General features: G+C 62.8%; 59 protein-coding genes and 1 riboswitch. Of the genes, 25 read left to right on the top strand and 34 right to left on the bottom strand.

The genetic code is table 11. The features are described from left to right. Window positions 1–78: 78 nt before the first annotated feature. Complete coding sequence (locus tag ACFVSJ_RS18115) at window positions 79–885, top strand: hypothetical protein (protein ID WP_387438337.1); 807 nt, start codon at window positions 79–81, stop codon at window positions 883–885. Window positions 886–912: 27 nt separating this feature from the next. On the opposite strand, the gene ACFVSJ_RS18110 is transcribed toward ACFVSJ_RS18115, so the two are convergent. After that, complete coding sequence (locus ACFVSJ_RS18110; RefSeq protein WP_387438336.1) at window positions 913–1545, bottom strand: dihydrofolate reductase family protein; 633 nt, start codon at window positions 1543–1545, stop codon at window positions 913–915. Window positions 1546–1706: 161 nt separating this feature from the next. Between ACFVSJ_RS18110 and ACFVSJ_RS18105 the strand changes: the two genes are divergently transcribed. Next, the gene (locus tag ACFVSJ_RS18105; protein ID WP_387438335.1) at window positions 1707–2108 is read left to right on the top strand and encodes a RidA family protein; all 402 of its coding nucleotides are present in this window, start codon (window positions 1707–1709) and stop codon (window positions 2106–2108) included. Between the two features lie 75 nt (window positions 2109–2183). Further along, window positions 2184–3428 (top strand): non-homologous end-joining DNA ligase, encoded by a 1245-nt coding sequence (gene ligD, locus ACFVSJ_RS18100; RefSeq protein WP_387438334.1) that lies wholly within the window; start codon window positions 2184–2186, stop codon window positions 3426–3428. Between the two features lie 18 nt (window positions 3429–3446). Here the strand turns inward: ligD and ACFVSJ_RS18095 are convergent, their stop codons facing one another. Continuing rightward, window positions 3447–5195: a pyruvate dehydrogenase gene (locus ACFVSJ_RS18095; RefSeq protein WP_387438333.1), complete on the bottom strand. Its 1749-nt coding sequence runs from the start codon at window positions 5193–5195 to the stop codon at window positions 3447–3449. Window positions 5196–5436: 241 nt separating this feature from the next. On the opposite strand from ACFVSJ_RS18095, the gene ACFVSJ_RS18090 reads away from it, so the two are divergent. Continuing rightward, window positions 5437–6249, top strand: a complete 813-nt coding sequence (locus tag ACFVSJ_RS18090; protein ID WP_387438332.1) for an MBL fold metallo-hydrolase — start codon at window positions 5437–5439, stop codon at window positions 6247–6249. Window positions 6250–6257: 8 nt separating this feature from the next. Here ACFVSJ_RS18090 and ACFVSJ_RS18085 read toward each other — a convergent pair whose 3' ends face one another. Beyond that, window positions 6258–6539, bottom strand: coding sequence for a hypothetical protein (locus tag ACFVSJ_RS18085; RefSeq protein ID WP_387438331.1), 282 nt, complete (start codon window positions 6537–6539; stop codon window positions 6258–6260). Between the two features lie 147 nt (window positions 6540–6686). Between ACFVSJ_RS18085 and ACFVSJ_RS18080 the strand changes: the two genes are divergently transcribed. Further along, the gene (locus ACFVSJ_RS18080; protein ID WP_387438330.1) at window positions 6687–7820 is read left to right on the top strand and encodes a tyramine oxidase subunit B; all 1134 of its coding nucleotides are present in this window, start codon (window positions 6687–6689) and stop codon (window positions 7818–7820) included. A gap of 92 nt (window positions 7821–7912) precedes the next feature. Beyond that, the gene (locus ACFVSJ_RS18075) at window positions 7913–9202 is read left to right on the top strand and encodes an ammonium transporter (RefSeq protein ID WP_387438329.1); all 1290 of its coding nucleotides are present in this window, start codon (window positions 7913–7915) and stop codon (window positions 9200–9202) included. Between the two features lie 62 nt (window positions 9203–9264). Here ACFVSJ_RS18075 and ACFVSJ_RS18070 read toward each other — a convergent pair whose 3' ends face one another. From ACFVSJ_RS18070 to ACFVSJ_RS18040, 7 genes are all read right to left on the bottom strand, one after another. Continuing rightward, window positions 9265–9888 carry a helix-turn-helix domain-containing protein gene (locus ACFVSJ_RS18070; protein ID WP_387438328.1) on the bottom strand — a complete coding sequence of 208 codons (624 nt, stop codon included), beginning with the start codon at window positions 9886–9888 and terminating at the stop codon, window positions 9265–9267. A 25-nt stretch (window positions 9889–9913) separates the two neighbouring features. Continuing rightward, on the bottom strand, window positions 9914–10084 hold the full coding sequence (locus ACFVSJ_RS18065) for a hypothetical protein (RefSeq protein ID WP_387438327.1): 171 nt from the start codon (window positions 10082–10084) through the stop codon (window positions 9914–9916). 229 nt (window positions 10085–10313) lie between these two features. Next, window positions 10314–11801: an APC family permease gene (locus tag ACFVSJ_RS18060; RefSeq protein ID WP_387438326.1), complete on the bottom strand. Its 1488-nt coding sequence runs from the start codon at window positions 11799–11801 to the stop codon at window positions 10314–10316. 468 nt (window positions 11802–12269) lie between these two features. After that, window positions 12270–13454 (bottom strand): low temperature requirement protein A, encoded by a 1185-nt coding sequence (locus ACFVSJ_RS18055; RefSeq protein ID WP_387438325.1) that lies wholly within the window; start codon window positions 13452–13454, stop codon window positions 12270–12272. Between the two features lie 58 nt (window positions 13455–13512). After that, window positions 13513–14355: a pyruvate, water dikinase regulatory protein gene (locus ACFVSJ_RS18050; protein WP_387438324.1), complete on the bottom strand. Its 843-nt coding sequence runs from the start codon at window positions 14353–14355 to the stop codon at window positions 13513–13515. Further along, window positions 14356–16758 carry a phosphoenolpyruvate synthase gene (ppsA, locus tag ACFVSJ_RS18045; RefSeq protein ID WP_387438323.1) on the bottom strand — a complete coding sequence of 801 codons (2403 nt, stop codon included), beginning with the start codon at window positions 16756–16758 and terminating at the stop codon, window positions 14356–14358. Between the two features lie 259 nt (window positions 16759–17017). Then, the gene (locus ACFVSJ_RS18040) at window positions 17018–17713 is read right to left on the bottom strand and encodes a TetR/AcrR family transcriptional regulator C-terminal domain-containing protein (RefSeq protein ID WP_387438322.1); all 696 of its coding nucleotides are present in this window, start codon (window positions 17711–17713) and stop codon (window positions 17018–17020) included. 296 nt (window positions 17714–18009) lie between these two features. Between ACFVSJ_RS18040 and ACFVSJ_RS18035 the strand changes: the two genes are divergently transcribed. Further along, the gene (locus ACFVSJ_RS18035; protein ID WP_387438321.1) at window positions 18010–18261 is read left to right on the top strand and encodes a hypothetical protein; all 252 of its coding nucleotides are present in this window, start codon (window positions 18010–18012) and stop codon (window positions 18259–18261) included. A 42-nt stretch (window positions 18262–18303) separates the two neighbouring features. Then, complete coding sequence (locus ACFVSJ_RS18030) at window positions 18304–18453, top strand: hypothetical protein (protein WP_387438320.1); 150 nt, start codon at window positions 18304–18306, stop codon at window positions 18451–18453. A gap of 116 nt (window positions 18454–18569) precedes the next feature. On the opposite strand, the gene ACFVSJ_RS18025 is transcribed toward ACFVSJ_RS18030, so the two are convergent. After that, a complete protein-coding gene (locus tag ACFVSJ_RS18025; protein WP_387438319.1) occupies window positions 18570–18929 on the bottom strand; it encodes a hypothetical protein in 360 nt (119 codons plus the stop codon). Between the two features lie 182 nt (window positions 18930–19111). On the opposite strand from ACFVSJ_RS18025, the gene ACFVSJ_RS18020 reads away from it, so the two are divergent. The 9 genes from ACFVSJ_RS18020 to ACFVSJ_RS17980 all read left to right on the top strand — a co-directional run bounded on the left by ACFVSJ_RS18020 (window position 19112) and on the right by ACFVSJ_RS17980 (window position 25885). After that, window positions 19112–19861, top strand: coding sequence for a dienelactone hydrolase family protein (locus tag ACFVSJ_RS18020; RefSeq protein ID WP_387438318.1), 750 nt, complete (start codon window positions 19112–19114; stop codon window positions 19859–19861). Beyond that, on the top strand, window positions 19858–20517 hold the full coding sequence (locus tag ACFVSJ_RS18015) for a nucleoside/nucleotide kinase family protein (protein WP_387438317.1): 660 nt from the start codon (window positions 19858–19860) through the stop codon (window positions 20515–20517). The genes ACFVSJ_RS18020 and ACFVSJ_RS18015 overlap by 4 nt, the downstream gene beginning before the upstream one ends. Before the next feature lie 56 nt (window positions 20518–20573). Further along, on the top strand, window positions 20574–20879 hold the full coding sequence (locus ACFVSJ_RS18010) for an MBL fold metallo-hydrolase (RefSeq protein ID WP_387438316.1): 306 nt from the start codon (window positions 20574–20576) through the stop codon (window positions 20877–20879). Window positions 20880–20883: 4 nt separating this feature from the next. Continuing rightward, entirely contained in the window at window positions 20884–21336 is a 453-nt protein-coding gene (locus ACFVSJ_RS18005) for a YybH family protein (protein ID WP_387438315.1), read from the top strand. A 55-nt stretch (window positions 21337–21391) separates the two neighbouring features. Continuing rightward, on the top strand, window positions 21392–22084 hold the full coding sequence (locus tag ACFVSJ_RS18000; RefSeq protein ID WP_387438314.1) for a histidine phosphatase family protein: 693 nt from the start codon (window positions 21392–21394) through the stop codon (window positions 22082–22084). A 25-nt stretch (window positions 22085–22109) separates the two neighbouring features. Continuing rightward, window positions 22110–22664 (top strand): DUF3090 domain-containing protein, encoded by a 555-nt coding sequence (locus tag ACFVSJ_RS17995; RefSeq protein WP_387438313.1) that lies wholly within the window; start codon window positions 22110–22112, stop codon window positions 22662–22664. Next, the gene (locus ACFVSJ_RS17990; RefSeq protein WP_387438312.1) at window positions 22664–23431 is read left to right on the top strand and encodes an SCO1664 family protein; all 768 of its coding nucleotides are present in this window, start codon (window positions 22664–22666) and stop codon (window positions 23429–23431) included. Before ACFVSJ_RS17995 ends, ACFVSJ_RS17990 begins: the two co-directional genes overlap by 1 nt. 298 nt (window positions 23432–23729) lie before the next feature. Further along, on the top strand, window positions 23730–25127 hold the full coding sequence (locus ACFVSJ_RS17985) for an MFS transporter (RefSeq protein WP_387438311.1): 1398 nt from the start codon (window positions 23730–23732) through the stop codon (window positions 25125–25127). An 8-nt stretch (window positions 25128–25135) separates the two neighbouring features. Next, a complete protein-coding gene (locus tag ACFVSJ_RS17980) occupies window positions 25136–25885 on the top strand; it encodes an SDR family oxidoreductase (protein WP_387438310.1) in 750 nt (249 codons plus the stop codon). Between the two features lie 104 nt (window positions 25886–25989). On the opposite strand, the gene menE is transcribed toward ACFVSJ_RS17980, so the two are convergent. The 6 genes from menE to ACFVSJ_RS17950 form a co-directional block, all read right to left on the bottom strand. Beyond that, window positions 25990–27540, bottom strand: a complete 1551-nt coding sequence (gene menE / locus ACFVSJ_RS17975; RefSeq protein ID WP_387438309.1) for an o-succinylbenzoate--CoA ligase — start codon at window positions 27538–27540, stop codon at window positions 25990–25992. Window positions 27541–27550: 10 nt separating this feature from the next. Continuing rightward, window positions 27551–28876 carry an MFS transporter gene (locus ACFVSJ_RS17970; protein WP_387438308.1) on the bottom strand — a complete coding sequence of 442 codons (1326 nt, stop codon included), beginning with the start codon at window positions 28874–28876 and terminating at the stop codon, window positions 27551–27553. A 44-nt stretch (window positions 28877–28920) separates the two neighbouring features. Then, the gene (locus tag ACFVSJ_RS17965; protein ID WP_387438307.1) at window positions 28921–29376 is read right to left on the bottom strand and encodes a MaoC family dehydratase; all 456 of its coding nucleotides are present in this window, start codon (window positions 29374–29376) and stop codon (window positions 28921–28923) included. A 64-nt stretch (window positions 29377–29440) separates the two neighbouring features. Beyond that, the gene (locus tag ACFVSJ_RS17960; RefSeq protein WP_387438306.1) at window positions 29441–30670 is read right to left on the bottom strand and encodes an acyl-CoA dehydrogenase family protein; all 1230 of its coding nucleotides are present in this window, start codon (window positions 30668–30670) and stop codon (window positions 29441–29443) included. A gap of 1 nt (window position 30671) precedes the next feature. Beyond that, a complete protein-coding gene (locus ACFVSJ_RS17955; RefSeq protein ID WP_387438305.1) occupies window positions 30672–31559 on the bottom strand; it encodes an amidohydrolase family protein in 888 nt (295 codons plus the stop codon). 2 nt (window positions 31560–31561) lie between these two features. Next, window positions 31562–32500, bottom strand: a complete 939-nt coding sequence (locus ACFVSJ_RS17950; RefSeq protein ID WP_387438304.1) for an SDR family oxidoreductase — start codon at window positions 32498–32500, stop codon at window positions 31562–31564. Window positions 32501–32639: 139 nt separating this feature from the next. Here ACFVSJ_RS17950 and ACFVSJ_RS17945 point away from each other — a divergent pair, with 139 nt between their 5' ends. Further along, complete coding sequence (locus ACFVSJ_RS17945) at window positions 32640–33098, top strand: MarR family winged helix-turn-helix transcriptional regulator (protein ID WP_387438303.1); 459 nt, start codon at window positions 32640–32642, stop codon at window positions 33096–33098. A gap of 55 nt (window positions 33099–33153) precedes the next feature. On the opposite strand, the gene ACFVSJ_RS17940 is transcribed toward ACFVSJ_RS17945, so the two are convergent. Genes ACFVSJ_RS17940 through ACFVSJ_RS17930 form a run of 3 tightly spaced genes read right to left on the bottom strand, consistent with a single transcriptional unit; the run spans window position 33154 to window position 34821 of the window. Continuing rightward, entirely contained in the window at window positions 33154–33486 is a 333-nt protein-coding gene (locus tag ACFVSJ_RS17940; RefSeq protein WP_387438302.1) for a DUF6510 family protein, read from the bottom strand. Further along, complete coding sequence (locus ACFVSJ_RS17935) at window positions 33483–34280, bottom strand: ferredoxin reductase (RefSeq protein ID WP_387438301.1); 798 nt, start codon at window positions 34278–34280, stop codon at window positions 33483–33485. The genes ACFVSJ_RS17940 and ACFVSJ_RS17935 overlap by 4 nt, the downstream gene beginning before the upstream one ends. Beyond that, window positions 34231–34821, bottom strand: a complete 591-nt coding sequence (locus ACFVSJ_RS17930) for a sulfite oxidase-like oxidoreductase (protein WP_387438300.1) — start codon at window positions 34819–34821, stop codon at window positions 34231–34233. Before ACFVSJ_RS17930 ends, ACFVSJ_RS17935 begins: the two co-directional genes overlap by 50 nt. 249 nt (window positions 34822–35070) lie before the next feature. On the opposite strand from ACFVSJ_RS17930, the gene ACFVSJ_RS17925 reads away from it, so the two are divergent. After that, a complete protein-coding gene (locus ACFVSJ_RS17925; RefSeq protein ID WP_387438299.1) occupies window positions 35071–35529 on the top strand; it encodes an SRPBCC family protein in 459 nt (152 codons plus the stop codon). A gap of 17 nt (window positions 35530–35546) precedes the next feature. Here ACFVSJ_RS17925 and ACFVSJ_RS17920 read toward each other — a convergent pair whose 3' ends face one another. Continuing rightward, the gene (locus tag ACFVSJ_RS17920; protein WP_387438298.1) at window positions 35547–35897 is read right to left on the bottom strand and encodes a hypothetical protein; all 351 of its coding nucleotides are present in this window, start codon (window positions 35895–35897) and stop codon (window positions 35547–35549) included. 293 nt (window positions 35898–36190) lie between these two features. On the opposite strand from ACFVSJ_RS17920, the gene ACFVSJ_RS17915 reads away from it, so the two are divergent. Next, window positions 36191–36880, top strand: coding sequence for a GAF and ANTAR domain-containing protein (locus ACFVSJ_RS17915; protein ID WP_387438297.1), 690 nt, complete (start codon window positions 36191–36193; stop codon window positions 36878–36880). Between the two features lie 52 nt (window positions 36881–36932). On the opposite strand, the gene ACFVSJ_RS17910 is transcribed toward ACFVSJ_RS17915, so the two are convergent. Together ACFVSJ_RS17910 and ACFVSJ_RS17905 are read right to left on the bottom strand one after the other, a co-directional pair. Further along, window positions 36933–37232, bottom strand: a complete 300-nt coding sequence (locus ACFVSJ_RS17910; RefSeq protein ID WP_387438296.1) for a hypothetical protein — start codon at window positions 37230–37232, stop codon at window positions 36933–36935. A gap of 13 nt (window positions 37233–37245) precedes the next feature. Beyond that, window positions 37246–37956 (bottom strand): GAF and ANTAR domain-containing protein, encoded by a 711-nt coding sequence (locus tag ACFVSJ_RS17905; RefSeq protein ID WP_387438295.1) that lies wholly within the window; start codon window positions 37954–37956, stop codon window positions 37246–37248. A gap of 350 nt (window positions 37957–38306) precedes the next feature. Further along, window positions 38307–38417, top strand: a riboswitch (SAM riboswitch). A 39-nt stretch (window positions 38418–38456) separates the two neighbouring features. On the opposite strand from ACFVSJ_RS17905, the gene ACFVSJ_RS17900 reads away from it, so the two are divergent. The 4 genes from ACFVSJ_RS17900 to ACFVSJ_RS17885 are packed head-to-tail and all read left to right on the top strand — an operon-like array spanning window position 38457 to window position 43116. Continuing rightward, entirely contained in the window at window positions 38457–39563 is a 1107-nt protein-coding gene (locus ACFVSJ_RS17900; protein ID WP_387438294.1) for an NADH:flavin oxidoreductase/NADH oxidase, read from the top strand. A gap of 9 nt (window positions 39564–39572) precedes the next feature. Beyond that, the gene (locus ACFVSJ_RS17895) at window positions 39573–40664 is read left to right on the top strand and encodes an LLM class flavin-dependent oxidoreductase (RefSeq protein WP_387438293.1); all 1092 of its coding nucleotides are present in this window, start codon (window positions 39573–39575) and stop codon (window positions 40662–40664) included. Then, a complete protein-coding gene (locus ACFVSJ_RS17890; protein ID WP_387438292.1) occupies window positions 40661–42058 on the top strand; it encodes an NtaA/DmoA family FMN-dependent monooxygenase in 1398 nt (465 codons plus the stop codon). The genes ACFVSJ_RS17895 and ACFVSJ_RS17890 overlap by 4 nt, the downstream gene beginning before the upstream one ends. Beyond that, a complete protein-coding gene (locus tag ACFVSJ_RS17885) occupies window positions 42055–43116 on the top strand; it encodes an LLM class flavin-dependent oxidoreductase (protein WP_387438291.1) in 1062 nt (353 codons plus the stop codon). The genes ACFVSJ_RS17890 and ACFVSJ_RS17885 overlap by 4 nt, the downstream gene beginning before the upstream one ends. Window positions 43117–43123: 7 nt before the next feature. Here the strand turns inward: ACFVSJ_RS17885 and ACFVSJ_RS17880 are convergent, their stop codons facing one another. After that, entirely contained in the window at window positions 43124–44137 is a 1014-nt protein-coding gene (locus ACFVSJ_RS17880) for an Lrp/AsnC ligand binding domain-containing protein (RefSeq protein ID WP_387438290.1), read from the bottom strand. A 17-nt stretch (window positions 44138–44154) separates the two neighbouring features. On the opposite strand from ACFVSJ_RS17880, the gene ACFVSJ_RS17875 reads away from it, so the two are divergent. After that, window positions 44155–44988 carry an RNA polymerase sigma factor gene (locus ACFVSJ_RS17875; protein WP_387438289.1) on the top strand — a complete coding sequence of 278 codons (834 nt, stop codon included), beginning with the start codon at window positions 44155–44157 and terminating at the stop codon, window positions 44986–44988. Here ACFVSJ_RS17875 and ACFVSJ_RS17870 read toward each other — a convergent pair. The 10 genes from ACFVSJ_RS17870 to ACFVSJ_RS17825 all read right to left on the bottom strand — a co-directional run bounded on the left by ACFVSJ_RS17870 (window position 44882) and on the right by ACFVSJ_RS17825 (window position 54303). After that, the gene (locus ACFVSJ_RS17870) at window positions 44882–45295 is read right to left on the bottom strand and encodes a hypothetical protein (RefSeq protein ID WP_387438456.1); all 414 of its coding nucleotides are present in this window, start codon (window positions 45293–45295) and stop codon (window positions 44882–44884) included. The genes ACFVSJ_RS17875 and ACFVSJ_RS17870 overlap by 107 nt on opposite strands. A 267-nt stretch (window positions 45296–45562) precedes the next feature. Continuing rightward, complete coding sequence (locus ACFVSJ_RS17865) at window positions 45563–46012, bottom strand: hypothetical protein (RefSeq protein WP_387438288.1); 450 nt, start codon at window positions 46010–46012, stop codon at window positions 45563–45565. Between the two features lie 50 nt (window positions 46013–46062). After that, entirely contained in the window at window positions 46063–46479 is a 417-nt protein-coding gene (locus tag ACFVSJ_RS17860; protein ID WP_387438287.1) for a DUF6188 family protein, read from the bottom strand. Window positions 46480–47086: 607 nt separating this feature from the next. After that, window positions 47087–48241 carry a bifunctional 2-methylcitrate synthase/citrate synthase gene (locus tag ACFVSJ_RS17855; protein ID WP_387438286.1) on the bottom strand — a complete coding sequence of 385 codons (1155 nt, stop codon included), beginning with the start codon at window positions 48239–48241 and terminating at the stop codon, window positions 47087–47089. Beyond that, a complete protein-coding gene (gene prpB, locus ACFVSJ_RS17850) occupies window positions 48241–49161 on the bottom strand; it encodes a methylisocitrate lyase (RefSeq protein ID WP_387438285.1) in 921 nt (306 codons plus the stop codon). Before prpB ends, ACFVSJ_RS17855 begins: the two co-directional genes overlap by 1 nt. Beyond that, window positions 49162–50682, bottom strand: a complete 1521-nt coding sequence (locus ACFVSJ_RS17845; protein ID WP_387438284.1) for an MmgE/PrpD family protein — start codon at window positions 50680–50682, stop codon at window positions 49162–49164. A gap of 88 nt (window positions 50683–50770) precedes the next feature. Continuing rightward, window positions 50771–51787: an acryloyl-CoA reductase gene (locus ACFVSJ_RS17840; RefSeq protein ID WP_387438283.1), complete on the bottom strand. Its 1017-nt coding sequence runs from the start codon at window positions 51785–51787 to the stop codon at window positions 50771–50773. 46 nt (window positions 51788–51833) lie between these two features. Beyond that, window positions 51834–53348, bottom strand: a complete 1515-nt coding sequence (locus ACFVSJ_RS17835; protein WP_387438282.1) for a CoA-acylating methylmalonate-semialdehyde dehydrogenase — start codon at window positions 53346–53348, stop codon at window positions 51834–51836. Between the two features lie 116 nt (window positions 53349–53464). Continuing rightward, complete coding sequence (locus tag ACFVSJ_RS17830) at window positions 53465–53812, bottom strand: cupin domain-containing protein (protein ID WP_387438281.1); 348 nt, start codon at window positions 53810–53812, stop codon at window positions 53465–53467. Continuing rightward, the gene (locus ACFVSJ_RS17825) at window positions 53809–54303 is read right to left on the bottom strand and encodes a DUF779 domain-containing protein (protein WP_387438280.1); all 495 of its coding nucleotides are present in this window, start codon (window positions 54301–54303) and stop codon (window positions 53809–53811) included. Before ACFVSJ_RS17825 ends, ACFVSJ_RS17830 begins: the two co-directional genes overlap by 4 nt. Window positions 54304–54487: the final 184 nt, after the last annotated feature.

The following is a 54487-nucleotide window of genomic DNA, read 5'->3' as shown; positions in this document are numbered from 1 at the left end:
CATCGGCGAAGGAGCCTATCCCCCCACGCTACGCATACCTGTCCTGCACCACAAGGGCAGGAATAGACTGGTGGGACAATGACCGGTAACCCAGCCCGTCTTTTCCTTGGTGCCGCGGTGGCGGCGACCCTTATGGCCGGCTGTTCAGCCGCTCCGGACGTCTACGCTCCCCCGGCCCCGCAGGAAACGTCAATCAATCAGCCAGCCCCGGTCGAATCCCCGCCGGCCCTGGCGGGCGGTTCCGCGCCCGCCGCGACGGCAACCCCGGCCGCGGGGCCCCAGCCGTTTGCGTTCAACCTGTACGAGGACGGCGATTTCGTTCCGCAGTACACCTTCGAGTGGTGTGTGGCAGCGAGCATCCAAATGGCCCACAACCTGGTCCAGCAAGGCGGCGCCGGCACGTGGGCCGGCCAAGCCCAACAAGGGGAACTGTGGGACATGGCAAGGGTGCGTTCGTCCAACGCATTCAATGGAGCCAACCCCATGGGCTGGGCCGCTGTCCTGGGGGAAGTGGGTATGGGTCCCTATCAAGTGGTGAGCATTCCGGGCTTCGAGGACGCGCTGCGAACGGCAGCCCGTGCAATGGCGGATACTGGCCGGCCCGTAGGCCTGGTGATGTGGAGCGGCCGCCACGCATGGGTAATGAGTGGTTTCGATTCAGTCGGCGATCCACGGATACACCAGGACTTCCAGGTAACGGGAATCAGGGTAATGGACCCGTTGTACCCGTACGGCAGCGGCCAATGGGGCCCATCACCGGCGCCAAATACCTTGCTGGCTCCCGAACAGTTGGCCACCCAGTTCGTGGTCCGCGAGCCGCGGCGTTGGAGCAGCGAATTGCCGGCCGGATATATGCTCGTGCTGCCGCGACAGGTGGGGACTTAGTGGTCGACCTACCGCTCAAGCCGACGCTTAGGCTCGGCCGGGCGGCGGCCCATCGATGACGGTGGGGATGTACTCCAGAAGCTGCGACCGCCCATCGAACGTCCTGCTGCTTATCAATTCCAAGGCGACATCCGGATAGCCGTCGTAGATGCGCTCGCTGCCGGTCCGCCCGGTGATGACCGGGAAGACCACCAGACGAAACCGGTCCACGAGTCCGGCAGACAACAAGGACCGGCTCAAGCTGAGGCTGCCCAGGGTGCTCAACGTGCCCGTACGGGTGCGTTTCAGTTCCTGCACCGCTTGCACCGCATCGCCCCGCACCAGTTCCGTGTTGGGCCAGGCAAGCGGTTCCTGGAGGGTGTTCGAGAAGATCACCTTGGGCATTTCGGCCAAGCCGCCCAGGCTGGCGCCCTCGTCTTCCGAGAAATCGGAGGCCTGATCCGCTGCTTGCTGGGAGAGGCTGGACATCACCCGGTACGTATTGGCGCCCATGAGCAGGGTGATGTCCTTCTGGCCTTCTTCCTCCAGCCAAGCCAGATATTCTGGCCCTTCCAATCCCCACCAGCCGGGCCAGCCCTCCCCCGAGGCATAGCCATCCAGCGAAATGATCAGGTCCACCATGAGTTCGGCTGACGTGTTTCCTGTTGGGTTTTCACCCATGGCTGGCTCCTTGCTTGGCTGCGTTCGCTGCGGGGTGGTGGCGGCCATGCTACCGCCGCCATGTTGAGCCGTTCAAGATCCTGCGCGGGTGGGCCGGCTTCGGGCCGTCGCCTCGTTCCCGCATGGACCACATTCCCGGCATTTGGTGGCATCATGGCCGCATGACTTCCGTTCAGCGGCTAAGGCCTGAAGGATTGGTAATCAGCCCCGCGTTCAGCCACGTCGCGGTCGTTCCTCCCGGAGCCACCACGATCTACGTCGGGGGGCAAAACGCCGTCGACGCCGAGGGGAAGCTGGTGGGTGCGGACGACGTCGCCGTTCAATCTGCCCGCTCACTCGCCAACGCGAAGACGGCTCTTGAGGCGGTGGGGGCAACGCTCGCGGACGTGGTGCAGTGGACTGTGCTGTTCGTTGACGGTGCAGACCTGGCTGCGGGCTACGGTGCCATTGCTGCGGAACTCGCATCCGACGAGCCTCCGCTGGTCACGGCTGCGCGGGTGGCCGGCTTGGGCGTTCCGGGCGCCCTCGTCGAGATCAGTGCGGTAGTCGCCGTCGTGCGTTGACACCCAGCTGATAACCGCAGCCGCGGGCCGCCGGGACCTCTGGTCCGGCCATTCGATCATTGCTAGCGTGGCGCCATGAGCCCCTCGAAGACCCCGCCGGAGATTCTCACCATCGATGAGTGGGACGTCAGTATTTCCAGTCCTGACAAGGTGGTGTTTCCTGAACCGGGCATCACGAAACTCGATCTCGTCCGCTATTATCTGGCCGTGGCCGAAGGCGCCTTGCGGGGTGCCGGGGGACGTCCGATGGTGCTCAAGAGATTTCCCAAGGGCATCAACGCTGAACCGTTCTTCCAGAAACGCGTACCGGAGAATCACCCGCCCTTCATCGACACAGCAACCCTGCATTACTCCTCGGGTACGTCGGCCGAAGAAGCGGTGGTCAGGGACGCCGCGGGACTCGCGTGGGTTGTGAATCTGGGATGCCTCGACCTCAACCCGCATCCGGTGCGCGCAGGGGATCTCGACCATCCCGACGAACTCCGGATCGATCTTGACCCCATGCCAGGGGTGGATTGGTCCCAGATCGTTGAGGTGGCCTACGTGGCAAGGGAGGTCCTCGATGACGTGGGCTTGGTGGGCTGGCCCAAAACCAGCGGCTCGCGTGGCCTCCACATCCTGGTAAGGATCAGGCCTGACTGGGACTACCGCCAGGTGCGGCTCGCGGCCGAAACCTTGGCCCGCGAAGTAGAGAACCGCGCGCCCGGGCTCGCCACTGCACGCTGGTGGAAGGAAGAACGCGGCGAAAGCGTATTCGTGGACTTCAACCAAAATGCCAAGGACCGGACGGTCGCCTCGGCCTACTCGGTGAGGCCGCTTCCCGATGCCAGGGTCTCCACTCCCCTGACCTGGGACGAGATGGCGACGGCCCGGCCCGCTCAATTCACGGTGCTGACAGTACCGGCGCGCTTTGCCGAGCGTGGTGATCCCCATGACGGAATCGACGACGCCGTGGGAGCCCTGGACGGACTCTTGGCGTTGGCCGCCGAACTGGGGCCTCCGGAAAAGGCTCCCCGCAGCGGCGACGGGTCCGGACGCCGGCAATCAACCATGCCGCTCATCGAAGTGGCCAGGACCAAAACCAAACCTGAAGCCTTGGAAGCACTTGAGCAGTGGAAGGCCACGCACGCGGACATCGTTCCTGACCTTCATCCCGCCGACGTTCTGGTGGACGGCATGCGGGGCTCGAGTTCCCTCTGGTACCGCGTGCGGGTCAACCTTCAGCACGTTCCGGAGGCAGACCGCCCCGGACAGGAGGAGTTGGTTGCCAATTATGATCCGTGGGCCGGCAGGGAATGGCCTGGCCGGTCTGGATCCTGAATGCGGTGGATTGCCGGTTTAGTGCCTGGGTATGTTGCGCAGGTTGCTTCGAGCCATGCTGACGGCCTCGCCGGCACCCCGGTTCAGCACCACCTTGGACATTGCCGTGGCGAAGCCGATCACCTGCGACCCTGAAATCTTGGGTGGGATGGACAATGCCTGCGGGTCGGTGATCAATTCCACCAGCGCCGGTCCGGGATGGGCGAACGCCGCGCGGTAGGCCTCTTCGATCTCTGCGGGGTCGGTGACGCGGACTGCGTGGAAACCCAGGGCCGAAGCAACAGCAGCGTAATGGGCGTCAGGAACATCCACGCCAAAGTCGGGAAGGCCATCCACCAGCATCTCCAGCTTGACCATTCCAAGCGTCGAATTGTTGAACACCACCACCTTTACCGGAAGCTTGTGGGACGCCACCGTGATGAGTTCGCCGAGCAGCATGGAGAGACCGCCATCGCCGGAGACTGAAACAACCTGCCGCCCGGGATAGGCCAGTTGGGCGCCGATGGCATGCGGAAGCGCGTTGGCCATGGAGCCGTGCAGGAAGGAGCCAATCAACCTTCGTGTACCCAAGGGGTTGATGTACCGGGCAGTCCAAACGTTGCACATCCCGGTATCGGCGGTGAAGATGGCGTCCTCGGCGGCTACTTGGTCCAACAGCGACGCCGCATATTCCGGGTGGATGGGCTGCTTCTTCTCCACTTTGCGTGTGTAGGCGCCCACGGCCTTGTTCATCAGACGATCGTGCTTCTTCAGCATCTGGTCGAGGAAGCGGCGGTTTTCTTTCGCTTTCACCAAGGGCAACAGGGCCTTCAGTGTCGGGAGAACGTCGCCATGGACGGCAATATCGACGTCGGTGCGCCGCCCCAGGCGCTGCGCGGCCCGGTCCACCTGGGCAGTGCGCGTATCCGGCAGGAACTGGTCGTACGGGAAATCGGTTCCGAGGAGGATCAGCAAGTCGGCGTCCTCGATGCCTTCTGCCGCAGCCCCGTAGCCCAAGAGGCCTGTCATGCCGATATCGAACGGGTTGTCATACTGGACAAAGTCCTTGCCCCTGAGCGAGTGCCCTATCGGGGCCTTCGCGAGTTCAGCCAACGCAATCAGCTCCGCGTGGGCACCCTCGACCCCCGCCCCGGCGAATATGGCCACCTTGCCGGCGTCGTTGATGGCGTCCGCCAGGGCCTGAAAGCTTGCCGGATCCGGCACCAGCGTAGCCGGGCGGAAGGTGGCCGGCCGCGGCGTAGGCGCCGTGGCCTCAAGGCCGGCAATGTCGCCCGGGAGCGTCACGACGGCAACTCCCCCCAGCGCCAGCGCGCTCTGTATCGCACTGTGCATGACCCTCGGAGCCTGCTCGGCGGTGCTGACCAACTCCGAGTAGACGGAACATTCGTTGAACAACCTGTCCGGATGGGTTTCCTGGAAAAACCCGCTGCCGATCTGTTTGCTGGGAATGTGCGAAGCAATGGCGAGTACCGGGGCGCCTGTGCGGTTGGCGTCATACAGGCCGTTGATCAGGTGCAGGTTACCGGGACCGCATGAGCCTGCGCACGCGGCGAGCTTGCCGGTGAGCTGTGCTTCTGCGGCCGCGGCGAAAGCCGCCGCTTCCTCGTGCCGGACATGGATCCAATCGATGCCGCCCTTGGCAGCGCCTCCGGTTTGCCGGACGGCGTCCACTATGGGGTTCAGGCTGTCGCCCACGATCCCGTAGATCCGCTGCACGCCTGCAGCCTGGAGTTGTTCGATGAGCTGGGTGGCAAGTTCCTTGGCCATGTGTGCAGACTCCCAAGATTGTGGTGGTGGCTGACACGGCCAAATATAGTCTCCCAAGATCAACGCACCCCCGGGCTGCGTGGAGTGGGCGGTTGCCCCGGCGCGGTGCCTGTTCCCGCCCACATGTGCGTCTGCGAGCGCGGGCAGCCTCTTCCAGGGCGCGCGGGTCTGCCATAGTCTGGGGCAATCCGGCCTGCGGCCCCAGGTCAACGGGCAGAGACTGTGTGAAGGTGGGACAAGGATGTTGATCTGCGGTACCTGTGCCGTTGAACGCGACGAGCCTGCGCCGGAACGGTGCCCTATCTGTGCCGACGAGCGGCAATATGTTCCTGAAGGGGGACAACGCTGGCTCACCCTTGATGGTCTGCGCGAAGCTGGGCAACGGCTGGTCTTCAAGGAGAATGAACCCGGCCTTTGGGGTATCACCGCCGAACCCAAGGTCGGGATCGGCCAGACGTCCCAGTTGGTGGTAACTCCGGTAGGTTCTCTGCTCTGGGATCCGGTTGGCTTTGTGGATGATGCCTCCGTGGCGACGATTCTTGGGCACGGCCCGGTCCTGGCTGTTGCGGCCAGCCATCCTCACATGTTTGGCGTGCAGGTGGAGTGGTCGCGCCGTCTTGGTGGAGCGCCAATCCTTGTCCCGGAGGCTGACCGCCGGTGGCTCGGACGCCACGACCCCAGCATCACCATCTGGTCCGGCAGTACGACCCTTGCCGAGGGACTGACCCTTCATCAGACGGGCGGGCACGTCCCTGGCAGCTCGGTGGTCCATTGGTCCGCAGGAGCCGGGGGCAAGGGTGTCCTGCTTACCGGCGACACGGTGTTTCCGAACCCTGATCGTCGCTCGGTGGCGTTCATGCGCAGTTATCCCAACCACCTCCCGTTGTCGGGAGCAGTGGCGCTACGGGTTGCGGAGCAACTGGGTGAGTTGGAGTTCGACCGAATGTACGGCAACTTCAACAACGCCATCACTTCGGAGGCAAAGGTTGTGCTCAGGGCGTCCGCGCAAAGGCACGCCGCTTGGGTGCGCGGGGATTTTGATGATCTGACCTGAGGGCCCGGTCAGAGGGGCCGTCCTCGCCACGATTCCTCGTCTACCCGTTTGATTTGCCGTGCCGGGAACCATTGGACGTGGTATGCGCGACCGTCATCCACCCATTCGATCAATCCGTACGACCTGGTGTATTTGATGGCGCGACCGTAGATTTCGCCGACCCGGACCAGTGGCTGGTTGCCTTGCTCCAGTTCAATGATCTTGCCGTCGTCCGGCTTGGGATGGTCATTGTCCGCTTCCAGTTGGGCCAGCATGCGGGCGAACGCCTTGGAGTCTTGCTTCGGTCTCATGCAATCAAGATTAGAACATATGTTCGAACGCGGCTCGGTGGGGTTGTAGAAGTTACACACCCGAAACGCGGACTTGACGCTCTTGAAACTCCACATGAGTTTACTGGCAGTTATCAGTGTTTCCCATCAAGAACTTAGGAATATCGCATGTCTACCCACATCAACTTCCGCTACCTCAGCGAGCCCGACATGATCGAAGCCGGCGTCGGCGACCTTGTCCGCTGCACCGATGTCATGGAAGAGGCCCTCGTCCTGCTGCGTCAGGGTGACTACCGGATGGCCGGCGAAAACGGGAACTCCCACGGTGCGATGATCACCTTCCCGGCGGCCCCGGAGTTTGAGGGAATGCCGAAAGACGGACCGGACCGGCGTTTCATGGCCATGCCCGCCTACCTCGGCGGCCGCTTCGGGACGTCGGGTGTGAAGTGGTACGGGTCCAACACCGAAAACCGGGCCAAGGGTCTCCCCCGCTCGATCCACGTGTTCGTCCTGAATGACCGCGACACCGGTGCACCGTTGTCGATCATGAGCGCCAACCTGCTCAGCGCCTACCGGACCGGCGCGGTCCCGGGCGTTGGCGTTAAGCACCTGGCCAAGGCCGATGCGAAGGTCGCCGCCGTCGTCGGACCCGGAGTCATCGCCCGCTCCGTCCTCTCCACCACCCTGGCCCTGCGCCCCTCCATTGACACCCTCTACGTCAAAGGCCGCAGCACCGGCAGCACCCAGGCCTTCGTTGACTGGGCCCAAGCCACCTTCCCCCAGCTGACCAAGGTCGCCGCAGCTGCAACCATCGAAGACGCCATCGCCGAGGCCGACGTCGTCATGGCCACCACCTCAACCGACGCCGCCGGCAGCGACGCATTCCCCTACTTCCCCAAGCACGCCATCAAGCCCGGCGCCCTCCTGCTCCTGCCTGCCGCGGCCCGCTTCGACGACGACTTCCTCCAAGGCGACGCCCGCCTGGTCATCGACGCCGAAGGCCTCTACCGGGCCTGGCTCGAAGAATACGGCCCCACCGCCTACCAGATCCTCGGCATCCCCGGTTCGCACTGGTTCGGGCTCCTGGAAGAAGGAAAGATCCCCGCCTCGAAGATCGAAGAGATCGCCGACATCGCCACCGGCAAACTCCCGGCCCGCCGTGACGACGAGGAAATCATCCTCTACTCCGTCGGAGGCATGCCCATCGAAGACGTAGCCTGGGCCACCGACCTCTACCGCACCGCCGAAGAAAAGAACATCGGCACCGTCCTCAACCTCTGGGACACCCCCGCCCTCGCCTAAGCACAAGAAACCCGCGTGGGGGCAGAGGTCACCTGCCCCCACGCGGACCAATCAACCGCCTTCACCAACTGCACGAATGAAAGGGGTTTCCCATGGACACGGGAAACATCGCCTGGCTGCTGGTCAGCTCGGCCCTGGTTTGCTTGATGATCCCCGCCCTCGCCCTCTTCTACGGAGGCATGGTGGGCTCCCGCCGCATCCTGAACATGATGATGATGTGCTTCGGCGGCGTCAGCCTCGTCGCCGTCCTCTGGGCAGCCTTCGGCTACTCCGCCGTTTTCGGAAACTCCATCGGCGGCCTCGGCCTCATCGGTGACGTCACACAGTTCCCCGGACTGGAACAACTCCTGGCCGAGGATCCCAACGCGTCACTCCCGCCAGCCCTGTTCGCGGCGTTCCAACTCTTCTTCGCCGGGATCACGACAGCCATCATCGCCGGAGCCGCAGCCGGGCGCATGAAGTTCGGCGCCTGGATGCTCTTCGCCGCGCTCTGGGCCACCGTGGTCTACCTGCCCATCGCCCACTGGGTGTTCGCCTTTGATTCGGCAGACGGCAGCGTCACCGGTGGCTGGATTGTAAACAGCCTCAAGGCCATCGACTTCGCCGGCGGCACCGCCGTCCACATCAACGCAGGAGTCGCAGCCCTTGCCCTCTCCCTGGTCCTCGGACGCAGCGCGGGCTGGCCCACAAGCGAACACGTCCGCCCCCACAGCCGGCCCCTCGTCCTCGTCGGCGCCGGACTCCTCTGGGTCGGCTGGTATGGCTTCAACGCCGGATCCGCCCTCGCTGCAGGAAACACCGCCTCGGTCGTCTTCCTCACCACCTCAGTGGCAGGCGCCGCTGCGCTCCTGGGCTGGATCGCCGTCGAACGCCTCCGCCGCGGACGCGCCAGCAGCATCGGCGCCGCCTCCGGACTCGTCGCCGGACTCGTAGCCATCACCCCCGCCTGCGGCGCAGTCAGCCCCCTCGGCGCCATCGCCATCGGAGCCATCGCCGGAGCCGTCTGCTCCCTCGCCGTCGAATGGAAATACCGCCTCGGCTACGACGACTCCCTCGACGTCGTCGGTGTCCACCTCGTCGGCGGCATCATCGGCACCCTCCTCATCGGCATCTTCGCAACCGAAACCGCCCCCAACAAGACCGCAGGACTCCTCTACGGCGGCGGACCCGGACTCCTCGGAACCCAGGCCCTGGCCACCGGCGCGGTACTCCTCTACTCCTTCGTCGCAACCTGGCTCGTGGCGAAACTTGTTCAGGTCACCGTCGGCCTAAGGATCCGCCCCGAAGACGAACTGCGCGGCATCGACCTCACCGCCCACGCCGAAGAAGCATACTTGGTGGATGAAGAGCCGGAGATGCTCGGTTCCCCCTCCCGTTCCTAGAATCCTCACCGCAAGGACGAAGAGCGGCCTGGTAAGTCTTCCAGGCCGCTCTTTGCGCGCTCTTAGTGGGCTGCCACAGCGAGGAACCGGATAGGGAGCTCCAGCAGGCGCAATGGACCGTGGGGGCCCTCGCCTTCGAACACCAGCGAATCCCCAGGGGTCAGTTCGTACTCGTAGGACCCATGCCCATAAACCATCCGCCCCTCGAGCATGTAGATGAATTCGGTGCCGGGGTGCTGGAACTGAGGGAAAACATCGGACGCGCTGGTCAGAGTCACAAGGCTGGGCTCGATCGCGTGTGCACGACGCTTCAGTGATCCGAGGGAACGGTATTCATGGCCGTGGCGTGTACCGCTCCTGACAGTGACGCTTCCTTCGCCGGCGCGGGTCAGCGTGGCTTCACGCTCTGTATCCGCGCCCTGGAACAGCGCCGTCACCGGTACGTCCAGTCCCTGGGCGAGCCGCTGCAGCGTTGTCAGCGAACACGACGTGCTGGCCGACTCGATTTTGGAGATCATTGCCTTGGACAAACCGGTGCGATTGGCCAATTCCGCCGCCGACATCCCGGCCTCGCTCCTGTGCCGCTTAACTTGGACGGCTATTACGCCCTCCAACGCGCCAAGGATGGCTGGGGAATCCGGGCGGTCCACGGTTGCTGCCGCCTCTTCCGTCCGCCCAGATGTCATGCGTCGAGTATAGACGGGCAGGGCATCAACACACCGTGCCGGCCTCAGGCGGCAGGCCGCCACATGATGGCCGAGCGGAGATCCTTTGCCACCTCCGGTTGGGTCCGCCGATGATGTCCACATACCTTGCGACTTTGCCGGCCAGTTCGAGCGCGGCTTCGGTGCTGAGGAGGTCGATGGCTGCCTGGAGTTTCATAGGTGGCTCCTTGAGAGCATAGATCTTGTTGCGGCAAAACTACGCCATGAATTCCATGGACACGAGTGATCAATTAAGAATTACGTGAGAAATAATTCGGCTCGAATTCCCACTGCAGTTAACATGCTGGAAACATCCACGAAATATGTGTCGCGCCACTACCACCACATGGAACAGTGCACGAAACCCCTTCGAGGGAGCCTCGTGCACCGTCCCGTGCCTGGCCTGGTTATGGGGTGGGATCCAGAACCTTCTCCGGCTCGACTGCGTCGATATCCGGCAGTTGCGCCTCGGAGGCCTCGTCGCCGGGGCGGCGTTTCTCGCGCTGGGAGTAGAGCCAGATGGGCAGGTACAGCGCCAGGACCAGGAAGCCTACCCACGTTGATGTCCAGCCGATCTCCAAGCTGTTCAGGTACACCACCCCCACCACGCAGAACGGCACATTGAACAGGCCGAAGACCAAAGCTACGTGCTTCCAGCCCTTCGGTGCCTTGAACGGACGCTCCAGATTGGCGAAGGCCGGGTGCTTCTTGGCCCGGACGTAGGCCAGCAGGCTGATGCCGTTGGCGAGGGTGTAGCCGATGGCAGAGGCTGCGAGGATTGCCGCGGCGTTGCCCATGGAGATCAGCACAAGGTTGAACGCGCCGATGATCAGCATGGCCACGAACGGCGTTCCCTGGCGGTTGGTTTTTCCAATGAATGCGGGCAAGTTGCCCTCGGTGGACATGGAGTGCATGGCACGCGACGAACCCAGGTATGCCGTTTGAATGATCAAGACCATTGCGGCAACCAGCATGATGATCGTGACGATCGAACCGGCTTGTCCAAACACTGCCTGGGCTACCGGAATGAGCGGAGAGACCGCTTCGGCCTGGACGCCCTCAACTCCAAGCACACCAATGACGGCGGTCTGCAGCAGGACATACAGGACCAGGCAGATCAAGCCGCAGGCCAGCAGCGCCTTGGGCACGTCCTTGGCCGGGTTCTTGTATTCGGGGCCATAGATGGCCGCTGTTTCCCAGGCGCAAGCGCTCCACTGTGAGATCGCGAAGATGCCAAAGAGCATCAGGATGTGGTGCAGATCCCAGCCCCAATCGGACGGCCACCAGTTTCCAGTGATGTTGGACATGTCCACGTGTCCCGTGGCGAACGGCGCAACGGCCAGCACTACCAGCGGGATGAGCGAGATTGCGGCGAGGATGTAGCCGAGGATGGCACCGTCCTTAAGGCCAAACCAGTTCACTACATAGAGGCCGCCGAAAATCACGACTCCCGAGATGAGGGCGAGCTGGTATTCACTGAAGGTCTCCCCCAGCACCGGGAACAGCCCGTGAAGGTAACCACCCACAAGGATGGCGAAGATGGCGAGGATAGGGTTCCAGCCGAACCAGTAGCTCCAGGCGGTGAACCCGCCAATGAGCTTTCCCTTGTCGTACTTGCCCTTGAAGTTCTCGGTGCGGAAGACCAACTGCGCAAAACCCGGCAGGCCGGAGGCCTTGGGGAAAGTGGTTGCCATCTCGGCGTAGGCTGCGTTCTGCAGGAAGCCCTGGAATACCGAGATCGCCCAGATGAGGATTGCTGCGGCGGAAACGTACATCGGAAGGTAGCCCAGGGAGGGCAGGATCAACAGGGGCACACCCAAGGCAATGGCCATGCCCTGCTTCCAGTTGATCGACCTCTTCAGATGGTCGACGCCGTCGACACGATTTTCACTCATAACATCTCCTTGAAGTACTGACAGCATGTGGGCCCGCGGAGCATCAATCCCAACCCCTGGGAAGTCGTCAGAAGGGTCAGCGGACACGGCAAAAGAGTCCAGCGGGAAGGGAAATCGCCAGCAGGCAGGAATGCGTGGCGCTGAAGATCACCTCAACCCCGGTGGGGGCGGAAGGAGACCGCCGGCAAACCCGGCACACTCTGCTTCAGCGGATTTGGCGGGTTCAGCTCCGAACCCCATCAGTGTGATGCGGGTCACTTACATTCATTGATGCATCAAAACTACGCCAGCGAAACCAATTGTGCGAGGGCGTTTATGCAGAATTTAGTGAGAAATTACAATGAGTATTTTCTCACGCCAGTTAACATGCTTGAAACATGCATGAAACACGTCGGGCGGAACACAGACGTTACGGAAAGGAACCCTCTGCGCCCAGGCCGAAATGTATATGGGGCAGTCCGCCCGAACTTAACTGCGGGTTCTGATTCTCCGCTGAACCTCGACATAACCAGTGATCAGCATCAAGATGGCCACCGCGAAGAGGAGGCTCAGCGTGGCTGGTACGAAAGCAACCAACAGGGCCAGGACGGCGGCGAACGCCACCGCAGGCGCCGCCCACGGCAGGACCGCGCCCAAGGGCCGGCCATAGCGGAGGGAAACGATGGCGTTGCACCCGTAGAACAGGCCAAGCCCGCCGCCGAGCGCGATTCCAGCTCCGGCAGGCAGGTGCTCCGACGGTTCCAGGACAGCAGTGGCAATGGCGCCCGCAATGGCGGTAACGCCCACCACCAGGAGGAAGGGATAAAACAACGTCGTCTGGAGAATCCCGCCGAAATCGGCCCGCTCCCTCAGCCCTTCCAGGCCCTCGCTCACGGCGCCCGTGCCGTACTGGAAGAAGGCCCAACCCAGGAAAGCCACAATGAGGAAGCCGAGCAGCGCGGCCATACCCGAGTCCGGCTCCCAATGGTCGGAGACTTCCGTGACGATCGTCAGGATGGACTCCCCCAGGACGATGATGACGAACAGCCCCAGGCGCTCGGAAGCATGCTCGATGTCGATCCCGCCGACACTTCGATTCGCCCAGAAACGGCCACCGAGCACCACCATGCCGACTTCGACGGCAATCGACGTCGCCCACAGGATCACCGCCACCCGGAGGGGAAGCAAGGAAGCGACCAGCCACAAAAGGGCCGAGCCGCCGTTGTAGATCCAGATCCGCCACGGCGCCTCATCCGAGTGGGCCCGGTGCTGGTACAGCCACAGAACCAGCAGTACAGCCCGCATGGCAGCGTTACCCACGGAAAATGCCCAGGCACGTTCTCCAAAGGCCTCCGGTGCGGATGCTGCCATGAGGCCGGCAGCACCCATGGCTGCAACCATCGCCAGTCCCAGCGCGCGGGGTGACAACCCGGGCAACAGGTTCACGACGGAAACGATGTTCACCCACGCCCACCACGCGGGAAAGAAGAGAAGCACAAACGTACCGAACTCTGCCCACCCCGGATTACCGTGAATCCCATGGGCCAACTGGCCGACGAAGGCTACAAAGACCAGGTCGAAGAACAGCTCCATCCAGTGGACGCGGCGCGGAACATGGCCGCGGCTTGCCCCGCCGGAGGCCGAAGACCCGTTCACGGACGGCTCGTTCGTCATTGACCAATAGTAGGACGCCGAGCCAGCTGCCTGTCAGGGAGAATCCAGATGCTTTTTGTCAGTGGTGCAACTGCATTTTCTGAAGCACCGTCGCCGAGATCTCCTCGACTGACATGGAGGCCGAGTTCACATAGGGAATGTTGTTGGCCCTGTACATGTCCTCGGCGTTGCGGATCTCAAAGGTACATTGCGGCAGCGACGCATAATTGCTCCCCGGCCGCCGTTCCTGCCGGATCTGGCTCAACCGGACCGGCTGGGAGGTCAGCCCGAAACACTTGGCGGCGAACGGCAGCAAGGGCCTGGGCAGCGCCAGCGTGTCAAAATCCTCTTCGACGAGGGGGAAGTTCGCGGCCAGGATGCCGTGCTGAAGTGCCAGGTACATCGTGGTGGGAGTCTTGCCGCACCTCGATGGAGCTATGAGGATCAACTCCGCGCGTTCCAGTGCGCGAAGTGACTGACCGTCGTCGTGCTCTATTGCGTATTCGACGGCGGCCATTCGCGATTGGTACCGGACGGCGTCGCCGACGCCGTGGGCCTGGCCCGGCAGGCCGCTGGCGGAGGACCCAAGGGCTTGCTCAAGCTGGCCGATGTGGGCGCCGAACAGATCAAAGAAATGTCCGTTGCTTTGGGCGAGGACGGCGCGGACGTCCGGGCCGACCGCAGTGGAAAAGACCAAGGGCCGCGGCCCGGCAGCAGCTACCCGATCGATAACCGCTACGACGTCGTGCGCCTGCTCCACCGTGCTGATGAACGGGATGGTGCGCCGTTCCAGCCGTTGTGCGGGGAATTGGGTCAGCAACGTGTTACCGAGGGTTTCGGCCGTGATCCCGGTGCTGTCGGAAAGGAAGAACACCGTGGGGGCGGGCGAGGTGCCCGCCCCCACGGTGTGCTGCTCAGCCATTTAGACAGCCGTGTGCGTACTGGTGCGGGCCAGGCGCAGCCAGGTTTCGGTGACGGCGTCCGGGTTCAGGGAGATGGAGCTGATCCCTTGGGCCAGGAGCCATTCGGCGAAGTCCGGGTGGTCGCTGGGGCCCTGGCCGCAGATACCGACATACCGGCCCTTGGCCCGGCACGCGGCGATGGCCATTTCCAGGAGCTTGGTCACGGCGGGGTTCCGCTCATCGAAGCCTTCCGCGACCAGTGCCGAGTCACGGTCCAGGCCCAGGGTGAGCTGGGTGAGGTCGTTGGAACCGATCGAGAACCCGTCGAAGTACTCCAGGAACTCATCGGCCAGGAGCGCGTTCGCGGGGAGTTCGCACATCATCACGATTTCCAGCCCGTTCTCGCCCCGGCGCAGCCCGTTCTCCGCAAGCAGGTCGATGACGCCGCGGGCTTCGTCCAAGGTCCGGACGAACGGGACCATGAGCTTGATGTTCTCCAGGCCCATCTCGTTGCGGACGTACTTCAGGGCTTCGCATTCGAGTTCGAACGCCTGGCGGAAGGACGTGGACAGGTACCGGGAGGCGCCCCGGTAGCCGATCATCGGGTTCTCTTCCTCTGGTTCGAACGCGGGGCCGCCGATCAGGTTGGCGTACTCGTTGGACTTGAAGTCGGAGAGGCGGATGATCACCGGTTCCGGCGCGAAGGCCGCGGCGATCGTGGAGATCCCCTCTGCCAGGCGCTTGACGTAATAGTCCCGGGGCCCGTCGTAAGCGGCGGTCTTCTCCCGGATCTGCCGCACCGTGAAGTCATCCAGAGTCGCCGGACGTTCAACCTCGCCGGCCACCGCGAGGAGCGCGTTGGGGTGGATGCCGATCTGGCGGTTGATGATGAACTCCAACCGGGCCAGGCCAACACCGTGGTGCGGGAGGCGGGCGAAGCTGAACGCCTGCTCCGGGGTGCCGACGTTCATCATGATCTTCACGGGCGCTTCCGGCATGGTCTCCAGGGACGTTTCCTGGAGCGTGTACTCCAGCAAGCCCTCGTACACGAGCCCGGCTTCGCCTTCGGCGCAGGACACGGTGACCGGGGTGCCGTCCTTGAGGATCTGGGACGCGTAGCCAGTGCCGACGACGGCGGGGATCCCCAGTTCGCGGGCGATGATCGCCGCGTGGCAGGTCCGGCCGCCTCGGTCGGTGACGATGGCCGCTGCCTTCTTCATGATCGGTTCCCAGTCCGGGTCCGTCATGTTCGCTACCAGGACATCGCCTTCCTGGAACGATGCCATCTGGTCGATCGAGGACAACACGCGCACCTGGCCGGCGCCGATCCGCTGACCGATGGCCCGACCCTCCACCAGAACGGTGGAACGCTCGGCAAGCCGGTAACGGGAAACGGAACCGGCTGCCTTCCGGGACTCAACGGTCTCGGGGCGGGCCTGCAGGATGTACAGCTCCCCGTCGACTCCGTCCTTGCCCCATTCGATGTCCATGGGTCGGCCGTAGTGCGCTTCGATCGCCAAGGCGTGACGCGCCAGTTCTTCCACCTCGGAATCGGACAGGCTGAAACGCTTCCGCTGATCCGGGGCCACCGGGATGAAGTCCACCGTGCGACCGACTTCGCGGGACTCGGTGTAAACCATCTGGATGGCCTTCTCCCCCAGGCCGCGCTTGAGCACGGCCGGCCGTCCAGCCGCCAGTGCAGGCTTGTGGACGTAGAACTCGTCCGGGTTCACCGCACCCTGCACCACGGCTTCGCCCAGACCATAGGAGGACGTGATGAACACGGCGTCCTGGAAACCGGTCTCGGTGTCCATGGTGAACATCACCCCAGACGCGCCGACGTCGGACCGGACCATGCGCTGCACACCCGCCGAGAGAGCGACTTCCGAGTGCGTGAATCCATGGTGGACGCGGTAGGCAATAGCCCTGTCGTTGTACAGCGAGGCGAAGACATCCTTGATCGCCACGAGGATGTTCTCAATACCCCGGATGTTCAGGAACGTTTCCTGCTGGCCGGCGAAGGAAGCATCCGGCAAGTCCTCAGCCGTGGCGCTGGACCGCACAGCCCAGGACACCTCCGTGCCGTGCTCCTCAGTCAATCGGCGATACGCCGAACGGATTTCATCCTCGAAACCCGCTGGAAAGGGCGTCTCGCGGATCAGATCCCGGATCTGCTGGCCAACCTTGGCCAGAGCCGCCACATCGCCGCTGTCCAGGCCCGCGAGAATTCCTTCGACACGGGCGTCCAAAGCAGACTCACTCAGGAACCGCCGGTAAGCATCAGCGGTGGTCGCAAAACCGTCCGGCACCTTCACCCCGGCCGTAGCGAGATTGCGCACCATCTCACCGAGGGAAGCATTCTTGCCGCCAACCTGATCAAGGTCGGACAGGCCAAGGTCAGAAAACCAAAGAACGTCAGTCATAAATTGTGTCCTCCATTGGGCACGTTCAGACAAGGGCTAAAAAGCTAGGTCATGCAAGGATCGAGGGCGCGCTCCCTGCGACGCAACCTGATGTGACCAGCACAACTTAACGCTCACGTCATCTAAGCACTTTGACTTGGCGAAAAGGGCTGCGGTCCTTTACCGGAGAAACAACGACGGCGGCAGGCCGCTATGGTTCAAGGGGAACCGAAGCGGCCTGCCGCCGTCGTTAGGGATCACTCCCAGGGCCGTGCTGGACTCACGGTGCTGCGCTGAGCGCCAGATCTTCCCCGAGACCGCCGAGCAGGATACTGATGCCCTGATCGAGTTCCTGTTCGCCATCGTATTCAAGCAGTTCAGGAGCCAAGCCGCGCAAATGCGGGAAATCCCGAAGGGGCAGTCGCTGGAGTCCAAGCCGCAGGAGCGCCTCGTTTTCATCGGGATCCACGATGAGTTCCTGAAGTTCGTTGAGGATGTGTCCGTACAGGAAGCCGTAGAAGGCCCGGTAAATATGCAGGGCGTCTGCCGGATTGAACCCTGCACCGATCAAAATCCTCAGGATCTGCTCCAAGGGTTTCAAGGTCCCCGCGGGTCGGAGTCCCAAAGGCGTTGACAGAGGCCCTGTCACCAGCAGTGGGACAACGTTCGGGTGTCTTAGGCACACCCTCCGCAGTTCGTGTGCCATCCCGCGGAGTTGCGATTGCCAGTGTGTTTCGTCCGGGAAGACCTCAAGTTCTTCCAGCACCAATTCGGCCACCCCGGCGAGGAGTTCCTTCCGGTTGGCCGCGTATCGGTAAACAGTCATGGGATCCCGGCCCAGCATCTGCCCGAGCCGCCGCATGCTGAGCGCGTCCAGCCCGTGCTTGTCCACCAATTCCAAGGCCGCGCCGAGGACCGCCTGACGGCTGAGCCTGCGCACAGGCACCTGGGCTGTGGGGATTTCTGTATCTGTCATGGCACACGTCTCCTGCCTCCGATGAGCCCCGCAGAAATCCCCCGGAGGCTCTTGTTCAGGATTCACTGTAGGTCTACGCTGTAGATACGAGCACAAATCTACGTGTTATGTCTACAGTGTAGTGGTCAGCAGCGACTTTTACACCGCATCAGCGGAATTCCCCTCGCAGGGCGTCCTGCACCTTCTGGCCCCGTGCCGCCATGTCCGCACGAACGCTGGCCCCACCGCGCCATCACGCAGCCGGCACGTCACCACGCACTTGCCGGGCAGCCGCACGCCTCACTGAAAGTCGAACCATGGACGCATCACATTTTCAACGATTCCTCATCGAGGCCACCACCGAGGATCCGGACCCCACGAACGGCCTCGTCGAGGAGCAGCTCTACGGGCTGTACATCAGCTGGTGCCTCCTCAACGGCAGGACGCCGAAACCGGAAACGGACTTCCACGTGGCCATGAAAGAACACCACGTTGACCTCCATCGCTTGGGCATCACGGGACCGGCCGCCACGGACTACATTCTCCATAGCTCCCCCGCCCTGCACTGACAGGAAGGCACCAAAGCACGGGTGCAGCACCAAGGAATGACCATGAAACAAGCAACCAGCCTGCACCATCGCCCAGCCGCCGTCGGAAGCCAGCGGGCGCATCCCCGCCAGTCCGCGGTGACGTCACGGCCGGTAGGCCTGCCCGTGTGGTGCGACCCCTGCCAGTCGGCCGACCACCTCATGGTGCACTGACGTGAGGCTACGCCGCCTCGTCTTCCTGGCTGTCAAGAATGCGGCGGATCTTCGCTATGTCCAGAGATTGGTTGCCCCATTGGACTTCCAACTCGTACAAAGCGCGGCGGCAGTTGTCACACATGACTCCTCCACGGCTGCCCGGAAGGATTGGATACTGCCATAAGCGACGGACAGATCGGCGCTTCGCCGTCGAAGCCACCAGGTCCCAGCCCCTCACGGGCGAGGTCGTGAAGGAGTTGGTGGTAGCTGGAAAGGGCCAGTGCCGGAAGCTGATGCAGGGAAGCCAGCGTCGCATGCGGCCGGTCCACGCGGAACAGAGCCAGCAGAGCATGGTCTTCCAGGGCATCGTTAAGGGTGCGGTAGATGCCGACCGGACACTCCCTCACGAGAGCTTGGGCGTAGAGGCTCAGGTGGCCGAGCGGTGTTTGGTTTCCGGCACGCCGCCAAATATTGACTGTATCCAAGTGGTCCACGGCGACCCTCGATTCACTAGATCTGGATGGTACCGGCGCCCCCGATCGTCAGCCCCACTGTTGTATTGATTATAAACCTTTAAGGTCACACTTCAACGGCAAATTAGCTTTAAATGTTCTGCTTGCTATATGGGAGTGTCGCATCAATTTGGCCCTTGTCCGAGCTCCGATAAGGTGAACCCATGTTCATCGACGTTCCTGCACCCGACGGCACAGCCGAAGCCCTGGTGGCCCGCCCTTCCACCGGGACAGGCACTTTTCCCGGAGTCATCCTGTACATGGATGCCTTCGGAGTGCGGCCCCGCATCGAGGACATGGCACAGCGCATCGCCGACTGGGGCTACGTTGTCTTGGCACCCAACGTTTTCTACCGCGAAGGAACCGTCACCGATCTTGCGCCGACCGCCGACATGACCACCCCTGACGGGAGGGAAGCTGCAGGCAAGGAGGCATTCCCCCGCGTTGGCCGACTGACATCCGACAAGGCCCTACGGGACATCCAGGGCTGGGTTGCCGCGCTCGCCGCCCTTGACGGCGTGGGATCCGGCCCCATCGGCACCACCGGGTACTGCATGGGCGCCCGCTTGGCCGTTCGCACTGCCACTTCACACCCACAAGCAGTGGCCGCCTGCGCCGGCTTCCACGGCGGCGGGCTGGCCACCGATGCGCCGGACAGCCCGCACTTGGGACTGGCCGATGCGCGTGCGGGGTTTGTGTTCGGGCACGCGGACCACGACCCCAGCATGGCCCCGGATGCAGTGGCACGTCTGGGGGCAGCTTTGGAGGCAGCAGGGCTGGCAGCCTCCAACCACATCTATGAGGGCGCCCCGCACGGCTACACCATGGCTGACACGTCCGCCTACCATCATGAGGCCACCGAGCGGCACTTCCAGGAGTTGCGTGCCCTTCTCGATGGGGCCCTCAAGGGTTGAGTTCCTCCGATGGCGGCCGGGCGTCGCTGGCTACGGTCCCGTGCGATATTCCGGACCTTGAACAGCGCCTTCGTCGTGGAGCCGCTGCAGGAGATCGCCGGATCATCGGGCTCGTTGGCCCTCCTGGAGCTGGAAAATCCACTCTCGCCGAGCGCCTTGCCGAGCACTTTGGCCACGAGGGTGCCATTGTTCCCATGGACGGTTTCCACCTCGCCAACAGCATCATTGACGGGACGCCATTGCGGCAGCGCAAGGGGGCCATCGACACGTTCGACGTCGGCGGGTACCTTTCCCTGCTGCGTCGGCTGCGCCACAACGACGAAGACGTCATCTATGCACCTGCTTACCGACGCGGTCTTGAAGAGCCCATCGCGGCGTCCATAGCCGTTCCCCAGTCGACGGCCTTTGTCTTCACCGAGGGCAACTATCTCCTGGCTCAGCAGGGCCGCTGGCGGGAAGTCCGCAGCTACTTGGACGAAGTATGGTTTGTTGACACACCACGGGAAATCCGTCTCCCCCAGCTCATCCAGCGGCATGTAGCCTCGGGAATGGAGCAGGCCGCCGCTGAAGCCTGGGCACTTGGTCCTGACGAAGCCAACGCAGAGTACATCGAATCAACCAGGATTTTCGCGGATCTCGCTGTCAGGTGGTGCTAGGGTCTCGCAAGAGGTGGATACAGGCCTGACCCGGCCGCACCCCGGCGATTGCGGACATGGATCCGCGCCTTTACCCGCTGGCGGAACAGGACTTCGACATCCTCAGCATCGACATCGTGGTCAACACCCACCTCCATTTTGACCACTGCGGAGGCAATCACCTCTTCGGCGGAAAGCCCTTCTACGTCCAGCGCCAGGAACTCGACGATGTCCGGAACCAGGACGACTACACCATCCGTGAATGGGTGGCCCTGCCGGTGGACATCCACGCATTGCGGTGCAACGATTCCACATATCAGGTGCGGGCTTTCCGCACCCTGCTTCCGGTGCGCCGATCCAGGTGCGGGGACAGTTGGAGGTAAGTCAATGTCTGACACGGACAACGATCGCCCGGTTCCACCTCTCGACCAGGCAATAGAGCACTACCACCAGGCGCTCAACGCGTTCGTCACAGGAGACCCGGCCCTCCAGAAAAAGATGTTTTCCACTCGCGAAGACGTCAGCCTTGCGAACCCTTTGGGCCCACCTCGGCGGGGCCGCGCCGAGGTGGAAGGCATCATGGACAGCGCTGCAGCCGTCCTGCGGGACGGGGAACCGATAACCTTCGAACGGATTTCACTCTGCGCCGGCACGGACCTTGCCTTCATTGTCGAGCTCGAGTGGGCTCGGGCAAAGGTAGCAGGTTCCACGGAGATGATGCCCATCCCACTGCGTGTAACCACTGTGTTCCGGCTCGAAGACGGGCAATGGAAAGTGGTTCACCGCCACGCGGACACCATCGTCGCGCCACGACCGGTCCAATCCATCATCCAGACGTAGGGCGCTTGCTTCGTGCGTTTCACACCGCCGGCGGGAGGCTGGTTAGGCTGGGTGGATGGCGACAGTTATCCTCGTGCGGCACGGCCGCACCACAGCCAATGCCACGGGACTGCTGGCGGGCCGGGCTCCCGGTGTGAGCCTTGATGAGATAGGGCGCGACCAAGCGGCCCTGGCCGGGAATCGGATCGCGGCCGTCCCGTTGGTTGGAGTCGTATCCAGTCCCCTTGAGCGCTGTTTGCAAACGGCCCAACTTATCGTGGACCGTCAGGTCGGCTCGCCGTTCGCTGGCGTCGATCCCGATCTCACCGAATGTGATTACGGCCAGTGGCAGGGCCGCACGCTCAGTGAGCTTGCCCACGAGGAATTGTGGCCCGTCGTACAAACGCAACCATCCGCCGTCGTCTTTCCCGGCGGAGAGTCCATGGCGGCGATGCAGGCCCGTTCGGTGGCTGCGATTCGGCGCCACGATGCAGCCTTTGAAGCAGAACACGGACCAGGGTCCGTGTGGGTGGCCGTCAGTCACGGTGACGTCATCAAGTCAATCCTCGCCGATGCACTCGGCATGCATCTTGACCTGTTCCAGCGCATTACCGTCGGCCCGGCCTCCGTATCGATCATCCACTACGGGGCCAACCGGCCGAGCGTTCACGCGACCAACACCGAAGCGGGTGACCTGGGGTGGTTGTCGAAGGGCATAGTGAGCGGTGATGCTCCGGTGGGCGGCGGTGCCGGGCAGAGAACGCCCTGAACGCCCTTGTGCCTAGAATGTTGACATGCCTACGCGCGTACACGAGTTCGACTGGCCTGACCGGGTTGTGATTGGAACCATCGGCCGCCCGGGCGACCGAACGTTCTATCTGCAGGTGAGCGCGGGGAAGCGCATAGTGAGTATCGCCTTGGAGAAGCAACAGTCTGCCCTGCTCGCCGAGAAAATCGATGAAATTCTTGACCAACTCAGCACCGTCGAGGGCAACCCTTTCAGCGTTCCCAAGGGCACCCCTGTTGAACTGGTGGACAACGACCCGCTCGAGGCTCCCCTGGAGCAATTCCGCACCGGCGCCATGAGCCTGGGGTGGGATCCCCAAACCGCCCAGGTGGTCATCGAGGCCTACCCCATCACCGACGTCGAAACGGATGACGACGACGAACCAGTTGACGGGAACGACGCCGACTTCGAGGAAATGATGTTGGTACGAATGCCGGTCGGTACCGCCCGCGCGTTCGCCAAGCGCACGCGCGAGATCGTGGCCGCGGGGCGTCCGATGTGTCCGCTCTGCGGTTTTCCCGTGGACCCCGACGGCCACACCTGCCCAACTCCCGAGCCCTGATGCCGGCACCGGACCTGGTGGCCGCCGAGCTGACGCTGACCGGCCGCATCACGAGCGCCTCGAACGCCACGTTTTTGGGCAGCATCGGCGACGTGCAGGTTGTCTACAAACCCATAGCAGGCGAAAGCCCGTTGTGGGATTTTCCCCACGGCACACTTGCCCACCGTGAATTTGCTGCCTACCTGGTCTCCCAGGTCTTCGGCTGGGACATCGTGCCGCAGACCTGGCTGCGCGATGGCCCCCTTGGCATCGGCATGGTGCAGCTCTGGCAGGAGCAGGACCCCGCACACAATGCCGTGGACCTGATTGACGCCAACGAGGTGCCAGGCACGGGCTGGAAGCAGGTTCTCGAGGGGCAGGATGGAAACGGGCGCGTGGTGGCACTCGTCCATGAGGACACGCCGGCGCTCAGGCGTATGGCGGTATTCGACATTGTGGCCAACAACGCAGACCGCAAAGGCAACCACATTCTTGCCATGACGGACGGACATCGACACGGCGTGGACCACGGGCTCACTTTTCACAGCGAATACAAACTGCGCACGGTGCTCTGGGGATGGCTGGGAGACGCCCTGACAGTCGAGGAACGCGACGGCGTTGAACGTGTCCGCACGGCACTTCAAGCCGGGCTCGGCCGGAAATTGGCGGACTTGCTCAGCCCTGAGGAAATCGCTTCGCTCTCAGCCCGCTGCGACCGGTTGCTCCGGGAAGGGCAGTTCCCGGCTCCGGGCGGAGAGATGTCCGCAGTGCCTTGGCCGCTGTTCTAAGACAAAAACAGGGTGCCCCGAGAGGGCTTGCTTATGGATCGTCGTTCAGCTCGGACTTCTATGCGGCCAGCAGGTCCAGCCATAACGGATCGCTATGTAGCTACATAAAAGTGGTCTTTGTGTGACCCACACCTCACGGATTAGTTTGATGTCAGAGGCCAGTCGGCAGAGCTGCACGAGCACAAAATACTCGTGCAAAGGAGCTCAAGCAGGTCCAACCGGTCAGACAACCCGAGATCCGTTCCACAGCTCGCGCAGAACCGGAAGACCGCTTCTCACCCATCGCCACGGAGACGAAATGACTAATACCACTCTTCCTAAGAAGACACCGGCCAGAGCGGCAATCGCCGCCTGGATCGGAACCACGCTGGAGTACTACGACTTCGCCGTGTACGGCACCTCATCGGCGTTGATCTTCAACGTTCTCTTCTTCTCTCCGGAGCTGCCCCAAGGCATCAGTGTCCTGCTCGCCATGATCACCTTCGCGGTGGGATACGCAGTACGCCCCCTCGGTTCGCTCATCCTGGGACCCATGGGCGACCGTTTCGGCCGCAAGTTCGTCATGATGATCACCCTGTTCGGCATTGGCGGTTGCACCTTCCTGATCGGCTGTCTTCCGACGTTTGCCCAGGTCGGCGCCCTCGCCCCGATCCTCCTCGTGCTGATCCGCGTCATCCAAGGGCTCTGCCTTTCCGGCGAGCAGGCAAGCGCGATCAGCATGAGCCTGGAACACTCGTCCGATCGCCGCCGCGGGTTCATCACCAGCTTCACCACGCTGGGCGCCTCGACCGGCACGCTCCTCACACTGCTGGTCTTCATCCCGATCGCCGCCATGCCCAAAGAGCAACTGCTGACTTGGGGCTGGCGCATCCCGTTCTGGCTCTCCGCCCTGGTGGTAGTTGTGGCCTTCCTGATCCGCCGCCACGTCCAGGAGCCGCCGGAGTTCATCAAGAACCAGTCGCTCAACGTGAACCAGTCTCCGCTCAAGCACCTGCTGCGCTTCCACTGGCGCGCCGTCCTCCGAATCGTCTTCTGTGCCATCATCGCCGGCACGAGCTACATGATGCAGACATTCTCCGTCGCCTTCGGAACCACAGGCTACGGACTGGACAAGCCAACCATGCTCCTCACCACCACAGTCTCGGCCGTCATCGCCCTCGCGATCACCCCGGTCGCAGGGTACCTCGTAGACAAAATCGGCCGCAAGACGATGTTCCTCCTCGGAACGGTTGGCGTAGGCATCACGATGGTGCCCTACCTCTGGTCAATCACCACCGGCAACTGGGCGCTGATCTTCATCTTCGGCATCATCAACTACTCGCTCTTCTACTCGATGGTGAACGCCTCCTGGCCGTCGTTCTTCTCAGAGATGTTCCCCAGCCGCTTGCGAGTCTCCGGCCTCGCCCTCGGCACCCAGATCGGCTTCGCCGTCTCGGGCGTCATCGGCCCCGTCCTCTCCACCGCACTCGCAGGCCCCGACCTCAAGGGCTGGGTCGGGCCGTCCATGATCGCACTCGGTTTCATGGTCATCGCCGGAGCCTCAGCGCTCACCGCCAAGGAAACCACCAAGTTCACCCTGAAGGAGCTCGACGAGGTGCACCAGAGTGAGCGGGAAAAGGCTGTCGTAGCCGCCGCGACCGTACTGCCGGGCAACGCCCCGCGCGATCTTGCCGCTCCGTCCGGCGCAGAGAAGTAGCGGATCCGATGTCTTTTTCCGACTACACCACTGCTTTGGTTACCGGTGCTTCCACCGGTATGGGTGCAGCGATCGCCGAGCGTCTGGCCAAGCGTGGCCTGACGGTGCACGCCGTGGCCCGTAACGAGGAACGCCTCGCTGAACTGGCCGAGCGCACCGGAGCCATCCCGCACGTGGTGGACCTGACCGACACCGCCGCCCTGGCCGCCGCCGTGGGTGAGCTGAAAGTCGATGTCCTGGTCAACTGTGCCGGGGTCTCGCGTCCGGGCAACATCCTGGATTCCTCCGAGCAGGACATCGACGAACTGGTGGACGTGAACCTCCGCGGCCTGCTCCAGCTCACCCGCCTGGTCCTGCCGGGCATGGTGGAACGGGACCTGGGCCACGTGGTCAACATCAGCTCCATCGCCGGGGTGTACAACTTCTACGGCCACACGGTCTACCACGCCACCAAGGCTGCCGTGCACCAGATCTCCCGGCAGCTGCGGAACGACACCGTGGGCAAACGCATCCGCGTCACAGAGATCTGCCCGGGCCGGGTGGAGACCGAGATCTTCGGCCGGAACATGGGCGGCACCCCGGAGGCCATGGAAGAAGCCTGGCAGACCTTCTACGAAGGCTACGAGTCCCTCACCACGGACGACATCGTCAACGCCCTGGACTACGCGATCGAAACCCCGCGCCACGTGAACGTGGGCATGCTCGAACTCATGCCCACCTTCCAGGTCCCCGGCGGACTGACCTTCGACCGGCGCTGATTCACCCAGCGCCGGAACAGGTTCCGGTGGCACACACTCCCGTCACCGGAAAACACAAGCTGGCGGCCGCGTTCCCGCGGCCGCCAGCACCCGTATTAACAGCACTACCGCGCGAACTGGTCCCGAAGGTCCGTCTTTCGGATCTTCCCGCTGGCCGTCCGGGGCATCTCGTCAACGAACACCACAGTTTTGGGGATCTTGTACCGTGCAAGTTTTCCGCTCAGGTGGGACCGCAGTTGCTCCTCGGTCAACGTGTTGCCCTCCTGCAACGTCACGACGGCTTTGGGCACCTCTCCCCACGTCTGGTCCGGAACGCCAATGACGGCAACGCTCCCCACCGCCGGCAGCTCCGCAATAGCCGCTTCCACCTCAGCGGGATAGATATTCTCACCCCCGGAGATGATCATGTCCTTGAGGCGGTCGGAGACGAACAGGAAGCCCTCTTGGTCCCGGAAGCCCATGTCGCCGGAACGGAACCAGGTTGAATCGGCATAGCTTTCGGCCGAGGCCTGCGGCCGGTTCCAGTACTGCTTAATGACGTTGGGGCCTGAGATCTGAATTTCCCCCGTCGCGCCGGTTGGAGCCAGCCCTCCCAAGGGGTCCGCAATCCGTACGTCTGTAAAGAAGTGCGGGAGGCCCGCGGATCCGGCTTTCTCCTTGGATCTGGAAACAGGAAGCATTGTTGCTCCCGGCGCAGTTTCGGTCATTCCGTAGCAACTGGTAAACCCGATGCCACGCTCTTCATATGCGTCCAGCACCCTGCGGGGAACGGCAGAGCCGCCGCACGTGAGCTTGTCCAGGGAGGTCAGGTCCGCCGCCGCCCAGTCCGGATGGTCGCAGAGCATCTGGAAAGTGGTGGGGACACCATTGAGCGTGGTGACTTTGTACCTGGCCACCAACCCAAGGACACGGCCGGCGTCAAACTTCGCTTCAAGCACCACCGTGGCGCCCTTGAGCAGCATGGGCAGCAAGCCCATGTCCAGGGACGCCACATGGAACAGCGGCGAAATCATGAGTGCCACATCGTTCCGGTTGAGATCCATGTCCACCACCGTGTTGATGCAATTCCACGTGATGTTGCCGTGGGTCAACAGCGCACCCTTCGGCTTTCCGGTGGTGCCCGAGGTGTAAAGGATCATGGCGCTGTCGTCCAGGGTAATGGCCTCATCCAGCGGCGTTGCGGGCGCTGCCGCGATCGCCGCTTCGAAGAGTTCGACGCCGGATGGCAGCTTAAGGGCTGAAGGTTCAGCGCCGCCGTCGAAAGCCACAATGAACCGGTGGGTGACTTCGGTGTCCTGCGCGGCAGCTGCGGCCACCTCTTCGAGTGCGACGGCGTTGACCACGAGCCGGGCGCCGGAGTCCTGCAGTTGGTATTGCAGTTCCGGGGCGGCCAGTCGCGTGTTCAAAGGGACGAAAATCGCGCCGAGCAACCCGCAAGCGAAAAACGTCTCCACGAAGGAAGCATGGTTTTCGCCAAGGTAGGCCACGCGGTCCCCGTGAACCACTCCCCTGTCCTTCAAAGCGTTGGCCAAACGGTCGGTGCGCTCCGCGAGCTCCGCGTAGCTCAGGGTCTGGTCGCTGGAAACCAAAGCCGTCTTGGTTCCCGACTTGGAGCGGCGGCGGTGCAACCAGGATCCAACTCCGTTGTTGTCCATGGTTCTTCTCCTAACTGACCGTAGAGAGGTCGTTGTTCTTAGACTCCCGCGTCAGCAGGATGAAGACAATCGAGACAAAGGACATGGCTGCCAGGAACACCACCACGGGGACGATGCTCTGGCCTGCGTCCTTATAGAGCCCGGCGACAATCCCTGGTGTGAACCCTGCACCGATCAACGTGGCCAGCTGGTAGCCGACGGCTGCACCGGTATAGCGACTGGTGGTGCCGAACTGTTCCGACACGAACGCAGCAAGGGGACCGTACAGCGATGAATGCAGGATCAAAGCCACGGTGAATGCCAGGAAGATCAGCGCCACGTTGCCTGAACTGAGCATCCCGAACATCGGGAACAGGTAGAGGATGAACAGCGCCAAACCGGTGACCATCACCGGACGTCGGCCGAAGCGGTCGGACAACCTGCCACCCAGCAGAACGAAAAGGATGGAGAGGGCTGAGGCCCCCGCGAAGGCGTAAAGCACGCCCTGCTGCGGCGCCCCCTTGGACACAGCGTAGGTCACGGAAAACGTAGGCAGTACCACTTGGAGGCCAAACCCTGCGGCTCCGGCAAACATAATCATGATGAGTGACTTGGGGCGCTTCAAAACCTCCACCAGCGGGATCTTGCGCTTGGTGTCCAGGGCACTTTCCTTGGCCACTGCTTCGGCGAAGATCGGGCTTTCGGAGACCCTCAGCCGGACAAACATGCCGACGATCAAGAGCACGAAGGACAACAGGAACGGCACGCGCCAACCCCACGCGAGGAAGGCGTCCTGGGGAAGCGCCGAGAAGATGCCCATGACAATCGTGCCGAGGACAGCGCCTGTTGGTGCGCCGGCGTTGACGAACGATGCCGCGAAGCCGCGCCGCTTGGGATCCGAGTGTTCCAACGCCATGAGGGCGGCCCCACCCCACTCACCGCCCACGGCGATGCCTTGGCAGACCCGCAGGATCACCAGGATCACGGCGCCCCATGGGCCAATGACACCGGCTCCCGGAATCAGTCCGATCAAGGTGGAGGCGACGCCCATCATCGCCATGGAAATGATCAACATTCCCTTGCGGCCGACGCGGTCTCCGAAGTGCCCGAAGATGATGCCGCCCAAGGGGCGGGCAACGTAGCCGGCAGCGAACGTCGCATAGGCGGCGACGACTCCTACCCACTCATCTGTTCCGGCGAAGAAGACCTTGGGAAAGGCAACCGCTGCGGCCGTTGCGTACAGCAGGAAGTCGTAGAACTCGATGGTGCTGCCCAGATAGCTGGACATGATGACCGTGCGTGCTTCTTTGCGTTTAGCGGCCATGCTCGATGGTGCGAGCGCAGTGTGTCCTGACATGGCTGTTCCTTGGGAGAGGAGGGAATGTTGGTTGGCGATGCGGCTTACTTGTAGAAGCGGGCGAGGAATTCGGCCACAACGGCGGGTCGTTCCTGGCCTTCGATTTCAATGGTGGCGTTGACCTTGATCTGGGCGCCGCCCTCGACCTCAGTTACTTCCGCGATGGAGCCCTGCATGCGTACTTTGGAGCCGACCTTGACGGGTGAGGTGAAGCGGACCTTGTCCAGGCCGTAGTTGACCTTCGTGGTGACGCCTTCGACGTCGAACAGTTCGCCCCAGAACGGGATGACAAGGGACAAGGTGAGAAAGCCGTGCGCGATGGGTGCACCGAACGGTCCGTCCTTGGCGCGCTCCGGGTCGACGTGGATCCACTGCTGGTCATCCGTGGCGTCTGCGAACAGATTGATCTGCTGCTGCGTGATTTCGCGGTAGTCGGTAGCGCCCAGGTCCTTGCCGGACAAGGTGAGCAGGGTGTCGAAATCGACGACAAGATTGGGCATGGTTGCCTCCTGGTAAAGGTGTTATTTTCTGGAAAGCTGGTGTTCAGCGAGTAAACGCACCGGACTATTTGGTAAAGGCACTGGCGCCCGTGAGGGCGCGGCCGACTATAAGGGCATTGATCTCGTGGGTGCCTTCGTACGAATAGACGGCTTCCGCGTCCGCATGGAAGCGGGCGACGTCGGCGGCGAGCGTGATGCCGTTGCCGCCGACGACTTCGCGGGCCAACGCAACCGTCTCGCGCATCAAAAGGCTGGTCTGCATCTTGGCCAAGGCGGAGTCCTGGTCCCGGTAGCTGCCCCGGGCCTGTTGCTCGGTCAAGCGGACCACCAAGGACAGCGATGCCGTGATGTTGCCGAGCATCCGTGCCAGCTTCTCCTGTACCAACTGGAAGGAACCAAGCGGCCGTCCGAACTGCTGGCGTTCCTTGACGTAAGCCAGGGCCGCTTCGAAAGCACCGGCCTGGATGCCCGTCGCTATCCATGCCACGTCCGAACGCATGGCCCGGAGCATGGCGGCGACGTCTTTGAAGGAGTTCACGTTATGCAGGCGCATGGCCTCCGGCACCCGAACTCCGTGGAGGGTGATGTGGGCGTTCTGCATCATCCGCAACGATGTCTTTCCATGGATTTTCTCCAAGCCCACTCCAGCCGCGGATCGGTTCACAAGGAACCCCTTGACTTGGCCATCGGCCACATCGCGGGCGAACACACACAGTACGTCCGCTGTTGAAGCGCCCCCGATCCACCGTTTGGCACCGTCCAGAACCCAGCTACCGCCGTCGGATTCCGTACCGCCGCCAGAGCCAGGCTCGAAGCGTGCGGTGGTGGACAAGCCTCCAGCGATGTCCGAGCCGTGTTCCGGTTCTGTCAGGGAAAAGACGCCCTTGAGCGTGAAATCGATGACCTTGGGCATCCACCGCTGCTGCTGCTCTTCGGATGCGCCAACGCGGATGGCCGTGCGGAACAGTCCTGCCTGCGCCGTGTACCACGTGGCCAAAGAGGCATCGGTACGGGCCAATTCGAAGATCCGGAAGCCCTGGTAGATTCCCCGGGCCGGCGTCTCGAAGGGTTCCATCAGCCCAAGGTCCACCAGTGGCTGCACCAGTTGCCCGGGGAATTCACCGCGTTCCCAGTATTCGGCCAGCAGAGGCTTCGCTTCCGCGTCGAGAAAATCGCGGAGCCGGCCCAGCACCTTGCGTTCGTCGGCGGTGAGGAGCGCTTCGGCGTCGTACCAGTCCGCGGCTGTGTAGAGCCGGGCACCCAAGCCCGGTTCCGCCGTCGTCATCGTGCCCATCTCAGCTGCCCAATCCGAGCAGCCGGACTGCGTTGTCCTTAAGGATCTTCGGCCGGACCACGTCCTTCAACAGGAGGTCGGCGAAGGCGTCCAGCCACTTCTGCGGCGTGATCAGTGGGAAGTCCGTGCCGAAGAGCACTTTGTCCTGCAGCACCGAGTTGGACAGGCGCACCAGCGATTCCGGGAAGTACTTGGGCGACCACCCGGAGAGGTCGATGAACACGTTGGACTTGTGGGTTGCGATCGAGTTGGCTTCATCCTGCCATGGCACCGACGGGTGGGCCATGATGATCTGCAAGCCAGGAAAGTCGGCAGCCACGGCATCCAGCAGAAGCGGGTTCGAGAAAGCCAGCTTGATGCCATAGCCACCGGGAAGGCCGGCGCCCATGCCGTTCTGTCCGGTGTGGAAAATACACGGCAGCCCCAATTCCTGCAGCGTCTCCCACAGTGGATAGAACTGTTCATTGGACGGGTCGAATCCTTGGAGCGAGGGGTGGAATTTGAAGCCCTGCGCGCCAAGCTCGACGGCCTGGTGCTTCGCTCCGGCGATCGCGTCCTCGCCGGTGCGTGGGTCGACACTGCCGAAGGGAATCAGCACATCGTTGTTCCGCGCGGCTCCCGCGATCAAATCCGGGATGCTGTTGGGCTCGTGCCCGAGTTGGGTCCGAGCGTCGACGGTAAAAACGACGGCGGCCATGTTCAGTTCGCGGTACAGCCCGGCAATCGTGTCCAGCGTTGGGGTCCGGTCCGCGGATTTGAAGTACTTGGCCGACGCTTCCGTCAGCGCTTCCGGAAGGGAGCCATGCCCGCAGCTGTCCACTTCGACATGGACATGCATGTCGATCGCATCCAGTTTCGAAGCGTCGACGCCAAGTTCATAGCGCCCCATGGTCAGCGGGCCTGTGCCGGTTCGGGCTGAAGGTCTTCAGGCAAAGGCAGGACCTTTTCTCCATAGCTTTGCAGGACATCGGGCCCGAACAGCGTTCCAGCGTTATCGCGCAGCGCTTCGTAGCTCCAACCGCCCTCGCGGTATTCGGTTGTGGCCGCCGTCGGATGGGTCCAGACCTGAAGCCTGTCGCCGCCGGCACCGATCGCCTGGCCGGTGATTCCCGCCGCGTCGTCCGAGGCGAGGAAGGCAACCAGCCCGGCGACATCGTCGGCCGTTCCGAACCCGAGGTCGTGGCGGAAGAAGGACGGCATCGACTCGCCCCGCTCCTCAGCCTCAACGGCTTTCTGGAAGTACGGAACGGTCTTGGTCATTGCCGTAGCGGCCACCGGAATCACGGAGTTGACGGTCACGCCGGCCTTCTTCATTTCCAGCGCCCAGGTACGGACCATGCCCACGATTCCCGCCTTGGCGGCGGCATAGTTGGTCTGCCCGAAGTTGCCGCGCTGGCCCGTGGGCGATCCGATGGTGATGATCCGGCCGGGGATGCTGTTCTCCTTGAAGTACGCGAACGATTCCCGGACGCAAGTGAAGGTGCCCTTGAGGTGAACGTGGATGACCTGGTCGAAGTCCTCGTCGGTCATCTTCAAGAGGCTCTTGTCCCGGAGGATGCCTGCGTTGGTGACCAGGATGTCCAACCGGCCGAACGCCTCGACGCCACCGGCCACCAGCGCCTTGGCGGCGTCCGTGGAGCCCACAGGAACCACGACGGCGGTGGCCCGCCCGCCGTCGGCCTCGACCTGCGCGACGGCTTCGGCAGCGGTCGCGGCGTCCACATCGTTAATCACGACGGCGGCACCTTGGCGGGCGAGTTCCCTTGCGTAAGCGAGGCCAAGGCCCTGTCCGCTCCCGGTGACGATTGCCACCTTGCCGTTCAAACCCATGGCATGCTCCTTCGTGTGCGGTAACCGGACTGGCCGGTGGGGGTCGATCCCACAGCATCGTGAGATCCTTGTCATGTTCAATGAAAATACGCATCATTGAAAAAGTCAACGATTGTTTTTCTTTACTATTGGAGTAGCCATGGGACCGCAGAGTATCGACGTCGACACACCGCGCCTGGCCGCGGCCGAGATCAGCGACGACATGGGTCTGCTGCTTGCGAAGCTGCACGCCACAGGATCCGTCCTCAACAACCGTGCCCTGAGCGACTTTGGTCTGCGCGAACGCTCCTTCTCCGTGCTGACGCTCGCCTGCAGTGGACTGGAGCCCACGCAACGGGAACTCGCGGATTTCCTCACTCTCGACCCCAGCCAGGTAGTCAGCCTCATTGACGATCTTGAGCACCGCGGCCTTGTTGAACGGGCCCAGGGAAAGCAGGATCGCCGGGCCAAGATCATCGTGTCCACCCCGGAAGGCCGCAGCATCCACGCCAAGGCGCGAACCGCCCTGGCGGACTGCGAAAAGACCCAGCTCTCACGCTTGAGCGACGAGGAGAACGCCCAACTGCGCTCGCTCCTCAAGAGGGCACTCTGGGGGTAGCGACCCACCCTTGCTCCGTGCTTGGGTCGTCACGAGCGGGCCAGGGGGCAAGGGCCTACTCCTCGCGGTCGATCTCCAGGTAGCTGAGACCGCTTACGTCCAGCCAATAGCGGGTTGGCGTCTCAACCAACCGCAGGAGGACGCCCTGGCAATCGCGGCAGCGCACCACAATGCCCGGCGCGTCGGCAAACACCATGGCCGCCCCAAAGGCGCGCACCGAACCGCAATGCCGGCAGCGCCCGAGGGCCGCGATGATGTCGATGCGGAAGATTTCAGACAGTGCGCCTGCCGCCGCGTTCCCGTCTACATACGGAATCGGGTCGTGCGGTGCTGCGGCAATGTCCTGATCCTCGGGCTCGGGGAAAGTGAAGTCGTCGGCGCTGTTCACTGGATGCCTCCCGTCCCGCCAAACCGTTCCGTCCTGATCGACTCCGCCGAATAGCCGGCCATCACCAGCCAGTCCGCGACAGTCTCTACGAAGACTGTTTGCCCGCACACAAACACGTTCGGATTCTCCTCAGCCGGAAGGATGCTCGCCAAAAGGGTGCTCGACGTCAGGCGCCCCGGCGCGGACGGCCAGCCCTCCGGCGTCGAACGCGTGTAAACGTAGTCCACCGCCAACTTGGCCGATTCGCGGTCCAGTCGGCGCAGCTCGTCGCGGTAAAGGGAGGTGTCGGGTGACTTGAGGGAATACAGCAGCCGGAAAAGGCATTCATTGCCGGAAGCCTGGTGGGCGCGGATCATGGACATCAGCGGCACTACGCCCGAGCCTCCCCCGATCAGCTGCACGGGATTCTCACTGCTGGGCCGCCAGACGAACCAGCCGCCTACGGGCCCCCGGATTTCCAAACGGTCCCCCACGGCCAGGTCCCGGACGAGGTAGGGCGACACTTCGCCGTCGGGCAGTTCGGCGACTGTGATTTCCAGATGCTCGTCCATGCCGGCCGACGCCACGGAGTAGGAGCGGATGGCCGTATACCCGTCATCGGCGGTGAGGCGGATGTCAATGTGTTGACCCGCCAGGTGTCCCATCAGGCCCTCCACCCGAAGCCGGATAGTCCTGGCGGCGGCGTTTTCGTCGACCCCGCCCACCACTTCAGCGACCTGCCATACGTAGCTCACTGCAGGGGCCTCACGAGTACCGCTCCTCCCGCCACGGATTGCCGTGAAGATGGTAACCATTCGACTCCCAGAAACCCGGAACGTCCTGCGCTGTGAGCTCGAGGCCGTGGATCCATTTGGCGCTCTTCCAGAAATACAAATGCGGAACCAGAAGCCGTGCCGGTCCGCCATGGGCCCGCGCCAGCGGTTCTCCGTCGAATTCCCACGCCACCCATGCCTTGCCGCCGAGGAGATCCCAGAGAGGAATGTTCGTCGTGTAGCCGCCGAAGGAATGCGCCGTGGCAAAGTCGCTGGTCGTTTCGACGTTTTCGAAGAGCGTGTCCACCGAAACACCTCGCCATACTGTTCCCAGTTTCGACCAACTGGTCACGCAATGGATGTCCTGGGTGATTTCCTCCTGCGGCAAGGCCATGAAGTCATTCCAGGACCAGGAATACCGTTGGCCCTCCTCAGAACTGATGAAAAACTCCCACGTGTCCGTGGGGATCAGCGGAGCGGGCCCGGCCGTCAGCACGGGAAAGTCCTTTGTTTCATGCTGCCCGGGAGGCAGGGCAGCATTCTCGGACCGCCGTCCCCTGAATCCGGACGAAATGATACCCATGATGCACCTCCGGAGTGGAGCTCCACCCGGCCAATGGCCGTTGATGCCACAACCATAGGGCAACGGTCGGCCGTGGTCCAGACATCGACCGGAGGCGGCTGCAGGGGTGCTTGTCGCGAGGCCCGGTATTGGCGGACAGGGTGGGCCGGCATTACCTCCCCGAATCAAAAAGACAGGAACCTTACAATTGTGTAGGCTGGTCTTTCAGGGCAAACCGTCCGGGTGGTAGCCACGACAGGTGGGATGCAGATGTCTCTGGTCACTCAAGAGTTTGACGCCCCCGCGGCCGACGTCTGGACCGTGATCGCCGACGGCTGGCTCTACGCCGGCTGGGTTGTCGGCGCGTCCAGGATCCGCGCTGTCGATGCCACATGGCCGGAGCTCGAATCCAGACTCCACCACTCTGTTGGTATTTGGCCGCTGCTGATCAACGACAGCACCCGTGTCACCGCAGTGGAACCAGGCAAAAGCATTGAGCTCCTGGCACGGGGCTGGCCCATGGGGGAAGCCAAAGTGCTTATCACCTTGGAAGCCATCGGGACTAACCGGTGCCGCGTCTCCATGGCCGAAGATGCCGTCAAGGGGCCGGGCAAGATGATCCCGAGACCAGTCCGCACGTCCGTGATCGGCGCTCGAAACCGGGAGACGCTGAAGCGACTGGAGTTGATGGCCAAAGGCGGCGCCGGCAGCAACAACCGGAACACCTGAGGCGGCTGCTCCCCTTTCTACTCCGCGACCAGCAACGCCTGCGGTGCGGCCTGCTTGATTCTGGTTTTGAGCCAGCCGAGCTGGGTTTGGGTTTCCTTCTGGCAGGTTTCGACGGCGGTGAGCAGCTCTTGGTCGCGGAGCGCGGACCGTGCCTGCTCCACCACCGTCCAGGTCATGTCCACGAGGCTCGCCAGAATGTAGACGTCCTGAAGATCCCGCAGCAGTCCCACCGGACCACTTCGCGTTGTGGACAAGCCGTCCGCGTGGAGCCGTTCGGGTTCGTTGCCCGGGGATTCTTCGCCGTACTTTTCAGCCAGCGGGCGGAGGAGGTCCTCGTGGTGGTCGCATTGCTTACTGTCATGGAGCAACCTTCCAACGGTGGTTTCGGGTCTTTCCTACAGGATTATCAGTATCCTTATCATCAGTCCAGGGCGCCGCACCTGATTGAACCGTGTGGAAAACGTGGTTGGAGCGTAGCGTAGGTGATGGGATATTCCGCGAGATGTCCCGGTCCAGGATCCAAGGCCTTCTGTCCTGTCGTCTTGGAGCGCCCGGCCGCGCTGGGGAACGACCTGACGCAATGATTATGCGTTCTGTCGTGGATCAGGGGCATCATGGCTGACGATGAAACTGCTCCAACCCTGGGCAGTTACAGGATCTGTTGCTGGAGAGTCCGGGCTTCTCGGAGTTCCTTCTTGGCCTGACCATCATCTCGGCATCACTGCTGGGAAGCGGGGAGGCCATGCTTTGCGCCATCACCGTTGAGCACGACGGCTCACCCGCCACGGTAGCCAGCAGCACCTCGAAGGCCCGCCGCCTTGACGAAAAACAGTACGCATACGACGACGGGCCATGCCTGACAGCGTTGCGCAGCCAGACCACCGTGCTGGTTGACGATTTAGATGCCGACGAACGCTGGGAGCAATATGCGGCCGCCGTGGCCGGCCAAGGGGTTCGCTCGGTTCTGGCTGTCCCCATTGAAACGCGCACGACTTCACGCGCCGCGCTGAACTGCTACGCACTGAGTCCGGGGGTCTTTGACGAATTCACCGTCGCGGCAGTCCAGCGGCACGCAGCCGTGATCTCGAAAAGCCTGCGGCTCGCGTTGCGGATCCACGTGCCCGAGCCATTCCCGGAGCACCTCCGCTCGGCCCTGCAGTCCCGTGCAGTTGTTGAGGCAGCAGTGTCGTTAATCATGCTGCAGAACCAATGCGGTCGGGAGAAGGCCTCATCCCTTCTGCATTTGGCATCCGTCAACAGCAACCGGCGCCTCCGCGAGATCGCGATCGACATCCTGGACTCCTCCAAGTCGCCCGACGGTCCACCCAGCCCCACCGCAGGCCCGGCATGATGGCGAGCTTCGCACCGCAGGTCGTGCATAGAAGCCACCGACGCCGGCGACGCTACAGCGCGCCGCCCGCCAGGCCGTCGTCGTCCGTTCCGAAGTCCTCGTGGCTGTAACTGGCACGATGCCCATTAAGGCCCTTGGCGTCGAGCGTCTCGTTCAAGGCATGGGCCAGCAAGTCCCGCTCGATCGAGGGAAGGCTCAAAGCCCCGTAAAGATAGGCCTGGACTTCGACAATGCCGGACATGCCACCAACGCCGAAGTACGCCATCCAGACTTGTTCCAGCGTCAGGTCCACCGCCTCGAACGCTATCCTGAAGCGTCTTCGTTGTTCGTCCTCGCCTCCACGGACCGCCATGGCTCACCCCCGGTCACGAACCGAGCCCCGGCAACGCCTCGATTACTTCCTGCGCAATTTCGTGCAGCGGCCGGCCTTCCCTGCTTGATCTGGCGATCAGATGCAGTATGGTCTCTCCCTCGCTCAAGTGAAGCCTGGCCATGATGACTCCCTTGGCTGTGCCATTGGTCTCACGCTGGCTCAGAGTCGCCTTGAGCTGATCACTGAGCATCGCCACGCGCTCGCGGGCCTGGACGTTGATCAGGAAGATCGAGGCCTGCGCGGCAAAGACCTCCAGGAGCTGTATCAGGCGGGGAGAGGAGTACTGGGGCATTTCCCAGTAAATCTTGATGGCGCCAAAGGCGAGGTCACTGGAAAGCAACGGAACGCTCACGCAGGAACGGAACCCCAGATCCGCCGCCGCCGCACACCATTCAGGCCAGCGCCCGTCGGTGCGCAGATCGTCGACCTTCACCGGCTGGCCGGAGGCCCAAGCTGTCAGGCACGGGCCCTGGCCAAGTTCGTATTGAAGCGCATCAGCCCGGGCAACCAGGCTGCTTGTCGAAGCGGTACTGCTGCGCCTGCCGTCGGCATCCATCAGCGACACCCCCGCACCGGAGGCATCGTCGACGGCCAACACGGCGGCGTGGGTGATCAGCCCCAGAGCGCTGGAGACGGTTTCCTCACTAAGGAGCATTTGGGATGCACGCGCAAAAACTCCAACCAATTCATCGGCCAATGGCATTTCAGCTCCCACGGCCAAACCCCTTTCATTGCATCACGAGCCGCCGGACAGGCACGCTCCGACGGGCGTCGGCGTTCGGGGTTGGCATCATTGACCTCACGCAGGGCACCTGGCCGCTCAGAATGCCTCTCCAGTACCAGCCTATAATAAGTATCCTTACAATTACAGATGCCGCGGCCCTGGACGATCGAGGACGAGGCAAAGGGTCCTCACGGCGAAGCAGTGAAAGGCCACGTCGATGCGGTAATCGTTACGCAATGCGCCCTTCCTTGACGCGCCATTTCTCCCCTTGACGCCGCAAGACACCGTGTTTGTTGGCCCGCCCGGGCCCGCCCTAGATTCGAGCCATAGGTCAAGAGTCAGCACGCCAAGGACCGGCTGGTGCTGTGGCAACCCTCAGGCATTGAAGTGGCGGGGTGCTCCGGAAACAGACCTGGCCGCGCCTGCGGCAAGCGAATGTCGAGCCGGCTGTCTGCGGCCCCTGAAGCACGAGGAGCTGCATGAACGCGCCCCAAACAGCTACGCAAACCAGAGTCAGCCTCTTCCAACCCATCACCCTCGGGCACCGCACGTTCGCCAACCGGCTCTGGCTTTCACCGATGTGCCAGTACTCCGCGGAAGACGGCATCCCGGGACCGTGGCACCTGGTCCACCTCGGGGCACGGGCAGCGGGCGGCTTCGGCCTGATCTTCGCCGAGGCCACGGCTGTTTCCCCGGAAGCCCGCATCTCCCTGGGCGACACCGGCCTGTGGAACGACAACCAGGAGCAGGCCTGGCAGGACATCGTCGACTTCGTCCACGAACGCGGCACCAAGATCGGCATCCAGCTTTCCCACGCAGGCCGGAAAGCGTCCCTGCGCTCCCCGTGGGATGCGGTACCGGGCCCCCTGCCTGTTGAAGACGGCGGGTGGACTCCCATCTCTGCCTCCCCCTTGGCCTTCCCCGGATCGCCCGAACCAAAGCAGGCCACCGAAGCGCAACTACGAAGCATCGTGGAAGACTTCGCGTCCAGCGCCGTCCGTGCGCGCGGTGCCGGGTTCGACGTCGTCGAAATCCAGGCCGGGCATGGTTTCCTCCTGCACACCTTCCTCTCTCCTCTCTCCAATGAACGCACGGACCACTACGGCGGCCCGCTCCAAAACCGGGCCAGGCTGCTGTTGGAGGTTGTGGACGCCGTCCGGCAGGTCCTGGGCACCACGGGCCCTTCACTCTTCGTCCGGCTTTCGGCCACGGATTGGCTGGAGAACGGCCTCACTGTCCATGACACTGCCGAAGTTTCGGGCTGGTTGCGGGAGCACGGGGTAGATCTGGTGGATGTTTCCAGCGGCGGCATCCTTCCGGCCGGGATTCCGCTCGGTCCGGGCTATCAAGTGCCGCTCGCCCAGCACATCGGCGCCAAAGCGGAGGTGCCGGTTGCCGCCGTCGGGCTCCTCACGTCGCCGCAGGAAGCCGAAGGGATTGTCGCATCGGGAACTGCCGATGCAGTTTTCGTCGGCCGGGCCGGATTGGCGGACCCGGCGTTTGGGCTGCGGGCCGCGCACGAACTCGGGCACAAGCCGGCAGAACAGCTGTGGCAAAAGCAATACGTACGCGCGATCTGGAAGTAGGGGAATTCCATGAGCAAGTTTGCACTCGGCATTGAACTGGACGGCGATGGAGCCCACCCCGCTGCCTGGCGCCAGGCCAACCACCCACCGACGGAGCTGCTAACGCCAAAGCGCTTCGCCGCCGTCGCGTCGAAGGCCGAAGCCGCCGGCTTCACGTTCGCCACCTTCCGCGACGGCACTGGGCAGGGCAGCCCCAACGTGACGGGCCGCTTGGACACCGTGGAAGTCGCAGCGTTCGTGGCTGCCATGACGGACCGGCTGGCCCTGGTTCCCGCCGTGAACACCATCCATGCGGAGCCATTCCACCTTGCCAACCAACTGGCCAGCCTGGACTGGGCATCGAGGGGCCGCTCAGGCTGGCTGGCCGAGGCGCTGGAGTCGCCGGCGATCGCCGCGAGCTATGGTTCGGAACCGGTCCAGGACCGGAACGTGGTCCAGCGCGAGGCCGCAGAGGTAGTCGCGGCCACCCGTCGTCTATGGGACACGTGGGAAGACGGCGTGTTCATCGCCGACGCCGCCAACAACCGCTTCCTGGACCTGGACAGGTTCCACTACGCGGACTTCAAAGGCGAATTCTTCTCCATCAAAGGCCCGTCCATCACACCCCGCCCGCCACAGGGCCAGCCTGTGGTGTTCGGACGTCCCGCACAGTTGGCTGCTGAGCTGCCCGACGTAGTGGTGGTCAGTGCAGCCACTGTCGCGGGTGTCGCCGCCGCCGCGGCGGAACAACGACGGCGGGGCGACCTTCGCGTCGTGGCTGACCTGGAGGTAGTGCTCGACGCCGGCACCCTATGGGCGGACGAACGCCTCCACGCGCTGGACTCGGCTTCGCCGTGGCCGTCAGCGCCGGACGTCTTGCGCTTTGTGGGGGACGCGGGAGGCCTGCGCGTCCTGCTGACTGAACTGTCCGGCGTCGTGGATGGCGTGCGGCTGCTGCCCGCAGTCCTGGACGCCGAACTGGAAGTGATCACCGCCGAGGTGATCCCGGGCCTCATCTCCAGCGGGGTCTTCGTGCCTCCGGCTGCCGGGACCACGCTCCGGGAATCCTTGGGCTTGCCCGAGCCCGTGAACTCATTCGCCACCAGCAAGGAGCCAGCATGAGCATCGACTACGTCCGTCCGGAGGCCCGCATCCATTTGGCGCTGTTCCAACCGTTCAGCCCCAACTACGACTGGAGCAGGACGGACCGCCTGGAGGACTATTACGACTTCGACAAGTACGCCGAACTGGTCCAGGGCGCCGAGCGGGGTTTGTTCTCAACCGTGTTCCTCGGGGAGAGCCTTCGGCTGCGGGAACACCTCGGGAAACTGAACGACATCGCCATCACGGGGCGTCCGGATGCCCTGGTGTTGTACGCGTACCTGGCAGCGAAGACCACCAACATCGGGCTTGTTGCCACGTTGAACACCACCTACTCCGACCCCGTGGACCTGGCACGGAGACTGGCCACCGTGGATGTGCTGACCTCGGGCCGTGCAGGCTGGAACATCGTCACCACGGACAACGCCTGGACCGGCGAGAACTTCCGGCGCGGCGGATTCCTGCCGAATTCGGAGCGCTACATCCACGCCGTGGATTACGTAGCCGCAGTGCAAGACCTCTGGGACGGCTTCCCGACTGAATCGATCGCATCATCCCGGAGCGCGGCTGCATGGTCTTCCGAACCCTGGCAAGTCCGGCGGGAAGGAAAGTTCAGTAGCATCGACGCCACGCCCCAGGTTCCCGGGAGCCCGCAAGGCCAGCCCGTTTACTTCCAAGCCGGCGACTCGGCTGAGGGTCGTGACTTCGCCGCCCGGCGCGCCGAAGGAATCTTCACGCACCACATCGAATTCGACGACGCCGTCGCCTTCACCGCCGACATCCGGCGTCGCGCCCGCTCCTACGGCAGGCCCGGAGACGACGTCAAGATCTTCCCCGGAGCCAACCTCGTAGTAGCCCGTACCGACGCCGAAGCCATCGAAAAGGCTGCCTACTACAAGGAATTCGCGCTCAACAACCGCGCTGTCCTGCAAGCCATCGAGAGCGTGTGGGGCACGGACCTGTCTGCCCTGGACCTTGACGGTCCCCTGCCTTCCTTCGATCCCGTGGCCTCCAGGCAAAGCCACACCCACGGCATTGTCCACACCGGCCACGAACCCACGGTGAAATCACGGCAATGGCGGGCGCTCGCCGAAGAACGCAACTACAGCGTCCGGCAACTGGTCCATCACCTCTCCGAGCGGCGGGGGTTCGTTGGCTCGGCGTCCACGGTGGCGGATCAGTTGGCGCACTATGTCCGCTCGGATGCCTTCGATGGCCTGAACGTCACCCCGCACGCTTTCCCGGACGGCCTCACCGATGTGGTGGACCTGCTGGTCCCGGAGTTGCAGGAACGCGGGGTTTACCCATCCGAGTATCCGGGCAGCACCCTGCGGGAAAACCTCGGCCTGCCCGAAACCGTAGCCCACCGCGTACCTGGACTCCCTCAAGCCGAACTGGAAGAAGCCGCCTCATGAGCAACCTTAAGTCCATCAGCTTTCTCACGCCCGGAAACTACCCGGACGAGGACCCCCACCGCGGCCTCGAAGAAACCCTCCAACTCTTCGAACTCGGTGAGCGCCTGGGGTACAACGGGGGCTGGGTGAGGCAGAGGCACCTGGAGCACGGTATTTCCTCTGCCACGGTCTTCCTCGCGGCAGCCTCCCAGCGCACCTCACGGCTGGAGCTGGGTACCGGCGTCATCCCCATCGGCTACGAGAGCCCCTTCCGGTTGGCCGAGGACATCTCCACGGCGGATGTCCTTTCCGGAGGCCGCCTCCAGATCGGCCTGAGTGCCGGGACGCCGCCTCACGCGGAGCTTCTGGGAGACAAAGTGTTCGACGGCGACTGGCGCACCTTCGATTGGTCCCACGGACGGATCGAGCGTCTGCTCGAGAACCTGGAAGGCAATTTCCTGGGCGATGAAGACACCGTCATCCATTCGCCCGGGAACGTTCAGCGTCCGCGCCTCCAGCCCTTCAGCCCAGGGTTGCGGAACAGGATCTGGTACGGCTCGGGCTCGGCGAAATCCACGGAGTGGGCGGCCGCACAGGGCGTGAATTTGGTGGTGGGAAATATTGTTTCCGGAGAGTCCAGCGATGTGTTCGCCGAGGCCCAGGGCGCAAACATCTCTCGATACTTGGCCGGTTACCGGGGCACACAGGCGCCGCGTGTCATCGTTGGGCGGGTGGTGGTCCCGCTGGACGGCGCCAGTGTCGAAACGCGGTTACGCTACCGGGCCTATGCCCAGAGTCGGTTCGAACGAACCCTGCAACCGCACGGAGAGCGTCGCACGCTGTTTGCACCGGACCTCGTTGGCACCAGCCAGCAGATCGTCGAGGCGCTCCTTGCCGACCCCGTGGTCGCTGACGCTACCGAACTCCAGATCAACCTGCCCTACGAATTCTCGATCGAGGACTACGTGCAGATCGTGACGGACTTTGCCAACAGGATCGCCCCCGAACTGGGCTGGCTGCCGCAGGTTACGGCCCCGGCGGCGGGATTCAGTCCGGAAACCTCAAGCCTGCCGACGTGACCTGCATCTAGACAAGCCGCCTGCCGTCAGGCTCCAGACGCTTACCCATATGCTTGGGGGTGCGCAGGACAATCGATCGATCAGCGATCTCGACGTAAGGCATCCTCTCGCCCAATTGCCGCTCCAACACAGCCATGTCTTCCACGCGGCGCAGCCAGACCAGGGTCATCAGGGAGTAGATTCCTCCGGTAATGACAACCAAGCGTGTCTCGTCCAGTCCTGCCAGACTGGTAGCAACTACTTCCACTTTTGTGGCCGGCATGCGCATGAAGTACCAGACGCTGACCGGCCACGGTGTATACGTCCGTGCCACTTCGAGCCGAATAACCACCCTCTGATGACCCAGGACATTGGACAGGGCGCCCTTCGCACGAGCCGGACTGATGCTCAGCCACTGAGCCAAATCCGAGACTGAGGCCCGGCCATCAATCAACAGCAAGCGGATCAACTCGTTCTCCACTTCCGTCGACACAGCCGACGGAGCGGGTCTCAGCAGCGGCACGCTCTGCTCCAATGCCTCGACTTCGTCGCCACGCAGGGATCGCAACCGCCATTTCTGGGCATCGGTGACCAGTCTGATGACACGGTGCGTCCGCGTGCTTTTGATACCCGTCACGGTGGGAATCCTGTCAACAAGAAAGCGCGAGAGTTCAGCGTCACTCCTGCACAGCACCGTGGCAATCAGGTCACGGCCTCCGGCTGTCTGATCAATGGACACCATCTCGGGATCCCGTGCCAAGTCCTGGACGATGGCCGGCAGGGCGGCCGGTTCACCTTCGATCTCAACGATTGCCCCGACGAACCTCGTGCCGGTGCCCAAATATGACGTCATCCACGCCAGGCCGTCGCTCTGAAGCCCGCTCCAACGTCGCGCCAGAGTGACTGCATCGGCTCCAACAATCGGCGCCAAAGCCGTCCAAGGTGCCCTCGGCCGCACCTGCAAAGCATGCAATAAGCGCAAATCACGCTGGTCCAGATCGAAATCCTGCATGCAACGCCCGCTTGTCTCGATTTCCTGCATTCTCCGTGAATTCAATCATGTGCCCTTTATGTTTGGGGCCACTTCCTCCCCAAACATCAAGGTCCGCCATGTCCCACCAGGCCCTCACCGAAGTCCACTGTTTTTCTGCCGCCGTTGACAGGCAGCTGCTGACCCTCGTCCGGCGAGGAACGCCGACGGCGTTCGACGAACTCTATGGCCGCCACAAACGAGTCGCTGAATCCATGGCGCGAAGGGAAACCGACAATGCCAGTGACGTCGAAGACGTCGTGGCCGAGGCTTTCCTCTCCGTGTTCCGTGCCCTGAGCGCTGGCGGTGGACCACGTGAAAACTTCCGGTCCTACCTCCTGACGACAACGCGACGGATTGCGCATCAGCACAACATGCAAGCAAGGCGCCGCACAACAATCGCCCACGACCCGGCCTTGAAGCCGGCATACCCAGGATGGGACGGCATGATGGCCGAAGTTGAGTCGATCATGCTGTTGAGGGCACTCCGGTCTCTTCCCCAACGGTGGCAAACAGTGCTGCGGTGCATCGACCTGCAGGGAATGAAGCACGTTGAGGTAGCCCGGCACGTCGGCGTCAGCCCAAACGCAGTTGCGTCATTGTTGATTCGGGCCAGGGAAGGCCTGCGTCAGGCCTACCTTCAGGAACATGTGCCAGAGTCAGCGTCCAAGGACTGCGCCCGAGCCTCACGTCTTCTCGGACGATTTGTTCGGGACGCCCTCAACGCCTCCGAACTGAAACAGACGGAGAACCATCTCACTGTTTGTAAGGGCTGTGCCAGTACATTGTCGGACCTTCGGGAGCTGGAGGGTGCCATGAGGACCGCGCCTCGACTTCGCCGAGCGCTGGAACGGCGTCGTTGACCTGACGGTATCTGCAACCGGCTCGACCAGGGCGGACGAAGGCAAGGAATCCCAACTGTGCCTGAAGATCCCGCACAATCATGTCCATGGCCGGAACCTTCGGCCACTTTCCAGCAGACCCCGCCAGGGCCATCATTGGAAGTACAGAGACCTGCGATTCGGATCGGAGGCTGCCATGATCCAGGCCCTGCTCTGCAAGCTGAACATACGCCATGAATGGCACGTTGAGCATGCCGAAGACGGAACCATCTACAGACGATGCCGTCGTTGTGGCAAGGACGACGACGAACGAAGCAAGGGGCCCCATGGTGATTTCAGTTCCTGGGCAGGTCCCTCAGCTGGAAGCGGCTGAAGCCGGCTACTGCTGGACCGTCCACCGACCCGGAGAAATCGACCCGCCGAGACGAACTAATTTGATGATCGGTGATTGGTTGGACCATTCGGCCTCGGGCATATGCACTCGCGGATGGTTTCAGAGTTGCTTCCACCTGCGCAAGAGTCGGGCGCCAAACGTGTTGATGCCTGCTGGTAGATAGCCTCAGTGCCGACCGGGGACCTATGGTCTCGCAGACGTTTAGCGCGACAGGTTCGCCGCAGTCTCCAGCAACTGAGTTTGGCTTACCTCAAAGCGGTAGACGTCCCGGTCGACATCGGTGATCGTCACGATGCTGCCGTCGAAAGATGCGAAGTCTACGACTTCCCGGAGATCGATACGTGCTGTTTCGATGTCGGCTCCAACAAGTCGGATCGATGTCTCAGCCACCAAGAGCCACAAGTCACCTGCCGGAAATGCCGCGACTATATCCTCGTCATTGAAAGGAATCACAGCGGGACTCAGGTCGGGGTTGGCGGGCAGCACAATGACGCTTCTGGCGCTCCAGGCATATGCGGTCTCTCCGCTCCGGCCCACGACGACGTCCCGCCAGCCAGGAACGATGAGGTCCCACGAACGGGTGTCGTCCATGCTGATCGAAAACTTGTCTTCCCGCAGATCACCCGTTGGTGCCTGTCTGAGCCTGAACATGTGGCCGTTCGTTGCAACAGACAGCGACCGTGCTTTCCGGGGCTTCCCGGTCACGAAGTCGGCTCCCCCACGGCCGCCCAACGTGCCACGCCTCCCCCTGGCATCGATATCCACTTCCCGCCGTCCGGTGCTGACACCGCCCACGCTTCAAAAGAGTCGTCAACGGGACAGTGCAAGCTGCAGCCGTCGACGAAATCGATCGTGAGATCGCCGCCTTCGTCGTTCGCAGTCATGGATGAGATGCCTGCTCCCAGAAGATCCAGGAGCGGAGCGCTGTTACTGGGGCGCTGTTCAGGGTCAATGAGCCGATGACCACCTGCGGCATCACGGTAGGAGAACGGCCTTTCGAGCCGGACTTCGACACCTTCATCTGTCAGGATCGTGAAGCCATAATCAAAGCTCACCCTGCTGACTTCCTGATTCCGGATTTCCAGGACCAACGCCTCCACACCTACGTGACTCGACACACAGGACCAACCACTCAGGAAGATCGTACGCGCTTCAAGCTATGTTCCGTCCAATCCTCGAATGGCGGCTCTTCGAAGTGCTTTCAAAACCTGTGCTGAGTGGGCCAAACACTGGCTTGTCCATGGCTGCCATCCGAAATGCCTGGCAACCTCTTGGCCCGTCGCGTCAATTTCTGCCGAACGAATCTTGAGCACCTGTGCGGGGTTTCTAAACCCTCACAGAAACTCCCTAGCCCTTGGGATACTGACTACGAAGAATCAACATCCCACGCATACCTGGCGTACACAACCATGTCGCTGGACCGCTCAATCATCTGCCGGCGCCATGGTCCTTCAAACGACAGCCACAAAATTGAATTGTCAGGCATGATTGCTTCAACGGTTCCAGAACGAACGAACTGGCCCGACCTACGGCGAATCTCCACATTTAAGCCCAACAGACGACTCCATTCAGGCTGCGGATGTAGATCCACAAAACACCTCCTCTGAACGAGGACCGCTGGTCCCCTGCCAGTGCTATTGAGGAGGTGGGGCACCGTGGCGTTGCGAATAGTCGATGATCCCAGCGATCATCCGGCACCCCACCTCCAGCTCGTGTGGCTCCGCCTCACAAAGCCCGTTCTCCCACGCCGTTGTATTCGCTCAGTGGGCGGATGAGTGAGTTGGAGGCCAGTTGCTCCATGACGTGTGCGGTCCAGCCGGTGATCCGGCTGGCAACGAACAACGGCGTAAACGTCTGGGTGTCGAAGCCCATGAGGTGGTACGTGGGGCCGGCTGGGTAGTCGAGGTTTGGCTTGATGGCCTTGGCCTCGTCCATGGCCTGCTCCAGGCCGTTGTAGAGCCCCAGGAGTTCGGGACGTCCGTAATGGGCGATCATCTTGTCCAGGGCGGCCTTCATGGTGGGCACGCGGGAGTCGCCGTGCTTATAGACGCGGTGCCCGAAGCCCATGACCTTCTTCTTGTGCGCCAGGGCATCTTCCATCCACGCCCGGGCCCTGGCAGCGGCGTCTTCCAGTGATTCCTCGGGCCGGATTCCGATTTCGTCGAACGTGTGCATGACGGCCTCGTTGGCGCCACCGTGCAAGGGACCCTTGAGCGCGCCGATCGCGGCAGTCACCGCGGAGTGCAGATCGGACAGCGTCGAGGTGACCACTCGGGCCGTGAACGTGGAGGCGTTGAAGGAATGCTCGGCGTAGAGGATCATCGAGACGTTGAAGGCTTCCACCACCTCGTCCACCGGCTCCTCGCCGAAGGTCATCCACAGGAAGTTTGCCGAGTAGTCCAGCTCGTCCCGCGGCTCAATGACGTCCTGGCCACGCCGGCGGCGTTGGTCGTACGCCACCACTGCGGGCATGGCGGCCCACAAATCAATTGCCTTTTCCTTGTTTGCTTCACGCGAGTTGTCGTCTGCAAGCATGTGCCGGGCACCAATGACCGATACCGCCGTTCTACAGACATCCATAGGGTGGGCCGATAGGGGCAATGAATCAATGGCCCTTTTGACCTCGGAGTCCAGGACACGTCCGTAACGCTCCTTCCCAACCAAATCGTTGAGCTGCCACTTATCCGGGAGTTCGCCGTTCCACAGGAGATACGCCACTTCTTCGAAGCTGCATTTGGCGGCGAGTTCCTGGACCGGGTATCCGCGATACAGGAGGGAGTTGGTGTCCGGGTTGACCTTCGAAACGGCGGTGTAGTCCACCACGACTCCTGCCAGTCCCTTGCGGATCTCCGGGGTCTTCACGGCTTCCTGGATGGTCATCACGACTCCTTAATGCTGAACAGTGACGGCACTTCAAAATTGAAAACGCCGGTATCGAATTGGTTGTATGCCTCGTAATCCACGAGTTCGTAGAGGCGTGCACGCGTAAGCATCTGTGGAACACGAAATTCCTGAGTGCCCAGTCTCTTAATCGTTTCCAGAGTCGCCTCTGCAGCCCCCATGGCAATGCGGAGCAACGTGACCGGGTAGATGACCATATTCACGCCCACTTCCTGGAGCTGGTCCACGGTGAAAAGGTCGCTTTTGCCGAACTCGGTCATGTTGGCCAGGATGGGCACGTCCACGGCGTCGCGGATGGCTTGGAACTCGTCCAGGGTGGCCATGGCTTCGGGGAAGATGGCGTCGGCTCCGGCATCGACCAGTGCTTTGGCGCGGTTCTGGGCGGCTTGGAGTCCTTCCACGGCGCGGATGTCGGTGCGGGCCATGATGAGGAAGTTCGGGTCGCGGCGGGCGTCTGCTGCGGCGCGGATGCGTTTGGTGGCGGTGTCGATGTCGACGACGTTTTTGCCGTCCAGGTGGCCGCAGCGTTTGGGGTTGAACTGGTCCTCGATGTGGCAGCCGGCGAGGCCGGCGTTTTCGAGTTCCTGGATGGTGCGGGCCACGTTCATCGGTTCGCCGAAGCCGGTGTCTGCGTCTACCAGGGAGGGCAGGTCTGTCATGCGGGCGATTTGCCCGGCCCGGGTTGCTACTTCGGTGAGCGTGGTCAGCCCGATGTCGGGCAGGCCGAGGTCGTTGGCGAGGACGGCGCCGGAGATGTAGACCCCGGCGAAGCCCTTTTCCTCGATGAGACGGGCTGAGAGGGGGTTGAACGCTCCCGGGAACTGCTGCACGGTCCCGGAGCTGAGTAGCTCCCTGAGGCGCAGGCGTTTCTGCTCGGGTGTGGTTTTGGAGTACAGCATTTAGAACAGTCCCTTGGGCGCGTTGTTGAGATCGATCACGCCGGGGGCGGCGGTGATGTTGAGCTGGTCCAGTTCGCCGGCGCCCAGTTCGGTGACGCGTTCGACGGCGGCGAGGAACCTTTCGATCTCGGCCTCCTCCACGAGTCCGGCGGCGAGGGTGCGGAATTTGTTGACGTACTGTTCGCGGGCGAACGGCCGGGCACCGAGGGGGTGGGCGTCGGCGACGGCGATCTCATCGGTGATGACAGTGCCGTCCGTGAGCGTGATTTCCACGGAACCGCCGAAGGCTTTCTCCGCGATGTCCAGGGAGTGGTAGCGGCGGGTCCATTCCGGGTCTTCCACGGTGGTGACCTTGTGCCAGAGTTCAACGGTGTCCGGGCGGGCGGCGCGTTCGGGGGCGTAGGAGTCCACGTGGTGCCAGGCGCCGTCCTGCAATGCGACGGTGAAGATGTAGGGGATGGAGTGGTCCAGGGTCTCCCGCGAGGCGGTGGGGGAGTATTTCTGGGGGTCGTTCGCGCCGGAGCCGATCACGTAGTGGGTGTGGTGGCTGGTCTTGATCAGCACCGAGGCCACGTTGGCGGGGTCCGTGGTTTCCGGGTGTTCGCGGTTGAGTTTGCGGGCGAGGTCGATCCAGGCCTGGGCCTGGTACTCGGCGGAGTGTTCCTTGGTGTAGGTGTCCAGGATGGCCCGCTTGGCTTCGCCCTTCTCCGGCAGCGGAACTTCGTAGGAGGCGTCCGGGCCATCCAGCATCCAGGCGATCACGCCGTCTTCGCCTTCGTAGATCGGCACGGGCGAGGTTTGGCCGCGCATGGAGCGGTCCACGGCTTCGACGGCCATTTTGCCCGCGAAGGCCGGGGCGTGGGCCTTCCACGTGGAGATCTCGCCCTTGCGGGACTGGCGGGTGGCGGTGGTGGTGTGGAGGGCCTGGCCCACGGACTGGAAGATGGTCTCCACGTCCAGGCCCAGGAGCGTGCCGATACCGGCGGCGGCCGACGGGCCGAGGTGGGCCACGTGGTCGATCTTGTGCTTGTGGAGGCAGATCGCCTTGACCAGGTTGACCTGGATCTCGTACCCGGTGGCGATGGCACGGACCAGGTCGGCGCCATTGGATCCGACGTGCTGGGCAACGGCCAGGATCGGCGGGATGTTATCGCCCGGGTGCGAATAGTCGGCCGCCAGGAACGTGTCGTGATAGTCGAGTTCGCGAACGGCCACGCCGTTGGCCCAGGCAGCCCATTCCGGGGAAACATGCTCGCTGATGCCGAACACCGAGGCGCCCTTGCCGCCCGTGGTCGGTGCGTGGGTCAGTGCCTGCGCACGGGCCGCGACGATCGGTGACCGGTTCAAGGACGCAATCGCCACCGAGGCGTTGTCGATGATCCGGTTGATCACCATGTCCGTCACATCCGGCGTGACCTCGACGGGATCGGCGGCGACTACGGCGATCTTATGGGCCAACTGCTCCTCACGCGGCAGGTTTTCCTCGGACTTGTACACGCGGACGTGGTTGTTCGTGACCATAAATTCCTCTCGGTATGGCAGTAGCACTGATAAGTATTTGTTGAAGCGGATAAGGACGTGGTCGCGAAAACACATCGCCGTGGGAGTGTTATCCGGCTTGCTCAAGCCGAACGACGGTTCGGCCGGAGACTTGGCCGGCCAGTATGGCCTTCAAAGCGTGGGGCAGTTCATCCAGCTCCACCTCGGCCGTTGCAAGTTCATCCAGATGGGCCGGGCGCAGGTCCTGGCCAAGTCGGTTCCAAAGTTGACGGCGGTCTTTGATCGGGTATCGCACCGAATCGATTCCGACGAGCGAAGTTCCTCGGAGTATGAAGGGGAAGACGGTCGTTCTCAATTCCGCCCCGGACGTGTTCCCCGACGCAGCCACCGTCGCTCCATAGCGCAAGCTGCTCAGCACATAGGCCAATGTGTCACCGCCCACACAATCAACGGCCCCTGCCCAACGTTCGCCGGCCAATGGCTTCGTCGACTCAGCAATTTCACTGCGCGGAATGACCTCAACAGCCCCCAGGCTCCGGAGCCATTCCCCGGCCTCAGCCTTTCCGGTCGAAACCACGACGTCGTAGCCGCGGGCCGCCAGAAGATCAACGGCGACACTCCCTACTCCCCCGGATGCCCCTGTGACCAGAACAGGTCCGTCGCCTGGCCGCAAACCACGTGACTCCAGGGCCTGAACACTTAGAGCAGCGGTAAAACCGGCTGTCCCAATGACCATCGCATCACGGTGTCGAAGGCCTTCGGGAAGCGGAACCACCCAGTCGAGGGGAACACGTGCATACTCGCCGAACCCTCCGTTATGACCAGTTCCAAGGTCATAGCCGTGTACAAGTACACCGAGACCAACAAGATGCCGGCCCTCAGGATGTGTGCTGTGTACAACTGTTCCGGCGAGATCAATGCCAGGTACGAGTCTGGGGAGGCGGGCAACCTTGGCGCCGTGAGTACTCGCCAATGCGTCCTTGTAGTTCAAACTGGACCAAGCGACTCGTATTGTGATGTCCCCCTCCCCCAGCATGTCCTCGTCGAGGTCGTCGTGAATTGCCCAGTCCGTTGACGACTGTCCATGCGTGACGACAAACCCACGAAAACCATCCCTGCGTCGCATGCCCACTCTTTTCACTTGCTATTGGACGCAGTCGCAACCGACTGCATCAGTTGGACGGAAAGTTGTAGGAAGCGCCGGAGGCGTGGTCCGATTCGGGCCAGCGGGAGGTGACGACCTTGCCGCGGGTGTAGAAGGAGACGCCTTCGGGACCGTAGATGTGCTTGTCACCGAAAAGTGATGCTTTCCAGCCGCCGAAGGAGTAGTAAGCCACCGGCACGGGCAACGGTACATTGATGCCGATCATGCCGACGTCAACCGAGCGCTGGAATTTCCGCGCAGCGGCGCCGGAGGAGGTGAAGATCGCGGTGCCATTGCCGTACGGGTTGGAATTGATCAGTGCGATGCCCTCCTCGAGGCTGTCCACGCGGACCACGACCAGCACGGGACCGAAAATTTCTTCGGTGTAGGCGCTCATTTCGGTCCTGACGTGGTCGATCACGGTCGGGCCGACCCAGAAGCCTTCTTCGTGGCCCGGGACGATCAAGTCGCGGCCGTCCACCACCATTGCAGCGCCCGCAGCTTCCGCTTCGGTGATGGTCTTGGTGATGAACGCCTTGGACTCGGGGCTGATGACCGGGCCCATGTCAGCGTCGGGTTCGGTTCCGTTCTTGACCTTGATGTCCTCGGCACGTTCCCGAACCTTCTTAACCAGCGGGCTTGCCGCATCGCCGACGGCGACCGCGACGGAGATGGCCATGCAGCGCTGCCCGGCGGAACCGAAGGCAGCTGCGGCGACATGGTCGGCCGCGTTATCCAAGTCGGCGTCGGGAAGGATGATGGCGTGGTTCTTTGCGCCACCGAGAGCTTGGACGCGTTTGCCGTGGGCTGTGCCGACCTCGGTGATGTGCTTGGCTACCGGAGTTGAGCCGACGAATGAGATACCGTCAACGTCCGGATGGGTCAGGAGGCCGGAGATAGTTTCGCGATCGCCATGCAGGACCTGGAACACACCGTCAGGCAGACCGGCCTTCTTGAACAACTCCGCCAGGAGCATGGCAGCAGATGGCACGTTACCGGAGGGCTTGAGGATGAAGGCATTGCCTGTGGCGATGGCCATCGGCGCCATCCAGAGCGGGACCATGACCGGGAAGTTGAAGGGGGTGATGCCCGCGACGACGCCGATCGGTTCACGGAACGAGAACACGTCGATGCCGGTGGAGACCTGGTCCGAGTAATCGCCCTTGAGCAGCTGCGGGATGCCGCAGGCAAACTCAATCACTTCAAGGCCACGGCCGATCTCACCCTTGGCATCGGAGAGGACCTTGCCGTGCTCGGCCGTGATCAGCTGCGCCAAGTCATCGACGTGACTCGCAACAAGCTCACGGAATTTGAACAATACCGCCGTGCGCCTGGCCAGGGAAACATCTCCCCAGGAAGCGGACGCCTCCTTGGCAATGGCGACGGTGTTGTCGAGGTCTTCACGGCTGGCAAGGCGCAGTTCAGCAGTAATCTGGCCGGTGGCCGGGTTAAAGACCGGTTTGGTGGCCGATCCGTTACCGGGCGCCTCGGTGCCGTTGATGAAGTGGTTGATGATTGTTGAGGTGGTTGTTGACGTCACCATCTGGTTTCCCTTTCAAAGTTTTGCCGGTTTGGCGGGCAAGGCGCCCCATACAAACGATTGACAAGCTGTTCGTACGGGGCCTACGGCACGATGCCTTGACGCAATACAGCGTTGAGCTAGTAGTTCACGAAGACCTTGCGGATGGTTTCGGTGACATCCCAGCGGCCGCTCCATCCCGGCGGAAGAACAATGACGTCTCCAGCAGCCACAGTGTGGGCAACACCGGTCTGGGAGTCTGTGATGTTGGCGGAACCGGCCAGGATGTAGGCCACCTCCGTGTCGCTCCGGTCGTTGACTGGCCAACCGCCAGGCTCACATTCCCAAACACCGATGCTGCCCGGGGCATTGTCGCCGAACTTCAACAGCCCGAGTTGCGGGTCGCCACTGTCAGCGCCCGGTCGCTGACCAGCCGGAGCCAGTTCGCTGTGGATCTCGCTGCCGCGAATAACGGTCATGGTCGTCATGGGGTCTCCCTTGATAGTTGTGAATATTTGTTGATGGAGTTGAAGCGGGACAGGTCCTCGGCCACTGGGCAGCTATCGCCGGCCACGGACAACACTTGGGGTTCTGACGGCAGGACCGGAACTTGTCCGTTCCGCCAATCGATGCCCCGTAGGGTTCCAACTGGTCCCAGCCGGAACATTTCCTCGGCGGTGAATGCCCTCGCCCTGCTCAGGAACCGAACTCCGGCGGGGCTCTCCAGGCTGAAGCCGGCACCGCGTCCTGGGACAATGTCCAGGATGAGTTGAGTGTGCTTCCACACCTCGAACTGAGGTTCAGAGATCCAGACGGGGACGGCGTCGGGACCTGTCGGCTGCCTTTCCGGGACCTGGCCGATGACAAGGCGCAGGTCAAGTACTCCCAGCAGGACATCGGTGTCGCCGACAACAAACTCGCCGTCCGGAAAGCACATGGGTGCCGAACCGTCGCAGCAACCACCTGACTGGTGAAGCATTAGGTTTCCGTGGTCCTGGACCAGACGGCGCAGGACGGTGACGGCATCCGCCGTGGATTTCACCCGTGAGGGCAGGGGCGTGTGCATTATTAGAAGAAGCCGAGTTTGTTCTCGTTGTAGCTGACCAGCAGGTTCTTGGTCTGCTGGTAGTGGTCCAGCATCATGGCGTGGTTCTCACGGCCGA

The sequence above is a fragment of the Paenarthrobacter sp. NPDC058040 genome, from assembly GCF_042885775.1.
Classification (GTDB): Bacteria; Actinomycetota; Actinomycetes; order Actinomycetales; family Micrococcaceae; genus Arthrobacter.
Note: the sequence above shows the minus strand (reverse complement) of the source record. Positions and strands in the feature narration are given on the sequence as shown.

Bases quoted from the DNA above. Each gene is read 5' to 3' on its own strand.
- ACFVSJ_RS18115 (WP_387438337.1), top strand. From the start codon at position 79: ATGACCGGTAACCCAGCCCGTCTTTTCCTTGGTGCCGCGGTGGCGGCG.
- ACFVSJ_RS18110 (WP_387438336.1), bottom strand. From the start codon at position 1,545: ATGGGTGAAAACCCAACAGGAAACACGTCAGCCGAACTCATGGTGGAC.
- ACFVSJ_RS18105 (WP_387438335.1), top strand. From the start codon at position 1,707: ATGACTTCCGTTCAGCGGCTAAGGCCTGAAGGATTGGTAATCAGCCCC.
- ligD (WP_387438334.1), top strand. From the start codon at position 2,184: ATGAGCCCCTCGAAGACCCCGCCGGAGATTCTCACCATCGATGAGTGG.
- ACFVSJ_RS18095 (WP_387438333.1), bottom strand. From the start codon at position 5,195: ATGGCCAAGGAACTTGCCACCCAGCTCATCGAACAACTCCAGGCTGCA.
- ACFVSJ_RS18090 (WP_387438332.1), top strand. From the start codon at position 5,437: ATGTTGATCTGCGGTACCTGTGCCGTTGAACGCGACGAGCCTGCGCCG.
- ACFVSJ_RS18085 (WP_387438331.1), bottom strand. From the start codon at position 6,539: ATGAGACCGAAGCAAGACTCCAAGGCGTTCGCCCGCATGCTGGCCCAA.
- ACFVSJ_RS18080 (WP_387438330.1), top strand. From the start codon at position 6,687: ATGTCTACCCACATCAACTTCCGCTACCTCAGCGAGCCCGACATGATC.
- ACFVSJ_RS18075 (WP_387438329.1), top strand. From the start codon at position 7,913: ATGGACACGGGAAACATCGCCTGGCTGCTGGTCAGCTCGGCCCTGGTT.
- ACFVSJ_RS18070 (WP_387438328.1), bottom strand. From the start codon at position 9,888: ATGACATCTGGGCGGACGGAAGAGGCGGCAGCAACCGTGGACCGCCCG.
- ACFVSJ_RS18065 (WP_387438327.1), bottom strand. From the start codon at position 10,084: ATGAAACTCCAGGCAGCCATCGACCTCCTCAGCACCGAAGCCGCGCTC.
- ACFVSJ_RS18060 (WP_387438326.1), bottom strand. From the start codon at position 11,801: ATGAGTGAAAATCGTGTCGACGGCGTCGACCATCTGAAGAGGTCGATC.
- ACFVSJ_RS18055 (WP_387438325.1), bottom strand. From the start codon at position 13,454: ATGACGAACGAGCCGTCCGTGAACGGGTCTTCGGCCTCCGGCGGGGCA.
- ACFVSJ_RS18050 (WP_387438324.1), bottom strand. From the start codon at position 14,355: ATGGCTGAGCAGCACACCGTGGGGGCGGGCACCTCGCCCGCCCCCACG.
- ppsA (WP_387438323.1), bottom strand. From the start codon at position 16,758: ATGACTGACGTTCTTTGGTTTTCTGACCTTGGCCTGTCCGACCTTGAT.
- ACFVSJ_RS18040 (WP_387438322.1), bottom strand. From the start codon at position 17,713: ATGACAGATACAGAAATCCCCACAGCCCAGGTGCCTGTGCGCAGGCTC.
- ACFVSJ_RS18035 (WP_387438321.1), top strand. From the start codon at position 18,010: ATGGACGCATCACATTTTCAACGATTCCTCATCGAGGCCACCACCGAG.
- ACFVSJ_RS18030 (WP_387438320.1), top strand. From the start codon at position 18,304: ATGAAACAAGCAACCAGCCTGCACCATCGCCCAGCCGCCGTCGGAAGC.
- ACFVSJ_RS18020 (WP_387438318.1), top strand. From the start codon at position 19,112: ATGTTCATCGACGTTCCTGCACCCGACGGCACAGCCGAAGCCCTGGTG.
- ACFVSJ_RS18010 (WP_387438316.1), top strand. From the start codon at position 20,574: ATGGATCCGCGCCTTTACCCGCTGGCGGAACAGGACTTCGACATCCTC.
- ACFVSJ_RS18005 (WP_387438315.1), top strand. From the start codon at position 20,884: ATGTCTGACACGGACAACGATCGCCCGGTTCCACCTCTCGACCAGGCA.
- ACFVSJ_RS18000 (WP_387438314.1), top strand. From the start codon at position 21,392: ATGGCGACAGTTATCCTCGTGCGGCACGGCCGCACCACAGCCAATGCC.
- ACFVSJ_RS17995 (WP_387438313.1), top strand. From the start codon at position 22,110: ATGCCTACGCGCGTACACGAGTTCGACTGGCCTGACCGGGTTGTGATT.
- ACFVSJ_RS17990 (WP_387438312.1), top strand. From the start codon at position 22,664: ATGCCGGCACCGGACCTGGTGGCCGCCGAGCTGACGCTGACCGGCCGC.
- ACFVSJ_RS17985 (WP_387438311.1), top strand. From the start codon at position 23,730: ATGACTAATACCACTCTTCCTAAGAAGACACCGGCCAGAGCGGCAATC.
- ACFVSJ_RS17980 (WP_387438310.1), top strand. From the start codon at position 25,136: ATGTCTTTTTCCGACTACACCACTGCTTTGGTTACCGGTGCTTCCACC.
- menE (WP_387438309.1), bottom strand. From the start codon at position 27,540: ATGGACAACAACGGAGTTGGATCCTGGTTGCACCGCCGCCGCTCCAAG.
- ACFVSJ_RS17970 (WP_387438308.1), bottom strand. From the start codon at position 28,876: ATGTCAGGACACACTGCGCTCGCACCATCGAGCATGGCCGCTAAACGC.
- ACFVSJ_RS17965 (WP_387438307.1), bottom strand. From the start codon at position 29,376: ATGCCCAATCTTGTCGTCGATTTCGACACCCTGCTCACCTTGTCCGGC.
- ACFVSJ_RS17960 (WP_387438306.1), bottom strand. From the start codon at position 30,670: ATGGGCACGATGACGACGGCGGAACCGGGCTTGGGTGCCCGGCTCTAC.
- ACFVSJ_RS17955 (WP_387438305.1), bottom strand. From the start codon at position 31,559: ATGGGGCGCTATGAACTTGGCGTCGACGCTTCGAAACTGGATGCGATC.
- ACFVSJ_RS17950 (WP_387438304.1), bottom strand. From the start codon at position 32,500: ATGGGTTTGAACGGCAAGGTGGCAATCGTCACCGGGAGCGGACAGGGC.
- ACFVSJ_RS17945 (WP_387438303.1), top strand. From the start codon at position 32,640: ATGGGACCGCAGAGTATCGACGTCGACACACCGCGCCTGGCCGCGGCC.
- ACFVSJ_RS17935 (WP_387438301.1), bottom strand. From the start codon at position 34,280: ATGGTTACCATCTTCACGGCAATCCGTGGCGGGAGGAGCGGTACTCGT.
- ACFVSJ_RS17930 (WP_387438300.1), bottom strand. From the start codon at position 34,821: ATGGGTATCATTTCGTCCGGATTCAGGGGACGGCGGTCCGAGAATGCT.
- ACFVSJ_RS17925 (WP_387438299.1), top strand. From the start codon at position 35,071: ATGTCTCTGGTCACTCAAGAGTTTGACGCCCCCGCGGCCGACGTCTGG.
- ACFVSJ_RS17910 (WP_387438296.1), bottom strand. From the start codon at position 37,232: ATGGCGGTCCGTGGAGGCGAGGACGAACAACGAAGACGCTTCAGGATA.
- ACFVSJ_RS17905 (WP_387438295.1), bottom strand. From the start codon at position 37,956: ATGCCATTGGCCGATGAATTGGTTGGAGTTTTTGCGCGTGCATCCCAA.
- ACFVSJ_RS17900 (WP_387438294.1), top strand. From the start codon at position 38,457: ATGAACGCGCCCCAAACAGCTACGCAAACCAGAGTCAGCCTCTTCCAA.
- ACFVSJ_RS17895 (WP_387438293.1), top strand. From the start codon at position 39,573: ATGAGCAAGTTTGCACTCGGCATTGAACTGGACGGCGATGGAGCCCAC.
- ACFVSJ_RS17890 (WP_387438292.1), top strand. From the start codon at position 40,661: ATGAGCATCGACTACGTCCGTCCGGAGGCCCGCATCCATTTGGCGCTG.
- ACFVSJ_RS17885 (WP_387438291.1), top strand. From the start codon at position 42,055: ATGAGCAACCTTAAGTCCATCAGCTTTCTCACGCCCGGAAACTACCCG.
- ACFVSJ_RS17880 (WP_387438290.1), bottom strand. From the start codon at position 44,137: ATGCAGGAAATCGAGACAAGCGGGCGTTGCATGCAGGATTTCGATCTG.
- ACFVSJ_RS17875 (WP_387438289.1), top strand. From the start codon at position 44,155: ATGTGCCCTTTATGTTTGGGGCCACTTCCTCCCCAAACATCAAGGTCC.
- ACFVSJ_RS17870 (WP_387438456.1), bottom strand. From the start codon at position 45,295: ATGGGGCCCCTTGCTTCGTTCGTCGTCGTCCTTGCCACAACGACGGCA.
- ACFVSJ_RS17865 (WP_387438288.1), bottom strand. From the start codon at position 46,012: ATGTTCAGGCTCAGACAGGCACCAACGGGTGATCTGCGGGAAGACAAG.
- ACFVSJ_RS17855 (WP_387438286.1), bottom strand. From the start codon at position 48,241: ATGACCATCCAGGAAGCCGTGAAGACCCCGGAGATCCGCAAGGGACTG.
- prpB (WP_387438285.1), bottom strand. From the start codon at position 49,161: ATGCTGTACTCCAAAACCACACCCGAGCAGAAACGCCTGCGCCTCAGG.
- ACFVSJ_RS17845 (WP_387438284.1), bottom strand. From the start codon at position 50,682: ATGGTCACGAACAACCACGTCCGCGTGTACAAGTCCGAGGAAAACCTG.
- ACFVSJ_RS17840 (WP_387438283.1), bottom strand. From the start codon at position 51,787: ATGCGACGCAGGGATGGTTTTCGTGGGTTTGTCGTCACGCATGGACAG.
- ACFVSJ_RS17835 (WP_387438282.1), bottom strand. From the start codon at position 53,348: ATGGTGACGTCAACAACCACCTCAACAATCATCAACCACTTCATCAAC.
- ACFVSJ_RS17830 (WP_387438281.1), bottom strand. From the start codon at position 53,812: ATGACGACCATGACCGTTATTCGCGGCAGCGAGATCCACAGCGAACTG.
- ACFVSJ_RS17825 (WP_387438280.1), bottom strand. From the start codon at position 54,303: ATGCTTCACCAGTCAGGTGGTTGCTGCGACGGTTCGGCACCCATGTGC.